The organism is Nocardia jiangxiensis NBRC 101359, from assembly GCF_000308615.1.
GTDB lineage: Bacteria > Actinomycetota > Actinomycetes > Mycobacteriales > Mycobacteriaceae > Nocardia > Nocardia jiangxiensis.
Window position 1 is genome coordinate 286941 of the sequence record NZ_BAGB01000068.1, and the last position, 57671, is coordinate 344611.

Annotated in this window: 24 protein-coding genes and 1 riboswitch (1 of these 25 only partly in view); of the genes, 12 read left to right on the forward strand and 12 right to left on the reverse strand. The window is 67.3% G+C overall.

Annotated features, from left to right (window positions below):
- The first annotated feature begins 538 nt into the window (after positions 1-538).
- From ON40_RS30670 to ON40_RS30680, 3 genes are read left to right on the forward strand one after another with little or no spacing between them, the layout of a single operon-like run.
- Positions 539-2065: an aldehyde dehydrogenase family protein gene (locus ON40_RS30670; RefSeq protein WP_051193774.1), complete on the forward strand. Its 1527-nt coding sequence runs from the start codon at positions 539-541 to the stop codon at positions 2063-2065.
- Entirely contained in the window at positions 2062-2901 is an 840-nt protein-coding gene (locus tag ON40_RS30675; protein ID WP_040828344.1) for an SDR family oxidoreductase, read from the forward strand. Before ON40_RS30670 ends, ON40_RS30675 begins: the two co-directional genes overlap by 4 nt.
- A 25-nt stretch (positions 2902-2926) precedes the next feature.
- Entirely contained in the window at positions 2927-3802 is an 876-nt protein-coding gene (locus tag ON40_RS30680) for a PfkB family carbohydrate kinase (RefSeq protein WP_040828346.1), read from the forward strand.
- Here the strand turns inward: ON40_RS30680 and ON40_RS30685 are convergent.
- Both ON40_RS30685 and ON40_RS30690 read right to left on the reverse strand, forming a co-directional pair.
- Entirely contained in the window at positions 3787-4470 is a 684-nt protein-coding gene (locus ON40_RS30685; protein ID WP_083896038.1) for a nucleoside/nucleotide kinase family protein, read from the reverse strand. The two genes, ON40_RS30680 and ON40_RS30685, sit on opposite strands and share 16 nt — an antisense overlap.
- Before the next feature lie 48 nt (positions 4471-4518).
- Positions 4519-6936, reverse strand: a complete 2418-nt coding sequence (locus ON40_RS30690; RefSeq protein WP_051193775.1) for a serine/threonine-protein kinase — start codon at positions 6934-6936, stop codon at positions 4519-4521.
- A 140-nt stretch (positions 6937-7076) separates the two neighbouring features.
- Here ON40_RS30690 and ON40_RS30695 point away from each other — a divergent pair, with 140 nt between their 5' ends.
- On the forward strand, positions 7077-8495 hold the full coding sequence (locus ON40_RS30695) for an amidase (protein ID WP_083896039.1): 1419 nt from the start codon (positions 7077-7079) through the stop codon (positions 8493-8495).
- Between the two features lie 12 nt (positions 8496-8507).
- On the opposite strand, the gene ON40_RS30700 is transcribed toward ON40_RS30695, so the two are convergent.
- The 5 genes from ON40_RS30700 to ON40_RS30720 form a co-directional block, all read right to left on the reverse strand.
- Positions 8508-9368, reverse strand: a complete 861-nt coding sequence (locus ON40_RS30700; protein WP_040828349.1) for a LysR family transcriptional regulator — start codon at positions 9366-9368, stop codon at positions 8508-8510.
- A gap of 797 nt (positions 9369-10165) precedes the next feature.
- Entirely contained in the window at positions 10166-10723 is a 558-nt protein-coding gene (hpt, locus tag ON40_RS30705) for a hypoxanthine phosphoribosyltransferase (RefSeq protein WP_040828351.1), read from the reverse strand.
- Between the two features lie 50 nt (positions 10724-10773).
- Entirely contained in the window at positions 10774-11748 is a 975-nt protein-coding gene (gene tilS / locus ON40_RS30710; protein WP_040828511.1) for a tRNA lysidine(34) synthetase TilS, read from the reverse strand.
- Between the two features lie 8 nt (positions 11749-11756).
- Positions 11757-12857, reverse strand: coding sequence for an Rv3626c family coenzyme F420 biosynthesis-associated protein (locus ON40_RS30715; RefSeq protein WP_083896040.1), 1101 nt, complete (start codon positions 12855-12857; stop codon positions 11757-11759).
- 15 nt (positions 12858-12872) lie between these two features.
- Positions 12873-14357, reverse strand: a complete 1485-nt coding sequence (locus ON40_RS30720) for a D-alanyl-D-alanine carboxypeptidase/D-alanyl-D-alanine-endopeptidase (RefSeq protein WP_040828353.1) — start codon at positions 14355-14357, stop codon at positions 12873-12875.
- Positions 14358-14559: 202 nt separating this feature from the next.
- Here ON40_RS30720 and ppa point away from each other — a divergent pair, with 202 nt between their 5' ends.
- Positions 14560-15051, forward strand: a complete 492-nt coding sequence (gene ppa, locus ON40_RS30725) for an inorganic diphosphatase (RefSeq protein ID WP_040828355.1) — start codon at positions 14560-14562, stop codon at positions 15049-15051.
- Between the two features lie 355 nt (positions 15052-15406).
- On the opposite strand, the gene ON40_RS30730 is transcribed toward ppa, so the two are convergent.
- Positions 15407-18355: an AfsR/SARP family transcriptional regulator gene (locus ON40_RS30730; protein ID WP_040828356.1), complete on the reverse strand. Its 2949-nt coding sequence runs from the start codon at positions 18353-18355 to the stop codon at positions 15407-15409.
- 30 nt (positions 18356-18385) lie between these two features.
- Positions 18386-19207: a crotonase/enoyl-CoA hydratase family protein gene (locus ON40_RS30735; RefSeq protein WP_040828357.1), complete on the reverse strand. Its 822-nt coding sequence runs from the start codon at positions 19205-19207 to the stop codon at positions 18386-18388.
- A 176-nt stretch (positions 19208-19383) separates the two neighbouring features.
- Here ON40_RS30735 and ON40_RS30740 point away from each other — a divergent pair, with 176 nt between their 5' ends.
- The 3 genes from ON40_RS30740 to ON40_RS30750 all read left to right on the forward strand — a co-directional run bounded on the left by ON40_RS30740 (position 19384) and on the right by ON40_RS30750 (position 20910).
- Complete coding sequence (locus ON40_RS30740; RefSeq protein ID WP_245568061.1) at positions 19384-19716, forward strand: 2-oxo-4-hydroxy-4-carboxy-5-ureidoimidazoline decarboxylase; 333 nt, start codon at positions 19384-19386, stop codon at positions 19714-19716.
- Positions 19717-19756: 40 nt separating this feature from the next.
- Positions 19757-20230 carry a YbaK/EbsC family protein gene (locus tag ON40_RS30745; RefSeq protein ID WP_040828359.1) on the forward strand — a complete coding sequence of 158 codons (474 nt, stop codon included), beginning with the start codon at positions 19757-19759 and terminating at the stop codon, positions 20228-20230.
- A 128-nt stretch (positions 20231-20358) separates the two neighbouring features.
- A complete protein-coding gene (locus ON40_RS30750; RefSeq protein WP_040828514.1) occupies positions 20359-20910 on the forward strand; it encodes a flavin reductase family protein in 552 nt (183 codons plus the stop codon).
- A 39-nt stretch (positions 20911-20949) separates the two neighbouring features.
- Here ON40_RS30750 and ON40_RS30755 read toward each other — a convergent pair whose 3' ends face one another.
- Positions 20950-21597, reverse strand: a complete 648-nt coding sequence (locus ON40_RS30755; protein WP_040828516.1) for a LysE family translocator — start codon at positions 21595-21597, stop codon at positions 20950-20952.
- Between the two features lie 90 nt (positions 21598-21687).
- A riboswitch (SAM riboswitch) is annotated at positions 21688-21801 on the forward strand.
- Between the two features lie 45 nt (positions 21802-21846).
- Between ON40_RS30755 and ON40_RS30760 the strand changes: the two genes are divergently transcribed.
- Positions 21847-23160: an aminotransferase class V-fold PLP-dependent enzyme gene (locus ON40_RS30760; protein WP_040828360.1), complete on the forward strand. Its 1314-nt coding sequence runs from the start codon at positions 21847-21849 to the stop codon at positions 23158-23160.
- Between the two features lie 257 nt (positions 23161-23417).
- On the opposite strand, the gene ON40_RS30765 is transcribed toward ON40_RS30760, so the two are convergent.
- Together ON40_RS30765 and ON40_RS30770 are read right to left on the reverse strand one after the other, a co-directional pair.
- Positions 23418-23861 carry a DUF2752 domain-containing protein gene (locus ON40_RS30765; protein ID WP_051193750.1) on the reverse strand — a complete coding sequence of 148 codons (444 nt, stop codon included), beginning with the start codon at positions 23859-23861 and terminating at the stop codon, positions 23418-23420.
- 281 nt (positions 23862-24142) lie between these two features.
- Entirely contained in the window at positions 24143-24790 is a 648-nt protein-coding gene (locus ON40_RS30770) for a TetR/AcrR family transcriptional regulator (protein WP_051193751.1), read from the reverse strand.
- Positions 24791-24962: 172 nt separating this feature from the next.
- On the opposite strand from ON40_RS30770, the gene ON40_RS30775 reads away from it, so the two are divergent.
- From ON40_RS30775 to ON40_RS30785, 3 genes are all read left to right on the forward strand, one after another.
- Entirely contained in the window at positions 24963-25751 is a 789-nt protein-coding gene (locus ON40_RS30775) for an SDR family oxidoreductase (RefSeq protein WP_040828361.1), read from the forward strand.
- 9 nt (positions 25752-25760) lie between these two features.
- Positions 25761-26825 (forward strand): NAD(P)H-dependent amine dehydrogenase family protein, encoded by a 1065-nt coding sequence (locus tag ON40_RS30780; RefSeq protein ID WP_040828362.1) that lies wholly within the window; start codon positions 25761-25763, stop codon positions 26823-26825.
- 894 nt (positions 26826-27719) lie between these two features.
- Positions 27720-57671: the 5' portion of an ADP-ribosyltransferase gene (locus ON40_RS30785; RefSeq protein ID WP_040828364.1), read on the forward strand. It continues 1185 nt past the right edge of the window; the window shows 29952 of its 31137 coding nt (coding positions 1-29952); its start codon is at positions 27720-27722; its stop codon lies beyond the right edge, outside the window.

The following is a 57671-nucleotide window of genomic DNA, read 5'->3' on the forward strand; positions in this document are numbered from 1 at the left end:
CGTGTCCGAATCCGAACCGCGCAAGCCCGCGGCCCGCAAGTCCACCGGCAGCACCCCGGCGCGGAAAACCACCAAATCCACAGCAGCGAAGAAGACCACCACCGCGAAATCCACCCAGCCCAAAACCGCAGCCGCGAAACGCACACCGCCCGAGAAGTCCACGCCGAAGCGCGCTGCGTCCGAAAAGACCACGAACACGACAACACCCGAAACAGGCAGCGACGTCTCGGCCGACAGCACGGCCGAAGACACAGCCGCCATCGCGAGCACAACTGCCGCGGCGAACACCCCGCCCGAAAACACCTCGGTGACAACGGATGGTCACAGCGCTGCGTCCAACGAGAAAGCCGCAGAGACGAATACGACCTCCGATACCCCCACCGCGAAGGGCACTACCGCCGACGAGGAAGTCGCTCCTCAGAGCAGTGCGGAGCAGAGTGTCAGCGCCGAGAACACCACGGCCGCAAGCGGATCAGGCGTTGACGTCGCCGCGGACCGACGGGCCGATAGCGGGGATCCAGGTGCGGCGGACGGTGACATCACCGTGCACAATCCGGCTACCGGGGAGGTTGTCGGGACGGTTCCGGCGCAGTCGGCCGCTGAGGTTGCGGCGGCGGTTCGGGAGTTGCGGCTGTATCAGCCCGAATGGGAGGCGATGGGGGCCGACGGGCGCAAGAAGTGGCTGTTGAAGCTGCAGGATTGGTTGATCGACAACACCGATCGGCTGGCCGACGTGGTGCAGTCCGAGACGAGCAAGCCCCGGGTGGACGCGCTGATCGATCCGAGTTTCGCGGTGGATCTGCTCGGCTACTACGCCCGGCGGGCCGGGAAGTTCCTGGCCGACGAGCATCCCTCGCCGCACAGTCCGCTGGGCCGGGTCAAGCGGCTGACCACGGCGTATCGGCCGTATCCGGTGGTCGGGATCATCACGCCCTGGAACTTCCCGCTGGCCATGCCCGCGCTGGATGTCATTCCGGCGCTGGCCGCGGGGGCCGCGGTGCTGCTCAAACCCTCGGAGGTGACGCCGCTCTCGGCGCTCGAGCTGGCGCGCGGCTGGGCCGAGATCGGTGCGCCGCCGGTGTTCGCGGTGGTCACCGGAGCCGGGGAAACCGGTGCGGCCGTGGTGGATTCGGTCGATTACGTGCAGTTCACCGGTTCCACCGCGACGGGTAAGCGGATCGCCACGGCCTGCGCCGAACGGCTCGTGCCCTACAGCCTGGAACTGGGCGGCAAGGATCCGGCGATCGTGCTCGCCGACGCCGATATCGACCGTGCCGCATACGGAGTCGCGTTCGGCGGACTGTTCAACTCGGGTCAGGTGTGCATCTCGGTGGAGCGGGTGTACGTCGAGGCCCCGATCTACGACGAATTCGTCGACAAGCTCACCGCCCACGTGCGCGAGCTGCGGCAGGGCGCGGACGGCCGCGAGCCGGAACACGAACTGGGCGCGATGGCGAACGAGGCGCAGAAGAACATCGTCGCCCGGCACGTCCAGGACGCGATCAGCAAGGGCGCCAGGGTGTTGACCGGCGGCAAGGCGACCGGGGTGGGCACCTTCTTCGAACCCACCGTGCTGGTCGACGTCGATCACGAGATGACGTGCATGACCGAGGAGACCTTCGGTCCCACGCTGCCGGTCATGAAGGTCGCCGACGAGGCCGAAGCCGTTGCGCTGGCGAACGATTCGATCTACGGCCTGTCCGCGTCGGTGTGGACCGGCGACAAGTCGCGCGGGGAACGCGTTGCGCGGCAGCTGAATGCGGGCGCGGTCAACATCAACGACGTATTCGCCAACCTGTTCAACTTCGCCCTGCCGATGGGCGGCTGGCAGCAGTCCGGCGTCGGCGCGCGCTGGGGCGGTGCGGAGGGTCTGCGCAAATACTGTCGCAAACAGGCGATCACGACGCCGATCCTGCCGACCCAGCAGAAGGAGCCGTTCTGGTTCCCGTACAGCTCGGGAAAGCTCGTCTTCGCACTGTCCGCCATGCGCGCGGCGGGCGCGCGCGGCATGCGCCGACTGGGCGTATTCGATGTGATCAACACCGTTGGAGGTAAGGGTAAATGACCGATGTGAGCATCATCCGCGGCAAGGTCGTGGTGATCACCGGCGGTGCGCGCGGCATCGGCCTGTCCACCGCGAAGGCGCTGCAGAAGCTCGGTGCGAAGATCGCCATCGGCGATATCGACGAGACGGCGGTCAAAGAGTCCGGCGCCGCATCGGATTTCGAGCATTACGGCCCGCTGGATGTCACCGATCAGCGGTCCTTCAACGACTTTCTGGACGAGGTCGAACGGCAGCTGGGCCCGATCGACGTACTGATCAACAATGCCGGAATCATGCCCACCGGCAAGCTGATCGACGAGCCGGACGCCCTGACCCGCCGGATTCTGGACATCAACGTCTACGGCGTCATCCTGGGGTCAAAACTGGCCCTGGCGCGCATGCTGCCGCGGCACAGCGGGCACATCATCAACATCGCCTCGCTGGCCGGTGAGACCCACATTCCGGGCCTGGCCACCTACAACGCCAGCAAGCACGCGGTCCTCGGCTTCAGCGACACGTTGCGCGAGGAGTATCGCGGCAGCGGGGTGGCGATCTCCTCGGTGCTGCCGACGCTGACCAACACCGATCTGGGTTCGGGCGTCACCGCGCCCAAACTGCTGCGCGCGGCCGAGCCGGAGGAGATCGCGACGGCCATCGTGCAGATGCTGGCCTCGCGCCGGTCGAAGGTCCGGGTAACCACCGTGGCCGGGGTGATCTCGCAGATCGTCGGGCTGCTGCCGCAATCGGTCGGCGATGCGATCGGCCGCTCGCTGGGCTCGCAGCGCGCCTTCCTCGACGATGTCGACGCCACGGCGCGCAAGAAGTACGAGGACCGGGTGCGCGGCACCGAGGAGTAGCGGGCTCGCGCGCTAGGGTCGTGCCATGGCAACAGCGGTGTTCGTCGGGCTGTCCACGCTCGATATCGCCTATTCGGTAGCGCGGTATCCGCAGGAGGATTCCAAGACCCGGGCCCAGGACCAGTTCCTGGGCGCCGGGGGTCCGGCAGCCAATGCGGCGGTCGCCTACGCGGCGCTGTCCGGACGGACACCGGCGCTGGTCACCGCACTCGGCGAACATCAACTGGCCCAACTGATCCGGCAGGATCTGGACGATTTCGGCGTCGCCCCGATCGATGCGACACCCGGCGCGCGGCATCGCCCGCCGGTGTCCTCGATCGTGGTGGCGACCGAAACGGGCACGCGCACAGTTGTTTCCGTTGACGGATCGCAGATCGTCGCCCCCTTCGATCCGGCCCACGTGGGCCCGATCAACGACGCGTCGGTGGTCCTGGTCGACGGCCACTATCCCGAACTGGCCTTCGGTTTCGCCACCGCCGCCCGCAAACGCGGTATCCCGGTGATCCTCGACGCCGGACGTTGGCGGGACTCCCACGCCGGTCTGCTGCCGCTGGTCGACATCGCCATCTGCTCGAAGGATTTCGCGCCGCCCGGCCACACCGACGGCCTGTTCGACCACCTGCATGCGCAGGGTGTGCGGTACGCCGCGGTGACCCACGGCGACGAACCCATCACCTATTCGACGCTCGATGAGCGCGGCGCGATCGAGGTGCCATCCGCCGCGGCGGTCGACACGCTCGGCGCCGGAGATATCCTGCACGGCGCGTTCTGTCACTATCACGTTGCGGGCCAAGCTTTTCCACAAGCGCTACGCAGCGCCGCCGCCATCGCGACCCTGTCCTGCGCACACCTCGGCACGCGCGCGTGGATTCGCGCCCTGCCCGATCAAGCGAGCCGATAGTGCGGCCCGTCGCCGTACAGCACCAGATCCGCGCGATCGCGGGTCGCGGCGACCAGTTCGGCGTTCAGCAGATCGCTCCGGGCGACCTTGGCCTCGGCGAATCCGGCGCTTTTACCGCCGCGAATATGCCTTTGCAGCAACCGATTCCGTAATGTCTCGACCGGAACGTCCAGATACCAGACCTCGTCGAGACAGTGCCGCACCGCCGACCAGCGCGCGGCGCCGACATCGCCGAGCAGCAGATAGTTCCCCTCGGTGATGACGATCGTCTGCCGGTCGAACACCACCCCACCGGGCACCGGATCGTGCCGTTCCCGGTCGTACAGCGGCCACGGAACCGCTTGTCCCGGAGATGTTTCCCGCAGTCGGCGCAAACCGGCGAGATATCCGGCGACATCGAAGGTGTCCGGCTCCCCCTTGCGCGCCGTGGCCCCGGCGATCCGCAACTCGGCATTGCTCAGATGGAATCCGTCCATCGGCGCGACCGCGGCAACCGCGGCTCCGGCCAGCGCGTTCACCGCATCCCGCAGCGCTCCGGCGAACGTGGACTTACCGGCACCCGGCGGCCCGGCGATCCCGAGTATGAACCGCCCGTCGACCCGCTGCGCATGTTCCCGCACCCGCCGCGCCAGACCGTCGAGGGACATCTCGACCTCGTTGCGAGTCATGACGCCGACCCTACCGACCGCAGCGCACCCGCTCGGCCGGGATCCCGCTCACCGCCGACCGGACCCCACCGAGCTTCGTTCGGCATGCTGCGCCACACCCGGATCCACCACCCGCTGCAACGCCTGCAGGTCCGCTTCGAGGGCACGGAACAGCACGTAGGCGAGCAGGAAGGCGATGATCGCGCCGACGCACAGCACACGCACGGTCGGGATCACCGATTGGATGTCCTGCGAGGACAGGAAGGTCAAGCCGGCGACGGCCAGCAGCGGCACCGAGGCGGCCATGGCCAGGAAGGCGGTGCAGCGGCGGCCGAGACGGCGCAGGTGCGCGGCATCGTCGGTGGCGATGTCGCCGTGCCGCAGGAACATCGGATAGATGCATCGAATCGTGTAGAAGTTGACCAGGAAGTACGGGTAGGCCACGGCCATCGCACCGCAGATGAGCAGCGAGGCCAGGAAGTGCACCACTATCGACGCGGTGACCTCACCGGTCACGACCTGCAGCGTGATCGGGAAGGTGAGCGCGGCCAGGCTCCACAGCGAAAAGCACACCAGCACAGCGCGATCGCCCAGCAGCAGGGCCGCGGATCTGGCCTCGGCGAGCACCGTCGGATCCACATCGTGTCCCTTGCGCAGTCTGCGCGGCACGCTGAACAACCGCCGCGACAGATACACCACCACCAAGATCCCGATCGGGAAGAACACTCCGTTGACGATGGTGGTCAACCCGATGAAGTAGTGCTGTGCCGGAATGCTGAGCCGATCGATGATCAACATCCGGTTGTGCTGGATATTGAACAGCGAGGCAATCACGTTCGGCATACCGATGGCCAGCACCACCACCGGCACCAGCCAGGCACGCGCGCGCAACCGCCAACTCGACGGCGGCGGATCGACCAGATCCCGGCCCCGCTTGTCCAGGCAGAGTTCGAACTGCTGGGCCAGTTCCGCGCCGTCGGTCCAGCGCCGCTCGCGATCGGATTCGAGGCAGGTCAGCAGGACCCGGCGCAGCGCGGCCGGACAGTCCGGTGGAATCCGGTCCATGGCGAGGCGGCCGACTCCGGAGCGGCGGCGTTTCAGCATCGCCGACAGGGTGGTGGTATCGCCCGCTTCGCTCGCGCTGGTGTCATCGAACGGCTTTGCGCCGGTGAGCAATTCCCACAACACCACGCCGAGCGAGTAGATGTCCGAGCGGGTGTCCAGATCCGCGGCGGTGCGCTCGCGCTCGGGATGACATGCCTCGAGCTGTTCGGGCGACATGTACGCCAGCGAGCCGCCGAAGTAGGCGACCGGACTGTCCCCGGCGATCGAGCGACTGAAACTGATGTTGAAATCCGCGAGCTTGGGCACCGCTTCCGCGGTCAGCAGCACGTTGGCCGGTTTCACGTCCCGATGCAGCACCCCCTGCGCGTCGGCGTAGCACAGCGCCTCGGCGAGCCGGCGACCGAGCCAGGCGACGGTCTCCGGCCACGACAGATTCGAAATCTCCGCGCGCACACTGGAATCCGCGGGCCGGATCTCCCCCTTCTCCTCCATCGCCGCGTCCACCGCGTCCAGCAGCAGCTGTCCGGTGCGCTGTTCGGGCGGGGTGGCCCGGACCCAGCGCAGCACGCTCAGCAGCGTCCCGCCGGGCAGGAACTGCATGTACAGCAGCCGCAGGCGGCGCGAGGCCGGATCGCCGATACCGGGATCCTCCAGCAGACGCTGATCGAACACCCGCACGATGTAGTCGTGGTCGAGCTGGGCGAGGGTCTGCGGTTCGGTGCCGCGATCCGCGGAGATCTTCACCGCCACCAGGCGTTGCAGGGTGCGCTGCCGGGCCAGGAACACCCGTGCGAACGCGCCGCTGCCCAATCCGGTCAGCAGATCGAAGTCGTCCACCCGCTGGCCGATCTCGAAACGATCCAGAGCGTCGCCGGAGGGAGCCAGCGGCGCGGCGGTCAGCGCGGCGGTGGTGCGGGTCGCCTCCGCATCCCCGATGCTGGTGACCGTCAGCTCCGGGCCGGCCCGGCGGGTACTGAGATCCTCGTCGTCGGCGTTGAGCAACTCCCGCAGCTCGACGGCCTGATCGGGATATTCGCGCAGGCATTCGCGCGGGTCCACCCGATCGCCGCTGTGCCGGCGGATGACGAATTCCTCGTAGACCAGTCCCGCCGGGATGAGGCGCGGCACGAGTTCCGGAAATTCCGCACAGTAGTCGCGCAGCCGCTTGGGCACGGACGCCTGCGGTAGCGGTTCGGCGTCCCGGCGTCCCAGCGGATTGCGCAGCCAGCGCTGCCGCAGATCGACGCGGATCAGCTCGACCAGTGCGCCCAGTCGCAGCGTCTGCGCATCGGGCAGGTAGTCCGCGATCTGCGGCGGGCCCCCGGCGGACTCCCAGGCTTCGGCGAATTCGGCCACGGCGGCGAATTCCACCCCGACCGCGACCCGGCCCAACCGGTCGTCGGCATCGGAACTGTTACTCATCTGCACACCTACCACCTGGACCCGACGTGAGATTCCGCCACACCCCACATCATCATCCCCCCGCCGCCGCCGAAATGATAATTTGCGCATCAGCACCGAATCAGCCCATATCGACCACGACGCGACGGGGGCTCGACAGTATGCACAACGAGGGCTCCGCGGTAGCGGACGCAACTGCGGCCACGTCGGTGTCACCCGCGGCACGGGCGGTACCGGCCGGTCATCCGGAAACGGCCATTGACGTCGCGGCGGCGGTTCGCGACGGAACCGCCGATCCCGGACGGGTCGTCGAGGCGGCCCTCGAGCGCATTCGCCGCGCAGACCCGGTGATCGGCGCTTTCACCGTGGTCCGAACCGAACAGGCCGCCGCGGAGGCCCGCGCGGTGGCCGAGCACGCCGACCTGGAGGCGCTACCGCTGGCGGGTGTGCCGATCGCGGTGAAGAACAACATCGATGTCACCGGTGAGGTGACCCGGGGCGGTTCGCTGGCGGGCGGCGAACGTCCGGCCACGGCGGATCATCCGGTGGTGCGGCGGTTGCGCGCGGCGGGCGCGGTGATCGTGGGGCTCACCGAACTGTGCGAATTCGGGCTGTTCGGCACGACCGACACCGCCGAGCGAATCACCCACTCCCCCTGGAACATTCGTTACAGCGCGGGCGGATCCTCGGGTGGGGCCGCGGCGGCGGTCGCGGCCGGGCTGATTCCGGTGGCGCACGGGAACGACGGCCTGGGCTCGGTCCGCATCCCGGCCGCGGCCTGCGGCGTGCTCGGGGTGAAACCCGGCCGCGGCGTGGTGCCCGCCGAGGTGGGCCTCGACTCCTGGGGCGGGATGACCGAGAACGGCGTGCTGGCGACCACCGTCGCCGACGCGGCGCTGATGTTGTCGGTGCTGGCCGATCAGCCCGCGCTGGCCGACCTGGAACCGCCGGCCGGACTGCGCGTCGCGCTGGCCGTCGGTTCGCCCTCGCGGCTGATCCGGGTCGACGAGCAGTGGGTGCGGGCCGCCTCCGATGCCGCGCTGACCGCACGGGCCGCCGGGCACACCGTGCAGGAGGAGCAACTGCCGTATTCCGGTGCGGCGCTCGCGCTCGCGCTGCGCTGGGTCGGCAATGCCGCGCGAGAGGCGGCGGCGGTAGCCCATCCGGAGCGACTACAGCAGCGCACCCGCACACATGCCGCTGTAGGCCGTGCGGTGTTGCGCGCCGGATTGATCCGTGCCGGGCAGGTCGATCGCATCGAATCCCGGCTGTTGGACTTCTTCGATCACCACGATGTGGTGATCACCCCGACGCTGGCCTGCCCGCCGCCGCGCGCAGCGGCCTGGCATCGTCGCGGCTGGTTGATGAATATGCTTGCGAGCGTTCGATTCTCGCCGTTCACGCCGCTGTGGAATCTGGTCGGCTGGCCCGCGTTGAGCATCCCGATGGGACTGCATCCGCGCACCGGAACACCGGTTGCCGCGCAACTGGCGGGCCCGCCGGGCAGCGAATCGACCCTGCTGCGCCTGGCCGCCCAACTCGAGTCCGAACGCCCCTGGCAGCGGACAGCCACTCCCTGACCAGGCCCCTTCTCAGAAGCCTCCGGCCAAAACTCGGTTGGCGAAGTCGAGGATGGTGGCGCGGTCGTCGTCGGCGCGCCAGGCTACGGCCAGCTCGCACGGGGGCAGTCCCGCGACCGGACGCGCGGTCAGGCCCGGCCAGCGGTACATCGGCACATTGCTCTCGGCCAGCAGACATACACCCAGGCCCAGGCTGACCGCCTCGAGCCGCTCCTCCGCGGTCGCGGCCTCGCCGCCGACCTTCGGCGCACGACCGCCGCGCGCGTCGTTGCCCAGCCAGAATTCGCGTGCGGCGCCCGCCTCGGGCGGCATCGCGACGAAAGACTCCTCGGCCAGTTCGGCGAATTCGATGGTGTCGCGGTCGGCCAGCGGATGGTTCTCCGGCAGCAGCACCCAGCGCGTTTCGGTGCGCAGCACTCGCCAGCGGTAGCGGCCGATGTCGGGGACCGGAAGCCACATCAGCGCCAGATCGGCCTGTCGTCCGGCCAGTCCGCTGGACGGATCGGTCCAGGACGCGGAGTGCAGGGCGAGCCGATGTCCGCTGGCGCTCTCCAGATCGGCGATGAGCCCGCGCCCGATCGAACTCTCGATGCCGATGCGCAGCACCTCGCCGGCTTCCTGCAGCGCGACGTTGGTGACCTCCCACAGGTCGAGGATCTTGCGCGCGCCCTCGAGCAGTTCCTTACCCGCGACGGTGAGCGCCACACTGCGCTGATTGCGATCGAACAGCACCACATCGAGCTGACGTTCGAGCTGACGGATCTGCCGCGACAGGGTGGGTTGAGCGATGTGCAGCCGCTGAGCGGCATTGGTGAAGTGCAGTTCCTCAGCGACGGCGACGAAATACCGCAGGTCGCGCAAATGCGGGTCCATAGCACCTTGCTATCAGAATCGAGGTTGAAAATCCAGCCGTATCGAGCCCTCGAGTCCGAATAAAAGGACAGAAACAGCCGATAGGTTTGTTAAGGACAGCATATGGCGTGACGAAACCGAATGTGCACCCACCTCAGCGAACCCCCGGACAACCCACCCCGCGCCGAATCGCATTGCAGACGAAACCGACCAAACAGCAACAACTCGCGAATCCCCCACCGAAATCTCCCCACGGCCGCCGCCGAAGCACCCCGTCTCGGAACCCCAGCAACCCCGCCGGAAAACAGTCCGACAGGTACCGTTACCAAACGGTGATTTTGGTCACATTTCCGCAGGTTGGACCCCCTGACCCACCACACGGAGACCCCCGCCGCACCCCCGAAACGTCACACCCGGCCCCACACGGTCCGCAGACGGAAGGCCGCAGGAGCGCCCGCCACAAGTCACGCCTCGAACTACGAGACACCTCGCCGCAGCCTCACCAACAGCGATCCGCACAATTCCGGCGCGCCATCAGTTCGAATCAATCACCAGCACAACCGAACAGAACGTACGGTGCGCTCCCCCTCAGCCCAGCACGGAGCGAGCCTTCGAGCGATGTTCGCGGCCGGCTCGCCGATGAGCACTCGAAGCGCATGGACGAAGCCCGCGTCTCGAGTGCTGAACAGCGAGCCTTCGGGCCGCGAGCACGCCGCAGCGATGCCGAGGCCGAACACACAGCGCATGAGCGAAGCCCGAGCCCTGAGCGCTGAACAGCTTCGGGGCCGCGACCGCGCCGCACCGAGGCGGAGGCCGAACTACACCGGGCTGTAGACCTTCGGGGCGAGCGTGCCGATGTAGGGCAGGTCGCGGTAGCGCTCGGCGTAGTCGAGGCCGTAGCCGACGACGAATTCGTTGGGGATGTCGAAGCCGACGTTGGCGACCTCGACGTGGGTGCGCAACGCGTCGGGTTTGCGCAGGAGGGTGACGACCTCGAGGGAGGCCGGGTTGCGGCTGGACAGGTTGCGTTTGAGCCAGGACAGGGTCAGACCGGAGTCGATGATGTCCTCGACGATGAGCACATTGCGGCCCGCGATGTCCTTGTCCAGGTCCTTGAGGATCCGCACCACACCCGAGGAGGAGGTGGACGAACCGTAGGAGGACACGGCCATGAATTCCATCTGGGTGGGAATCTGCAGTGCCTGTGCCAGGTCGGTCATGAAGAAGATCGCACCTTTGAGCACCCCGACCAGGAGGAGATCGCCTTCCGGCGCGTCTGCGGGATACCTCTTGGCGATCAGTTCGGCGAGTTCGTCGACCTTCGCCTTGATCTGCTCCTCGGTGATCAATACCGACGCGATGTCGTCCCCATACACGTGCGCGGGTCTCCTTCGATGATGATCCTGGATGACCCCGGTCACCCGGATCAATATGGTGTAAACGCCATCGTCAGCTTCCCATGTTCGCGTCTGGCAACCAACCTCGTCCCCGGTTTCGCCCCACCGACCGCCACCCCGCCCTGACCGCGCCAGTTCGTGACCAGCGCGTCGACCGCACGTAAATGCTTCTCCGTCAACGCTTTTGCACCACCGGACAGTAGCCAGGTGCGAATGACACGTCGCCGGATCGCCGCCGGGGCAGTGGCGATTGTCTCCACGGAGAGTGTGTCGCCATCAGTCGCGGAGATCAGCAACTCCTCAGCAATCGCATCCAGCGCGGCGCCGTCCGCGCGCAGCTGGGCGGCCGTGCGAGCCAGCGCGGGCGCGACCGAACCGCCGAGCACCTCCTCCAGCAGCGGCAGCACCTCGGTCCGCAACCGGACCCGGGTGAACGCGGGCGAACTGTTGTGCGGATCCTCGTGCGGCGTCAGCCCGAGGTCGGCGCACAACTGCCGGGTCTGCGCGCGACGCACCTCCAGCAGCGGGCGGCCCCACGGCTCGGCGAATTCGGCCATGCCCTGGATGGATCGTCCGCCGGATCCGCGAGCCAGGCCCAACAGCACCGTCTCGGCCTGATCGTCCAGGGTGTGCCCGAGCAGTACCGGCAACCCCGCCCGCGCACCGTCCAGCGCCTCGTACCGCGCGCGCCGGGCGGCGGCCTCGAGCCCGCCCTCGCCCCGCACCCGAACCGTGAGCACCCGGGCCGAGCGCACCCCCAATTCCAGGGCCGCGCGAGCGGCCTCCGCGGCGACCGCCGCCGAACCCTCCTGCAGACCGTGATCGACGATCAACGCGTCCACCACCGCGGCCTCGGCCACCGTCGCCGCGGTCAGCGCCAGCGAATCCGCACCGCCGGACAAGCCGACCGCGACCACCCCGGCCGGAGCATGTCGAGCAAGCCACCCGCGCACCGCGCGACGCAGCGCCAATGCCGCCGAAGTCTCCGGAAACCCTTGCGGCAGCAAGATATTCAGCCCAGTACCCGATCGATCCAGCGCTGCGGCACCGCGATCTCGTCGGTGCGCGGCAACGTCTCGCCGTCGGTCCACACGGTGTTGAACCGCGTCATGCCGACCTTACCGACCACCTCGTCCACGAACGCCTTACCGCGCACGTACTGAGCGACCTTCGCGTCCACGCCGAGCAGTGCGCGCATCAGCCGCTGCACCGGATTCGCCGGACGACGCCGCCGCTGATCGAAGGCACGGCGAATCTGTTCCACCGTCGGCACCACCGCGGGCCCGACCGCGTCCATCACATGATCCGCATGCCCCTCGAGCAACGTGCCCAGCATCAGCAGCCGATCCAGCGCCTCGCGCTGCGGCGGGGCCTGGGTGGCGCGCAGCAGGCCCAGCACACCCCGATCGGCCGGATCGTCGGAATCGGGCCGCGAACGCCGCTCACGCACCTCTTCCAGCAACCGGGAGAGCATCTCGTTGACCGGCTCGTCGCCGACGTTGCCGAGCACCTCGACGTTGTGCTTCATGTAGTCGGCCAGCCACGGCGCGGAGGAGAACTGCACCCGATGGGTCACCTCGTGCAGGCACACCCACAGCCGGAAATCGCGCGGCACCACGCCCAGCGCTCGCTCGACCATCACGATGTTCGGCGCGACCAGCAGCAATGTGCCGTCCGCACCACTGAACGGGTCGTACTGACCGAGGATCGCGGTGGACAGGAACGCCAGCATCGCGCCCGCCTGCATTCCGGCCGGTTTCCCGCTGAACCGGCCCGACTCCCCCTCGCCGGTGAGCGAGGCCATCGACTCCGCCGCCGCGTGAATCCAGCCGGGACGGTCCACGATGCGAGCCGCGGGCACCGCGCGATCGTCGAGAAGTTCACTCACCTCGCGCACCGGCCCCTCCGCCCGCGCGGAGGATTCGGCGAGTTCGGCGACGACCTGTTCGGCCGAATAGCGCGACGTGCGGGGCCCGGCCGGAACCACCGCCGCACCGGCTCGCGCGGCCAGGCGCCAGTCGACCGCACCGGCCAGCGCCGAATGTTTCGACGTGGCCGAAGGTTCGGATGTATCGGGGGCTTGCCCGACGATGCCGTCACCGGGTCCGGTCATAGCTCACTCCGCCCGTCAGGAGCAACCGCAGTTGCGCAACGTGGCGACGACCGCGTCCAGCGCCGGCCGACTCGCCTCCGGCGGCCGGTCGTTCGACATCAGTGCGAATGTCAGCACCCGGCCGTCGTTGTCCAGGACATACCCTGCCAACGCACTCGAAACCGACAGAGTTCCGGTCTTGGCCCGCACCCAGCCCGCGGCCATGTGGTCCTTGGGCGTGGTGAAGCGGTAGGCCAGCGAGCCGGTGCCCGCGCCGACCGGGAGATAGTCCAGCAGCGGGGCCAGCGGATCGTCGGCTGTGCCCGCGGCGCCGCCGACCGAGGCGCTCTGCGTGCCGGTGGTCTGCGTGCTGCCGGCCTTGGCGGCGGCCGGGGCTCCGGCCGCCTCGGTGAGGATCTTGTTCAACAGCCGGGCCGGGACGCGATCGTCGGTCGACAGGCCGCTGTTGTCGTGCAGCACCACGCCGGTGGTGTCGAATCCGGCGGCGTTCAACGCGGTCAGGGTGGCCTGCGCCGCGCCCGCGAAGGACGGCTGAGCACCCGCGGCCACCGCGATCTCGCGACCGATCGTCTCGGCCAGGACGTCGTCGGAGTGGGTCATCATCTGGGTCAGCCGATCGTGCAGCGGGGCCGACTGCACCTGCGCGACCGTGGCCGCCGCGGCCGGGGCGCTGCCCGTGCGGACCGCGGCCGGATCCATCCCCAGCGACAGCGCCAGCCGACGTCCGGCGTCCAGCGCCGGGGTCGGGGTGCGCGGGGAGTATTCGACCAGCGGATTCACCCGGCCGCCGTCGAGCATGACCGATTCGATCGGCGCCCAGGAACCGCCCGCGATATCGGCCGGATCCCAGCCGGGCGCCTGCGTCGGACCGGTGTACGCGGAGTTGTCCACCAGGATGCTGCTGAAGGTGCGGCCGGTCGCGCGAATCTGCGTGACCAGATCCGAGAGCTTGGGTCCGTCCGAGTAGTAGCCCTTGCCGTCGGCCTGCGCGGTCAGCGTCGGATCACCGCCGCCCACCAGAACCAGTGTGTTCGAGCCGGGGGTGGCGACGACCTTGGTGGTCACCCGGTGATCGGAGGGCAGCACCAGCAGCGCGGCGGCGCTGGTGAGGATCTTGGCGGTCGAGGCCGGGATGATCGGCTTGTCGGTGTCCTTGCTCCACAACACGTTTCCGCTCGCCGCATCGGTCACCGATCCGCTGAACGAGCCCAGATCCGGATTGCTCACCACCGCGCCGAGCGCGGTGCTCAACCCCAGTTTCGACGGCGCGGGCGCGGTCGCCGACGCGGCGGCCAGTTGCGGGGACGGCGCCTGCGGCGAGGGTGCGGCCTCGATCTTCAGCCCGCCGTGCCGGAACTCCTCGGTCCACGGCCGCACGGTGATCACCACCGCGGTCGCCACGGCCACCACCACGACCGCCGCCGCACTCACCCAGATCCAGATGTTGCGCCGCCGCCGAGCGGCCAGACCACCGATGTTCTTGCTACTTCGACCTGCCACCTGACCGTAGTCTCCCTAATAACACGTGCGAGTCCGCCGTATCGCGCAGACTTTGCGTCCCTGCCGCACCAGTGCGCCCACCGACCACACTATCCTCACCTCGCCGGCGTTCCGCCGACCAAGCTGGCGAGTCGGAGCCCCACCCGGGGCCGCGATGCGAGTCGCGGCCAGTCGAATACGAGCAGCAGACGAAGGAGATGACGTGGAGTTCGACGTCACCATCGAGATCCCCAAGGGTCAGCGCAACAAGTACGAGGTCGACCACGAAACCGGCCGGGTTCGGCTGGATCGGTACCTGTACACCCCGATGGTCTACCCGGCCGATTACGGCTACGTCGAGAACAGCCTGGGCTCGGACGGCGATCCGCTGGATTGCCTGGTGCTGCTGCCCGAATCGGTGTTCCCGGGCGTGCTGGTCGAGTCCCGTCCGGTCGGCGTGCTGCTGATGAGCGACGAGGCCGGCGGCGACGAGAAGGTCGTCGCGGTTCCGGCGGGCGACAAGCGCTGGGACCACATCCAGGACGTCGCGGACATCCCGGAGTTCGACCGCAAGGCCATCGAGCACTTCTTCGAGCACTACAAGGACCTCGAGCCCGGCAAGTGGGTCAAGGTCGACGGCTGGGGCGACCGGGCCAAGGCCGAGACGCTGGTCGAGGAGGCGTTCGCGCGTCTGAAGGAGCAGGGCGGGCACTGAGCCCGAATCTGAACCGCTCCAGCGGTTTGCGGCGCGGCTCGCCGTTGGGACGCGTGGCGGGTGCGAGGTACGAGTACCCGACACGGAGCCCAACGGTGAGCCTTGGAGCGCCGCAAACCTGCCGGAGCGGAGCGGAGGCCGAGGATTCAGCCGTCACCGCCGACCCCCCGTGCGACGATGTCGGCCTCGATACACGGCCGCAACGGAATTCATGGGCTCTCGACCGAATTCCGCTGCTTGGAACGCTAACCTGTGGCTCGCGGCCGCCGCATCTCGCGGCGCACAGGATATCCACAGGTCAGCGCGCCGATGAGCCGGAAATGATCGAAAAATGATGTGACAACCGTTCGTCCGGCTATCGTGCGGCCTCTGCGGCGCCCGCCAGACGTGCGTGCAGAATCGCCACCACGGGAGCCTCGAGTTCGGCATCCACGCGCTCGTGGACCAGATGGGTGTCCTCGAGTTCGGACACGATCTCCGCGGTGGCGCGCAACACCCGCTGTTCGTCCTGGGTGCGGCCCAGTGCGCCCAGGACCGTCGCGTGCAGCAGCATGATCCGCGCGCGATGCAGCGGTCCGGCCGCGCGGGTGACGGTGTCCACCGCCTCGGCCGCGATCGACTCGGCCCGGTCCAGCGCACCCACCAGCAGACACACCTGAGCCTGCCGGGCCAGTGCGAAACCGACGCGCAGCTGCGATCCGCTGCGGTGCGCCGATTCCACTGCCCGCGTGCATAATTCGGCACCGCGCTCGAAATCGCCGAGGAAGGCCAGCGCCGCGCCCTGTTCGTGCAGGGCCATGCCCGCCAGGGCGAGATTGCCGATCTGTTCGGCCAATTCCCATCCGGCCCTTGCCCGTTCGGCGGATTCGAGGTAGCGGCCGGCATCGGACAACGTCTTTGCGGCATGCACCAGCGCGGCGCATTCGATGGCCGGATCGCCGACCCGGCGCGCGATCCGCATCGCGCGCTCGACATGGGCGAGCGAGGCCGCGGATTCGTGTCCCTGCCGGGTCGATCCGGCCAGGAGTTGAGCGGCGAAGGCGGTCAGCCGGGCGTCGCCGGGATCGTCGCTGCCCAGCGACAGGGCGATGCGCTGGTGGTCGCGGCCGATCCGCATCCGGGCCAGCGAATAGGTGAGCACCGAGCCCAGCGCCACCCGCACCCGGCATTCCAGCCCGCGATCCCCGGCCCGCAACGCGGCTTCGAGCAGTTCTTCCAGGGCGCGGGAGAGTTCCTGCGCGTTCGGGCCGCCGTCGATCAATTCCGCCATGGCCCAGGCCAGATCGGCACACAACGCCAGTTCCGCGGAGACGCCGGACGAGTCGCGGGCGACACTGCGCCGCGCGATCTGACCGAACAGCCGGACCAGATTCGGCCGTTCGGCGTTGAGCCACCCCTGCGCACCGACACCGTCACTGAACGAAAGTCCCTGCACCCGAGTACGACTGAGATGCTCCGGCAGTCTGGTTCCCGGATTCGACACGGCGACAACGTTTTTCATGGTCGCTAGATAGAATTCCAGCAGCCTGCGCAAGGCGGCGGGCTCATCGGCCGGATCCATCAGTTCCCTGGCGAACAGCCGCAGCAGATCGTGATAGGTGTAGCGACCGGGTGCGGGCGCATCGAGCAGGCTCAGATCGACCAGTGTCTCGCACAGCAGTTCGGCCTCGTCGCGGCTCATATCCAGCACCGCGGCCGCACCGGGCAGTGACAGATCCTCCACCTCGGGCACCGACAACATCCGCACGGCCTCGGCCTGCGCCGGTTCGAGCTGGTCGTAGTCGACCCGGAACACCGCGCCGACGGCCAGATCGCCGGTTCGCAGCACCGCCAGCCGTTGCTGTTCGTCCGCGAGCCGCTCGGCGATCGAGGCGATACTCCAGCGCGGCCGGGTGGCCAGCCGCGCGCCGATGATCCGCACCGCCAGCGGCAGCCGCCCGCACGAGCGCACCACCGCCTCGGCGGAATCCGGTTCCGCGGCAACACGTTCGGCCCCGACGACGCCGCCGAGCAGAGCCAGCGCCTCGGCCTCGCTCATCTCGTCCAGGCGCACACTCGACGCACCGGCCAGTTCCGGCATCGCCGCGCGGCTGGTGATCAGTACCGCCGACCCCGCGGTACCCGGGATCAGCGGGATCACCTGATCGGCGTCGCGGGCGTTGTCCAGCAGCACCAGCACTCGCCGCCCGTCCAGCAGACTGCGGAACTGCGCGGCGCGCTGGTCCGGCGTCGCGGCGATCTTGCCCTCGGGCACGCCCAGTGCGCGCAGGAAATCGCCCAGGATGTCCCCGGGCTGCGCCGCGCCGTGCAGATCGGTGTGCAGCTGACCGTCCGGGAAGTGCTCGCGCACCCGATGCGCGACGTGCACCGCGAGGGTGCTCTTGCCGACCCCGCCCATCCCCGCGATCGCGCAGACGGCCACCGCACCCGTCGCATCGGTGAGCCGTTCGGTCAGCCGTCGCACCTGATCCTCGCGACCGGTGAAATCGGCGATATCGGCCGGTAACTGCGCAACCCGCGACACCGGTTCGGCCACCGCGACGGGCGAGCGAACCGGTGCGAGATCCGCGCGCAGGATCCGCTCATGCAGATCGGTCAGCAGCGGGCCCGGTTCGATGCCCAGCGAATCGATCAGGGTGCGGCGGGTGTCGGCGAACACCTCGAGCGCCTCGGCCTGCCTGCCCGCGTGATACAGCGCGGTCATCAGCAGTTCCCGAATCTTCTCTCGCAGTGGATGTTCCGACGACAACGGGTGTAGCTCGCCGATCGCCGCGGCGAAGCGGCCCAGCCGCAGATCGGTTTCCAGCCGACGCTCGAGCAGGCTCAGCCGACGTTCGGACAACTGGGCGCGCAGCCGTTCGGCGAACGGGCCGGGAATTCCGGCCAGCGGCGGACCCGCCCACAGCGCGAGGGCGGCCTGCAGGCGTTCGCGCGCCTGCTCGGCGTCGGCGGCGCGTTCGGCCTCGGCGGCGTATCGGTCGGCCAGTTCGGTGTCCACCGCCCCGGGCGGCAACCGCAAGGCATAGCCACCGTCGAAACCGACCAGCACCGTCGGCGGACTCCCCGCCGCTCGCTCGGGCTCGAGCACCTTGCGCAGATGCAGCACATGGTTGCGCAGTGCGCCGACGGCACTGGCCGTGGCCTGCTCACCCCAGACGTCGGTGACCAGATCCCGCACCGTCGCCGAGCGCCCGCACCGCAGCAGCAGCGCGGCCAGTACGGCCCGGCGCTGCTTGGGGCCCAGGTCCAGTGGATGATCGCCGCGCCACGCGCGGACCTCACCCAGGACGGCGAAGGTGAGCATGTTCTCCTCGCGGCGGCCTCGCCCGGCCGCCTATCGGCCCTTGAACTCGGGCGAGCGTTTCTCGAACACCGCCTGCATGGCCTCGGTGAGATCCTCCGAGGGCAGGAAGGCCGAATTCCACGCCGAGACGTACCGCAGCCCGTCGGCCACCCGGCCGGCGCGCGGCTGATCGAGCACATCCTTGATGCCCTGCACGACCAGCGGGGGATTGACGGCGATCTCCCGCGCCAGCGCGTGCGCCGCCTCGAGGACCGCTTCCTGATCCGGATGGACGTCGTTGAGCAGGCCGATCTTCTCCGCGCGGGCAGCGTCGATGTCCTTGCCGGTCAGCGCGAGCTCACGCAGATGCCCGTCGCCGATGATGCCGGGCAGCCGGTGCAGCGAGCCGACGTCCGCGACGATGGCGACCTTCGCCTCGCGCAGGCTGAATTTCGCCTCGGCGCTGGCCAGCCGGATGTCGGCCGCGGCGATCAGATCCAGGCCGCCGCCGATGCACCAGCCGCTGATCGCCGCGATGACGGGCTTGCGGCAATCGGCGACCGCCGTGATCGCGGCCTGCATGCGGCGAACCTCGTTCAGGAAGTCGGTGCGCGGTGCGGCCAGGGCGCGATCGGCCAGCAGCGGACCGAAGGTCGGGGCCATCGCGGGCAGGTCCAGGCCGTAGGAGAAATGCTTGCCCGCGCCGGTCACCACCACCGCGCGCACATCGGGGTCGGTGTCGAGTTCGGCGAAGATCTGCGGCAACTCGCGCCAGAAGTCCGGGCCCATCGCATTGCCCTTGCCGGGGCCGGTCAACGTCACCGTGGCCACGTTGTCCGCGCGCTCGACGGTGAAAGCCTTCCAATCGGTCATCCGCCCAGCGTAGCGGCCCTGTGGACGGCCCCGGCGAGGTGTGTAAAACCTGCGCTAAATATGGTGGGGCACAGTGTCTCCCCCGACTCGCCTCGGTGAAGTATGGGGTGGATCACAACCCGACGACCGCCTCCGGCTTCGTTCCGGCGAACCCCGGGGGCCTGTAGACCGAACAGGTGAGGCCCCGCACAGTGATGCACACCGGCATCGGTTTGGACCGATTCAACGAACTCTCCCGTGCGCGAGCGGTGCACGCGCTCTTCGAATGTTGCTCGAATGTCACCTGGGCGGAGAAGCTCGTCGAGCTACGCCCGTTCGCCGATCACGCGGCACTGTTCACCGCGGCCGAGGCCGGACTGTCCGCACTCTCGGCGGCGGATCTGGAGCGGGCCTTCGAACCGCTTGCGCCCGAGCCGTTCTCCGAGCGGACCCTGGCGGAGCTGTGCCGGATGACCCACGAGCGAATCGACCGCATGCTCGGGCCCGCAGCGGGATTCCCCGAATACTGAACGCCCGGCGGCGAGCCGATTTCGGTTCTACTCTGGTGCCATGTCCAGGTCGTTGCCCACCGTCGCTTCCCGGGTATCGGACACGCTCATCGCTCGTGGCCATCACGGCGTCATCGTCACCCAGGCCCAACCCGCCCACACCGCCGCCGAGGCCGCGCAGGCACTCGGCGTCGACGTGGGCGCCATCACCAAATCGCTGCTGTTCCTGCTCGACGACGAACCGGTGCTGCTGCTGGTCTCCGGTGCGCATCAGGTCGATCTGGCGCGCACCGGCGAGCGATTACAGGGTGCGCTCAGCCCGGCGCCCGCGCGGATGGTGCGAAAATTCACAGGCCAGCCGATCGGCGGGGTCGCACCCGTCGGACATCCGGCGAATCTGTCCACATATGTGGACAACGCACTGTCCCGACATCGCGAATTGTGGGCGGCGGGCGGGCACCCCAATACGGTGTTCCGCACATCGTTCAGCGAGTTGGTGCGCATCACCGCGGGCCTGGCGATCGACGTGGACTGACCCGTCGAGTGGGACGTACCGGACCACTCGGCGTGCTTCCCGACGTAGGTTGGATCTGTGTACGAGCTAGTGAGAATCACCTGTGCCGATGGCGAGGTGGCGCGATGAGCAACTCCCGGCAGTCCGAGATGTCCGAGGTGGAGCAGGCGGAATCGGCCGCGTCGACGCAGCGTCCGGACGAGGCCGGCGGGATCACCGCGGCGCAGTTCCGCGGCGCGATGCGGCACTATCCGGCCGGAGTGACCATTGTCACACTCAACAACGGCGAGCGTCCGGTGGGCTTCACCGCGACCTCGTTCGCCTCGCTGTCCGCCGAACCGCCGCTGATCTCGTTCAACATCGCCGAGACCTCATCGAGTATCGAGGCCATGCTCGCCGCCGAATCGGTGGTCGTACATTTCCTGGGCGATCATCAGCTACATCTGGCCCAACGGTTCTCCCGCGCCGCCGAGGAGCGGTTCGCCGACGATTCGCTGTGGACGTCGCTGGACAGTGGCGAGCCGGTATTGCACGACACCCCGATCTGGGTGCGCGCCACCGTCCATCAGCTCATTCCGATCGGCGATCACACGTTGGTCATCGGGCTGGTCACCCGGGTGCACGACACCACCGACGACGAACCGATCGCCGCGCCGCTGCTGTACTACAACGGCTCGTATCACCGCCCGCGCGGACTGTAGTGAGATCCGCTGCGAGACAGCACTTTCGACAGACAACGCCTACGTGGCGGAGGCGATGGTCCCGATCCCCAACGCGGCGAGCACCCCGGCGCTGATCTGTTCCAGGCGATCTCGCACGCGAGGACGCTTCAGGAGCCGCACCGCACCCGCCGCGGCGACCGCGAGCACCACCATTTCCGTTGCGGCGATACATGATTCGATCGCGCCGAGGGTCAACGTCCCGCCGAACGTGACATGGTTCAGGAACTGCGGGAACACCGCGAGGTAGAACAGGCCGACCTTCGGATTCGACAGACACGACAGCACCCCGGCGACGGCCGCGGATCGCGTCGATGCCGCACGGCCCGACACCGTCGCGCGGGCCGGGTCCGGGTGCTGTGTCCCGGCCGTGTTCGCACGGGCCCGGCGATGGTCGCGCAGAGTGCGAATTCCCAAGTACACCAAGTAGATTCCGCCCGCGATCTTCAGCACACGATACGCGGTCGCCGACTGCTCCAGCAGCGCGGCGACCCCGGCCGCGACCACCACCGCCCACGCGATCCCGCCGAGCGCGGAACCCACCGCGGCCGCCACGGCGGGCCGTCGCCCGGCGATCGCGTAGCGCAGCACCAGGAACGTATCGGGCCCCGGCGTGAGAGCCAGCAGAACGCACAGTCCGACGAAGCCCAGCAGCAGCGAAACAGTCACCGGACCACGCAAGCGCAGTGCGGCGCCGAGCGCAAGTGAAATTCGAGCGGAGGTTGACAAGACCCGACGACCTCTGCCAATCTCGGGTCAGGTCATGAGTGCCAGCGTCAAGCCCCGGCTAGCTGGTCGGCAACCCTCCTCCGCGGTGGGGTGCTCCGGGTGACGACCGGGCCGTAGCCCGACCGGGTGCGGCAAGCGCGGGCTCCCGTTCACCTCTCCTCGGGATCCCTGTCCCGAAGGGATTGTGTGATGACTGCCGTACTCGATCAGACCTGTGCCCCGATCGCTCGCGTATCCGGATGCGATCTGCGAGTTCCGTTGGTGCAGGGCGGAACTCGGACGTACGCCAATTTCGACTATGCGGCCAGCGCCCCCGCTCTGGCGCAGGTGTGCGACCGGGTGAACGAGTTGTTGCCCTACTACGCCAGCGTGCACCGCGGCGCGGGGTACGCCTCGCGTATCTCCACCGACTGCTACGAGAACGCCCGGACGTCGGTCTCCCGCTTCCTGAACTGCGCCGATGATCAGGTGGTCGTCTTCACCCGCAACACCACCGATTCGCTGAACCTGTTGGCCGCCTGCGTCCCCGGGGACACCGTCGTACTCGATATCGAACATCACGCCAACTTCCTGCCCTGGACCCGGCACGGCCGCCGGGTGGTCACCGCCGCCACGACGATCGACGAGACGATCCGCCGCCTGGTCGCCGAGCTGTGCACCAAACCCGCTGCGCTGCTTGCGATCACCGGGGCATCGAATGTGACCGGCGAGATGCTGCCGCTGCGTCGGCTGGCGCAGATCGCGCACCAGTGCGGTGCGCGAATCCTGGTGGATGCCGCGCAATTGGCACCGCATCGTCGAATCGACCTGCGCGACATCGGAATCGACTACCTCGCCCTGTCCGGCCACAAGCTCTACGCGCCGTTCGGCGCGGGTGTGCTCGTCGGCCGCCGGGACTGGCTGGACGCGGCCGAACCGTATCTGGCCGGTGGCGGCGCAGTCCGCCGGGTCAGCACGACCGATGCCGAGTGGGCCCCCGCACCGCAACGTCACGAGGCCGGCTCCCCGAACGTCCTGGGCGCGGCCGCGGTGGCCGCCGCCTGCGACACCCTCGGATCGATCGATGCGCAGGCCGCCGCCGAACACGAGCGCGCCCTCACCGAACAACTGCGCGACGGACTGAAAGCCATTGCGGGAGTGAACTTCCTGCGCATCTGGTCGGACAGCGCCGACAGCGTGGGCATCCTCGCGTTCACCCTCGACGGATTCGCCCCCGGCCGGATCGCGGCCTACCTGTCCGCCGAACACGGCATCGGCGTCCGCGACGGCCGATTCTGCGCCCATCCCCTGCTGGACCGCCTCGGCGTCGACGGCGCGATCCGCGTGAGCATCGGCCTGGGCACCCGCGCCGCGGATGTGGACCGGCTGATCGAGGCTGTGGCCGCCCTCACCACCGATGGTCCGGCCTGGGATTACACCTGCACCGACGGCCAGTGGAATCCCACCCCCGAAACCCGTCCCGGCCTGTCCGGAACCGCGGGCGCCGCACCCTGCGCATTCTGATTCGCCGATCGAGTGTGCTCGAGGCACGAGATAGCGGGCGGCGAGCACCTCCAGTAACGGGTCGTCCTCGGTGACCGCGTCGAGCGCCTCGAGATCCGCCTCGACCGCGATCTGCCGAGGATCGTCGTGCTCACTGTCGGGCACGCCGTCTTCGTCCAGTTGACGCAGGAGTTTGTCCCGGATGCGCGCCTTCAGAGAATCAGCCATGCCCACCAGCATGCCGAATGCTCAGCAAACTCACCACGCCCATGCCACGACTACACCGGCGCCAGCCAGCTACCCCAGGGCGTATTACGCACGACGGTGAATACCGTGAGCAAGGCCAGAATTGCGCACAGGGCCGTGCGGCTCATCGCCCACCGCCGACCCGGCACCCCGCGCCAACGCCGCACGACCCACTCACCCCACCACAGCGAGAATCCCACGATCAGCGGCAACAGAAAAACATTGCTGTGCACGGCGTCCAGCACATGCCCCTCGGTCAGATCATGCATCCCCCGCAACCCCCCGCACCCCGGACACCACCACCCGGTCAACGCATAGAACGGGCAGATCCCGTACGACCCCTCCACATGTGGATCGTAGAAGTGCACGACCGCGGCGGCGGCCAGCGCCACACCCCCGATCATCGCCGGAGTCCCCAACCCCCGCCACCGGGACCGAGCCGCGATCGGCAGCGTGTGCGCGTTATCCACAGTCATCCACGGTAATCGCCCCGTATCCACATCCGCCAGGTCACCGCGGCTCGGCGAAACGCGTCATCGACCGGATCGGCCACCGCCGCCCCGCGTCCGCCTCGGCGTACTCAGCGATCGGAAGTACCGAATTCAGCACTCCCGCAACGACATCCGCATGTCACCCCCGCTGGGCGAAGCGCAGGGTATTGCCGAAGGGGTCCGTCACGGCGAATCCGGGACCGCCCGGCCCGTCCTCCGACGGGCCGGGGCGGGCGTATCCGTAGTCCTTGGCAGCGAGTTCGGCACTAATGCCGCCGACCCTGATGTGCGGCGATCCGTCGGCTGACCGGTGCGGTGAGCACGCCTGCCAGAATGTCGACGAGTTCGGCCCAGGCGGTGGTGTCATCGACGGCGACGCGGCCGTCCTGGACGGCGCGTTCGTGGTCGGCCAGCAGGGAGAACAGCACCGTGGGTAGCGCGCGTAGTCGGCGCATGCGCAGGGGCGCGGGTAGTTCCGGCAGGTCACGGTCGAGGCGGTGCATGATCACCCGGACCGAGGTGCGGCGCGTGCCGTGCAGATTGGCCTCGTCGGTCACCGCGGGATGAGTGCGGATCTGTTCGAGAAACCTCGCATAGTAACCGATTCCGTGCTTCGAACCCAATTCGAACATGGGCACCACCAGCGCCTCGAGCAGTTCGTGCACCCCGTCCGGATCATCGGCGGCGGCGAGTTCGGCGAGCAGTTCCAGGCGGCGCACCTCGAGGGTGGCCATCCGCTGTTCGACGACGGCCTCGATGAGCCCGTCCCGGGAGCCGAAGTGGTACTGCACCGCGGAGTTGTTCCGCTGTCCGGCCGCCGCCGCGATATCGCGCAGCGGCACCAGTTGTCCACGCTCGGCGATCAGCCGCTCCGCCGCGCGAAGAATCCGCTCGCGCGCTGTTATCTCTGCCACAGGCAGAGAATAATCACTCACCAGGACGAACGGAACAATCCCTTGACAATTAAGCACTAGTTCTTAAGACTTTGTGACCGGTACCACATCATTTGCGTCGAACCATAGATCCGACGCGACAGCCCCTACACACCGGATACGCCGTACGGCGATCCACGAGGAGGACAACTCGATGATCCTGGACACCTTCCGTCTCGACGGCCGCGTCGCCGTCGTCACCGGCGCCGGGCGCGGCATCGGCGCCGCGACCGCCCTCGCCCTGGCCGAGGCCGGCGCCGACGTCGCGATCGCCGCCCGCACGGCCAGCCAGTTGGACGATGTGGCAGGCAAGATTCGTAGCCTGGGCCGCAAGGCGATCACTGTCCCGTGCGATCTGTCCGATCTCACCGCGGTCACCGCCCTGGCCGAGACCGCCGCCGCGGAACTGGGCCGGATCGACATCGTGGTCAACAACGTCGGCGGCACCATGCCGAACACCTTCATGACCACCACGACGGAATTCCTCGAGGAGGCGTTCCGCTTCAACGTCAGCACCGCACACGCGCTCACCCAGGCCGCGGTCCCGCACATGCTGCGCGGCGACGGCGGTTCGGTGGTCAACATCAGCTCGATGATGGGCCGCTCCCCGGGCCGCGGCTTCCTCGCCTACGGAACCGCGAAAGCCGCACTGGCACACTGGACTCGGCTGGCCGCGACGGATCTGTCACCGCGCATCCGGGTCAACGCCATCGCGGTCGGTTCGGTGCTCACCTCCGCACTGGAGGTCGTCGCCCAACAGCCGGAGGTCAAGAAGACCATGGAGGACGCGACCCCGCTGGGCCGGTTGGGCGAGCCGTGGGAGATCGCCGCGGCGATCGTCTATCTGAGTTCTCGCGCAGGCGGTTACATCACCGGCAAGGTGCTCGAGGTCGACGGCGGTATCGAGGCCCCGAATCTCGCACTGGGCCTTCCGGATCTGTGAGGAGTGGCAATGACCTGTCGCGTAGTGCAGTGGAGCACGGGCAATGTCGGGCACTGGGCGTTGCGGTCCATCATCGCCCGGCCCGAACTGGAACTGGTCGGGGTCTGGGTGTCGAGCGAGGCAAAGGCCGGTAAGGATGCCGCCGAACTCGCCGGACTCGACACCCCGACCGGCATCGCGGCCACCACCGACGCCGAGGCGCTGCTCGCGCTGAAACCCGACTGCATCGTGCACACCGCCATGGCCGACGACCGGCTGATGGAGGCGGTCGAGGATCTGAAGACCTTCCTGCGGGCCGGGATCAACGTCGTGTCGAGCAGTCCGGTGTTCCTGCAATTCCCCTACGGCACACTGCCTCCCGAGGTGATCGACCCGATCGTGCAGGCCGCCGAGGAAGGCGGGGCGTCGCTGTGGGTCAACGGGATCGATCCGGGTTGGGCCAACGACTGGCTGCCACTGCTGCTGACCAGCGGCAGCGAACGCATCGACCGCGTCGTGTGCTCGGAACTCATGGACTACTCCACCTACGACAATCCGAAGGTGCTGTTCGAGATCATGGGTTTCGGCAGCGCTCTGGAGGATCTGCCGCTGCTGTTGCAGCCCGGGGTGCTCACCCTGGCCTGGGGCAGTGTGGTGCGGCAGCTCGCCGCCGCACTGGATGTCGAATTGGACGAGGTGACACAGGATTTCGAGCGGATCGGCGCGCCCGCACCGATCGAGGTGGCCGGGCGCACCGTCGCCGCCGGGACCGCCGCGGCCCTGCGCTTCCGGGTCAGCGGAATCCGTTCGGGACGTGAGGTCTTCGTCCTGGAACACATCACCCGGCTGCATCCGGATCTGGCGCCGGAGTGGCCGCAGCCCGCCGGAAAGGGTTGTTACCGAGTCGAAGTCGAGGGCGAACCCGACTACCGACTGGATCTGCAGCTCTACAGCGACGGCGATCACGCCCGCGCCGGACTGGTCGGTACGGCCGCTCGACTCGTCAGCGCCGTCCCCGCGGTCGTACAGGCCCGTCCGGGTCTGCTCACCGCCATCGATCTCCCGCTGACCACCGGTCGCGGGTTGGTCTCCTAGCCCGCTCGAACGGGCCCGGACCCGGTCGCCGGTGGTTGTCAGCGGCTCATTGCGTTCACCCACCGGCGCCGGCGTATCCGAGACAGTGCGCGGCGAACCCGAATCATCGTTCCCCGTGCACCATCAGATATTCGGAGCCATCGGCCTTGTGTATGGGGCTTTACAGCCCGATGTGAGCGGCGGCACATTCGAAGCCCGCCGGCGATCCCTTCGCGCGTAGGTCTCCCCCTCCTCGAAATCACCGCCTCGAGTCATCGATCAGCTATCGATGCAGTCGGTATAGACCAAATGCCCAGCTAGGGCCGTATGACGCCGGGAGTTCTCGCCGCCGAGGGCGATTCGCGACGCCGCCGAGGCGCGTTCGGATACCTGCCGACGCAACACCGAGTTCATATCTGCGTAACCCCACAACCGGCATCCGGCGATTCGCAGCCATTGCACAGACATCCCTCGATGTAGGCCACATCACACGAACTGTCGCCGCAGCCGGTCGTACCACCTGCCGGAACGACCCACCTCACCGCGTGAGTTACGCTCGCCCGCCGACAAATCGGACGATTCGACCAGGTTTATTGGGCGGCAATGCTTTTCGGCTCTCACCACAGCATCCGCCCGGGTACCGCACCGAGATGCCCTGCATTCCCGCTGAATTGCGGTACCGTTTACCAGGAGTCCATGTACGGATTCGGCCCGGTCAGGAGTACGCATCGTGGATGAGGGAGCAGGGGGCGACCCCACCGAGTTACCGAGTTCGACGTATGCGCGGCGGTGTGCAATCGCCGCAGCGCATCGGAGCGAGTTTGCTGTGGCATCGCCCGCCGGGCTGCACTCAGCACGATGTTCGGCGCCTTTCGGCCGCTGAGATCACGTGGCGCGCACGAGGTCTGCTGAGCGATGAGCATCGAGATTCCGCCTGGATTACAGTGGCTGTCGTATCTGGCCGGGTCGTCCTGGCCGAAGGGGGATGAGGACGCCCTCTTCGCGCTGAGCCAGGACTGGACCGATGCATCGAACGCGCTGAACGCGATCATCGCTCCGCTGCACGCCGCGTGTGACACCGCGTCGCAGAACTACAGCGGTAGCGGCGCGGATCAGATGAAATCCCAGTTCGACCAGTTCTTTTCCGGGGACAATTCGGTCGAGAAGATCGTCCAGGGGCTCGAACAACTCGCCGACTCGGTATTCGACTGCGGACAGCAGACCGAGTACGCCAAGCTGCAGATCATCATCACCCTGGCGGTGATGGCCGCCGAAATCGCCTACGCGCTGGCCACATTGTGGGGAGCGTGGGCGGTCTCGCTCATCGAGGCCGAGGGTGCGGGGATCATGCGGTTGATCGCCTCGCGGCTGGCCGCCACGCTGGCCGCGCGGGCGTCGCGACTGGCCGCCACCCCGCTGTGGAAACTCACCGCGATCCAGGTGCTCAAGCAGGGCGCGATCGGACTCGGGACCGATGCCCTGGCGCAGGGGATCGAGCTCAGCGAGGGACACAGCAAGGGCTTCAACGTCAAACAGATGTTCATCACCGGCGCTGTCGGCGCGATCTCCGGTGGTGTGGCCACGCCGATCGGTCACTTCGGCGGTAAATACCTGGGCGGGTGGGTCGCCAAGAACGGCGGAATGAACTGGTGGAAGGCCGGTCTGGTCGCGGTCGGCTCCGGTATTCCGGCCGGTGTCGTCGGTGCGGGCGCGGGCATCGTGGCCTACGGCGCGATGACCGGTCAGTGGGAATTCGATCCGGCCGCCCTGCTCGGTGGTGTCGGCGGTGGTCTCGTCGGTGGCGTGCACGGCGTGATGGGCCATTTCCAGGGCAAGTTCACCGCGGGGATGGGCGGGTACGAGACGCTGCCCGCCTACAGCGCGGAGGACAAACCACCGTCATACAGCGACGGCAGCTTCTTCCAGTCCGATACGAAACCCACCTGGTCGGACAGCAAGACCGACAACCCGGCGAGCACTCACGACTCACCGCCGGTCAACGGCAATTCGCAACGGGCACAAGGTAATAGCAACAACTCGCCCGAGATCTCGCACAACGGCACAACCACCACGAACGGCGCCGAACGCAACGGCAACGGGCCCGCGCGCAACGGCGGCAACGTCGACGACGCCACCCGCAACGGCAGCAATATCAACGGGACCAGCAACCGCGGCAACGTCAACGGGAGCACAACGAACGGCACGACCCACAACGGCGTCACACCGAACAACCGCAGCGACTTCTCGACCGGCAACCGCAACGGCCCCGCCGCCAATCTCGACAGCAACAGCCGAAATATCAATGGCGACAACAATTCTCACCTTACCGCGAACAACAGAACGGACAACGGGCAACAGTACGAGACACCGAGGACGAACGGGTCGGCCAAGGATTTCCAAGCGAACGGCCGATCCTCCGAGGACGGCCCGGCCTCGCAGTGGTCCCCCACCCGCGGATCCACCGATCAGCGCCTGAACGGGAATCCGGATACGAATCTGTCGACGAACGGCACCCGCAACGGATCCGAGCAGACCAACCCCTTCCGGCAGAACATCGACCGGACCACGAACCCGCAGAGCTCTCCGATACGTTCGACGGACCTCTCCAACAGCACGAATTCGTCTGCGCGACAGTCGGTATCGTCGTCGAACATCGAAGGTTCCTCGACGCGGCCGTCCCAGCCGCCCCGGGTCTTCTCCTCGGCCACGAAGGTCGCGGACGGCTCCACCCCCACCAACCCGTTCCGCACCGGCACCCAGGACCAGTCCCGCCCCGCATCCACCCTGGGCGGCAAGAACGCCCTCCGTACGCCCGACACGAAACTCACCGCCAACGGCACCGACCAGCTGCGCGCGACGCCCAGCACCGAGACCCGGACCACCAACGGCACGAACAACCCGGACCGCAGCCGATACCGCGTCACGGTCGAAGACGTTCCGGACGAGTCGGAGACTCCGAACCGGATCACCGATGAGCCCCTGAAGGGCCGGAGCAACAACCCGTTCCGCACCACCGTCGAGGAAGTCCCCGACGAATCCGGCACCCGGTTCACCACGCCTCAGGACAACCGCAACGCCGGCACGACTCTGCGCCCCAACGAGAATCAGAGCACCCCGCTCACCAGGACCGACTCCGATACCCGGTCCAACGACACGAACCCGTTCCGGTCCCGCACCAAGAACGACGACACCGGCGGCAGCAGCCCGATCCGCCGTACCGATACCGAACATCGTTCGCAGACAAGCAGATCCGATAACGAACCGGAGTCGCGCATCAGCGCGGACCGGCGCGATCCGCCCCGGGGCCCGGCCGAGGAGGCGACCGAGAAGCCGACCCTGACCGACCGGTCCGACGAAACCCCCGGCGGTTGGTACGAGCGCCACTCCACCGACTACGTCACCGGTGAGCGCGTCGTCAACGACTGCAGCCGACAAGTGTTGCGGCGCTTGGCTTCCGACTTCCCGGAGAACCGCAGGATCCTGGCGCCCAAGGAACCGGTGGGCCTGCGCGGCATGGACGCGCTCGAGTTCGAGATGCGCTCCACCGGAACACTCCAGAGCTTCCCCGACCACGAGGCGGTCGGCGAGGCGCTGCGCGCACTCGGCCCCGGGGCGAAGGCGGCGGTCATCGAAAGTTACCGCGGCCCGGCCGATCGCAACGGCATCGGCGGACACGCCGTGGTGATGACCGTCCGCAACAAGAACTCCTGGGTCTGGGATCCCGCCACCAATCGCGAAACCCCGCTGGTTTTCCACAATCGCGACGAGGTCGCCGGCGTGACCGCCGTGCTGTACACCGCCGACGGCACGCCGACCCACGCTCCCGGCCGCGACCTCGACGGCGTCGGCGCCACCGGCAATGTCCGGATCGGCTCGTCCACCGATACCGCCCCGCATCTCACCGAGACTCCGGCACATGAGGAGTCCGCACCGCCGGACGACATCCCCGCCGCCGCAACCGATCACGAGTTCGACGGCCCACCCGGCCGAAGTTGGAACGAGGTCACCGAACTCGGCGCCCAGCCGCAGCAGCTGTCCAAGACCGCCTTCGCCAAGAGCTCCTCGGGTGAACACGATCTCGCGGTATTCGGCGACGAATCCGGCGCTCGATACATCTGGTCCAGGTCCGGCGGTTTGACCGACGCGGAGGGTCGACCGGTGCCGAGGTCGACGACCCTCGATACGGTTCTGTCGGATTCGAGAATCACCGAGGTCCGCACTCCCGGTACGTCCGATCGCTCGACGAGCGGGCAACCGCGTCCGGAAGATCCGCAGTCGCACAACGACTTCCCCGCCGAGACCACGCCGCCGAAACACGATTCCGAGCTACTCCAGCGCCTGGTCACCACGCAGGAACGCGCCCAGCAGCATCAGCAGCAGGTCAAGGAGACGATCGAGCGCTCCCGCAGCAGCGTCGAGGACGCCCGCCACGCACTCGAGGTGGCCGAGGCCACCCACGACGACACCCGAATCTCCGAGGCTCGGACTGTCTACGAGCAGGCGACCGAAGATCATCGGCAGACGGTCGAGACGGCCGTGGACAAACTCATGTCCGATGCCGACACCGCGGGCGCCGATGCCTGGAAAGCGTTCCAGGACGGGCACATCAGCCAGGAGGACGCCTTCCCGCTGGTGCGCGAGCAGCGGGTCTCGGCCGCGAAGGCGGCGGCCGAGGCGCTCCTGGAGCACTACGACGTCCAGGCCGGAAAGGACAGGTCGGGGCCGCTGGCGAAGCTGAGCAACGAAGAGTTGGAGCAGCGGATCCTCGACAGTTCGGAGAAGGATTCCCGTGCGGCGCAGATCGAACTGTTCCGCCGCGGCACCGGCGGCAAGATCGGCGGTCCGGGGGGCAAGGTGCTGCGGTGGACCCAGCTGACGTCGGAAATTCTGATGCGGCACGGCCCGGTCGAGATGGACACCGGCGAGGGCAAGGAATTGACCGCCATCTCGCACGCCACGCGCACCGTCCTGGAAAAGGGTATCGCCCATGTGATGACCAGCAGCGATCCGCTCGTGGTCCACATGCAGCACGAATTCGAGAGTCTGGTCGCGGGCGAACACGACCTGGGAATCGATGTGTACCACCTGGATTCGGATCAGCCGTTCCCGGAGCGGGTGGAAGGCCGCAAGCTGATCGTCCTGGGCACCGCCCAGGATTACGGATTCCGCGCGGTCAAGGAGGCGCAGGCGGTGGTCGACAAACTGAAGGAAAGCGGTATGTCGACCGAGGAGCTGACGCAGCTGCGCGCGGATCTGGAGCAGGCGCCGTCGATGAAGGAGTACAAGCAGATTCTGGACGCCGCAGCCGAAAGCCGGGGATTGCCCGATCGTTTCGAGCCGTTCCCCGGCGGCGACCTGACCATCGACGAGATCGATGCGCAGCTGATCGATGAACAGACCCACTACGTCCTCTCGCCCGGGAAATCCGGTCCGGCCGACGAGCAGTTCGCCGGTCGCGTGCACGACATCTGGAACACGCTGCAGGAGGCCAAAGAACGCGGCGTGCTCGGTCCCGAGGACTTCGGCAAGGATCCGGACAAGCGCGGGATCTTCGACGCGAAGATGACCCGTTTCGCCCGAGCCAAACTGGCGATCATGCTGAAATCGGGCCAGAACATCAGTGACGCGGACGCGGAGGAATTCGCGCATGCGGCGCAGGCGGAATGGGGACCCGAACGCAATTCGGACTACCACGTCAGCGACGACGGGAAGATCAAGATCATCTCGTCGCAGACCAACGACCAGGTCATGGACGATCCGGAGAAGCAGAGCTCGAGCCGGTGGAACGGATTCGCCAAATATCTGGAGGTGAAGAACGGCCTGGAGATCACGGGGGATTCGGAGCATTCGCTGAGCATCACCGGAAAGCAGATCTTCAGCGGCGGCCATTTCGAGCACATCACCGGGATGTCGGGCACCCTGCTCACCCCCTCCGAGGGCAATCCGCGCGGCGTCGAGGACGTGATGCACGACGAGTACGGGACGGGACCCATCTCGCGGGTGGACAGATTCTTCAAATCGCAACTCGTGACCCCGGACGCCCGGCATTTCACCTCCGGCCAGGAGAAGTTCACGGCCATGGCGAACGACATCCTGGACACCGCGTTCGTGCAGGATTCCAAGACCGGGGAATGGGAGCAGAAGGGTTCACCACAGCTGGCGATCGCCATGGACAACGCCGACGTCCAGCGGCTGGCCGATGCGCTCGACCACGCCGCGAACGAGCGTGGACTCGACGTGAAATTCGACAAACTCGATGTCGCCTGGGTCGATTCGCACGGCAGTAAGGACCGGGCCAACGAGGCGATGCAGCAGATCATCAAGGACGGCGGCGAGATGGGCCGAATCATCCTGGGCAACAAGATGATGGGCCGCGGCGTGGACATCACCCCGTCCAAGGAGGCCATCGCGAACGGCGGCCTGAAGGTCAAGATCAGTGGCGGCCCGGCATATTCCGAACGCGTGAACCATCAGGCCGAGACACGCGCGGCGCGCAGCGGCGACCCCAACGGCGATTGGGCAACCGGCGGCACTCCCGGCGAGGCCGTGCACTACATCTCGCCCGAGGACTACCGCAGTGCCGCGCCCAATGTCCGTGTGAAGACGTTCATCACGCGCTATCAGGAAGCGGCGCAGGAGCACCGGGCGGCCACCGAGGCGCACAACGACAATCGGAACGAGGCCACCGAGGCGAAACTGGAAGAGACCAGGAGCGCCCTGAACACGGCCGAGAACGACCTGCGCAACCAGGCCACACCGCTGCAGAAGGCCGCGGTCGAACAGCAGTTGCTGAATTCGCGTCGCGCGGAGTCGGATCCCGCACGCGCACCTCCACTCGGGGAGGGCACCGACACCCCGAACCCCGTCACTCCGCCACCCAGATCCACCGACACCACGCGCCCGGCCCCGAATACCGACGGCAGCAACAATATTCACGCGGCACCGCCCCCGGCGCACCAGATTCCGGGCGTCGACCGGTCTCCCGGATCGCGGCCCTTCGCATTCCAGCCGCGGCAAGACCTGCCGACGATCGAAACCATGCTCGGCGACCCGGAATTCGGTTCGCCCGGCTCGGAACAGGGCAACAGCCCGCACACGAACACCGCGCACGAGTTCGGCGACGAGAACGACCGGAGCGGCGCGGCGACGCCATCGCCCACCTTCCGCCCGGAGGACATGCCCGGAACGACCGGTCACAAGTCGGTCTTCTCGGAATACTTCCCCGCGAATTCGCTTGCCGCCCAACAGACCAACCCGCTCCAGCAGCCCCGGACCGAGGCGGGCCCGTCGACACCGGCGAGGTATCAGTACGGCACCCCGACGTTCGACGGTTCGACCGCGCCGTACGAGAAGGTGCCGCCGTCCGAAACGCAGGAGCAGGCGGCGCCACCGCGCGAATTCCCCGCGACGACGGCCCCGTACGAACGACCGCAACCCGGTCCGTCGAGATTCGGCTTCAGGCGACTGTTCCAGGGATTCTCCCGCCGGATTCCGACCGCGCTGGTCGACGGCCGCCGGACGAACGTGCACGAAGAGCCGTGGCATCCGACCGCGACCATGCGCAACCCCTATCTGCACCTGAGCGGCAGCACGGGCCACCGAAGGCTGGCGGTCTTTCCCGAACGCCGCGCCCAGGCCGTCGCGGGCGATACGGTGGGCCGGTTCGGCGGCTGGCTGGCGATGGACTGGCTGCTGCACGGGACCACGCGCACCACCGAATTCGATTACACGACACTGACATCCGACCAGCGCCAGAATGCGATCAATGTCATCGCCGGTCTGCGCGCGAACACCGAGGATCGCACCCTCGACCAGTGGCGTAGCTGGGCGGAACAGACCCTGGGCGGCACTGCCATCGGGCGCGCACGGGTCCAGCTGACGGCGCTGTCCGGCGATGCGCGGGTGTGGATGCTGAACTCCCGGGGATCCCGCGCGCTCGCGGTGCAGCGCATCGGCGACACCAACGACTTCCGGGTCTACGATCCCGACACCGGTAGGTCCGGGGAATCGACCGCCGGGGTGCTGGAACGCCTGATGGACGAGCGCGACATCAGCGAGCTGGTGATCGCCGGACCCCGGGCCGGAATGCCCGCCGAGATGAGTGCGTTCGACGAGCTGCCGGTCTACAGCCGGGGAGCCCACCTGCCCGAGTACATCGCCCCGGAGGATCCTGCAGCGGTGTGGGGCGGGGTCAACTGCGCCGTCGTTGCGCTGGAACAGCTTTCGACGTTCACCGGACGCCCGCGTCCGCAGGTGCCCGAATCACTCGCCGGAATCACGGGTATGCCCGCGGATGCGTTGTCGGACAACGCCGGTGCGCCGCTGCGGCAGTTCGCCGACCACGACGACATCGCCACGCAGCTGACCGAGCTCGGCCCGGGTGCGGTGGCCCTGGTCGTGGACGACTACCGGGGGTACACCGACGCCAATGGTGTTGGCGCGCATGCCTATCTGTTGCGCGTCAACCATGACGGCACTGTCGCGGTGCATGATGCGTCCGACCCGGATACCCGCGCCTTCCCGCCGAACGTGCCGCGGGAGCTGGCGGGCACGCACGCGGTGCTCTACTCCGCCGACGGCGTCCCGGTGACCATGGATCCCGCGATGCCGGATCAGCTGCCCGCGACGACCATGATCGGCGCACGGTCCACGGATGACTCGGAATCGACCGACCCCCCGTCCGACTCGAATCTGAGTAGAACGGTCTGGAATTTCGGCAGGCGTTTCAAAGGCGCCGAGGACCTCGTTCAGGTCGCGGCGATTCCGGAGAACACGATCAAGTGGCTCCGCCAACAGGTCATCCACTTCGTGGAGACCGAGTCCGCCAAACAACCGGTCGCCACCGCGAGCAGTACGAAACCAGCGGACACCGAAGGCCCCGACGCCAGCAAGAAGGCAGTGACTCCGGCAGAGGTCGGGAAACCGGCGAAGGGTAAGAAGCCGGCCTACACCGGTCCCGATGCCAGGCGGCAAAGAGCACTCACCAACGCATTGAAGGGCCCCCAGGCCCCGAAAGACCCGTTCCACGCCGCCGTCAAACAGAAACTGACCTCACGCCTGACCACGGCCGAGACGTACCGACTGTTCAGCAAATCCGGTATGCCGCTGGCCGCGGAATACAACGGCAACCCTTTCCCGGTATTCCTGCGCCTGCGATTGGAGCCGCGTGAGCACTCGCGGCCCAACGACGGGCCGGCGGTGAGCATCCAGCGCTGGACCTACGGAAACGTCGACAAGGGTAGTTCCGCGAGCGAGCAGAACCAGCGATCGTTCAGTGCCCTGTACACCCACCTGTTCGAGGTGAACAAAGGCAAACTGGTCAACTGGGGTCTGGCCCCACAGTTCAATTTCATGCACAATCGGCTGGCCTCGGCCATGGCCGTGATCGGATCGGTGCAATCGGTCATCAAGAAGCGCAGCACCGACTCCGACGCGGTGCCGCACGACTTCGATATGCACTGGGAGATGCGGTACAACCCCGAGGGCCTCGCCGGTGTGCTGTCACCGGATATCCGCGATCATGAAGACGACTGGGTGAAAATCGATCACGAGGCCGCCCCCGACCTCCTGACCGCCTGGTTCCCCAACCATCTGCACGACAACACGATAAAAATTCCGGAGGCGGGAAAGGACGACAAGTACACTCCGATTCCGTTCCATCGCGCCGCCGATTATTCGGAGTCCGACGACAATCCGAACCCGTACATCTCCGCCGATCAGATGCCCTTCTACGGTCCGCTCGATTTCCCGGCGCACGACGAATTGTTCGCCGACGTGATGAAGGGATTCCCCGACCAGATAAAGCAGATCTCGAAGGCGTCGGCGATCCAGCTGCGGACATTCTTCGGCGATAATCTGCGCGGCAATATCCCGATGATGCACGGCGGCTCGGTGCAATCACCGACGATGTATACCAAATCCGGTACACCGCTCGGCTACTTCAATGTGGAGATCGTCGATTTCCACGGCGGGGACACCCTCACCGGCCCAGTCACCGCGGAAGGCCAGTCCCGGCTCGAATACAACGTGGTGCGCGGCCTGCGCACACAGGGGCGAGCCGCGATCTCCAACCGGCTCGGCGCGGCGATGTCGTTCTCCCTGGGCCTGGCGCAGGGCAAATCCGACAAGGCGACCGGCTATGCGACCCGCGGCGGCAATATAACCCTCTTCAAGGGCGGTGTCACGCACCAGAACAGCCATGCGCTGACCTACGGTGGCCGCGGCTACGTATCCCGCGCGCTGCGCATAGTTTCACGTCTGCTGCACACCACACCCGATATGGAAATCCGGGTCACATTCGTCCGCCCCGACGGGGCCCCTATTCTGCCGAAGCCGGGCACACCCCTGAACAACCCCGGAAAAGCGACATCCACGAAAGACACCGTCCCGGTGGAAGACGGCACGAAAACGGCCACAGACGACACCAAACCAGCCGGGGATGACACAAAGCCAGCCGGGGATGACACGGAAGCGGTCAAGGACAAGACCGACAACACCACGTCGACCACTCGCACGGGTAAGCGGTACCCGATCAACATGCTGGTGCCGTCGAAATCGGCCCTCGGCCGCAAACCTCAGGCCGGTGAACAACGCTTCCTCCCCCTACACCTGCTGCATCTGCAAAATCTCGACCTGCTGACCACCCCACTCCAGGTCGAAATACCCGGCAATATCGCCGACGGTATCGAGAAGTTCGTCTCCGATATGGATTTCCTCCCCTCGGCGAGTAAGGCGAACGACATCCTCGACCTGAGTTCCACCGCGGAGGAACGCCTGGAGAACGCCCGCACGCTCTCGCATATGAAAGCCCGGCTGACCAAGCTCGCGGCCTTCGACGAAATGCTCCAGCTCGGTTTCCGCACCGAATTCAACGGCACCACCGCCGCGGGTCTGGATCCCGCACGCATCACCGTCACCATCAAGGCCGTCCGGGAATACAACACCCCGGACGGCAAATACGACCCGAAGGCCGATTCGAACGAGGGCGTCACCCACGACTGGCGGACACCCATCCTCCAGACGATGAACTACAGCGGCATCATCCTGTCCTCCGGTGAGGAAACCGAAAGTACCCCGCTCGCGATGGACGCCGGCACCGGCGCGTCGTTCACCAATCCACTCAACATCATCGGCACCCAGCGGCTGGCGAGCGTGAGCGCCTCCTACGACTTCAACTACGGCGAGTCCAAGGGCGACGGCACCGCCCAGTACCACGCCGAGGAGAACTACACCTTCAGCCCGAAGAATTCCGCGGAGGACGACTACAAAGGCGATGCGGGCCTCGAGATCTTCGGCGTGCCCACCCGGTTCGTCGCGGAGATCTCCTACAGCCACGGCCACGGCCCGGCGCCGATCGAGGGCAAGGGCAAGGTCAGCCTGGCCGTCCCGCAATACCTGACCAGCGCGACACCGAACACCGCACTGCTGGTCCCAGCGAAAATCCGCTCGGATCACGGCCCCAAGGACGCACTTCCCGCCGATATCACCAAGGGACTCGACGCGGCCAAGAAACAATCCATCGAGAACGGCGTCGGCCGGATCCCGCTGTCCGCCGTCGTCGCCAACCACCCGGTCAGCGAGATCATCCACGAGGCGACGACCGGTCTCATCGACGCCATCGAACTCGAGGCGGCGGCCGAGGGGCGCGACCTCGACACCAGCACACTGAAGATCCCCGGCAAATTCCCCGAGGATCGCGGTCCGATACTCCCGATCGCCGAACCACGCGCGCGGCGGACCGCGGATTCGTCCTCCTGGTGGAGCAGCCATCGCGCGGGCTTCCACTCCTGGGTGCCGGACCTGAGCGGATGGCGACCGAACCTCGGTCCGTGGTTCGGCAAGCAGGACAACCAGCCGGAATCGATCGATCTCCCCGAACGCGGCACCACCGCGACCTCCCAGCAGGCTCTTCCCGAGACGACCATCACCATCCCGAAGAAGGCCGTCACCACCGGAACCGACGCCGAGGAGGCCCCGAAGCCGCTACAAGAACTCGAGCCGCTCCCGAAGGCGGCCGAACCGGGCGAGCAGAAGCCGAAGATCCCCGGTGCCTGGCCCGACGAGACCGCGAAGGGCGACGACACCGGAACGACCACCCCCGAGGACGGCGAGACCTGGGGTCACTGGGCGTGGAGCAAGGCCACGGGCGTCGGAAAGTGGGTCTGGCGCACCGCATTCGGCGATCCCGCCACCGACCCCGCGTCCCAGGCCAGCTCGGTTCTGCACGCCTCGCTGTCCCCGCAGCACATGCTCATGTACGCGCCGCTGATCTTCCGTGACTCGTACAAGTTCGAGACCGAAATCCCCGGCAAGGTGACGGGCACCGATTACAGCGTCGACATCCGCGGCTTCTTCGACAACATCAGGGCGGTGAAACCGAGCGCGGTCGACACCGAACACTGGATGGAGGCCAACAACGCCAGGATCCGGAACCTGGGCGTGAACCACGGCCACCAGGGAGCGCTCATCGTCGGCGGAACCTACGGCCGGGAATCCGATCACAGCCTCCGGCCCAGCGGCGGCTGGCGGGGCGGCAACTCCACCAACACCCATGTCACCAAGGGTGACGCCACCGACAGCATGCGCGTCACCTCCGACTACGGCGGCAAGGTGTACCGGTTCGCCGCGGACGGCCACTACGTGGTCACCGTCAAGGCGGGCTTTCGCAACTTCGCCCTGTCCGTCTTCGGGCTCGGCAAGCCGTACGGCACCCGCAGCCGGATCGTCGACGCCCCCGACCGGCTCGAGTTCTTCCTGACCGACAACGACCTGCACGATCATCCCGAATACAAGGCTCTGTTCGAGAAGACGGCCAAAGAGCAGGGGTGGAAGCTCGACATCATCCCGGAGGGCCAGGAGAACCAGCCGATCACCGAGATCCAGGAGGACGGCACCGAGAAGAAGGTCGACAATTACGTACCGATCGAGCCGCGCCTGCTGTCGGACGCCTACGTCGGAAAGCGCCGCGACGAGCCCGAGACGGCCAAGGCCCTGCCCGCGTTCGGCGGCGCGACCGAGGTCATCTTCGACGACGGTCGCGGCTCGCTCGAGAACTCCGCCACGGCTCTGCTGGAGAAGATCTCCCCCGGCGCGACCGTAGTCGGCCACAGCAACTACCACCCCGGCGTCGCCCCGCTGATCAACGAGCACACCACCAGCTACGGCGTGCGCAACCTCGCCAATGCCGGATCCGAGGGCAAACACTCGTTCCATTTCGTCGACCGGTCTCTCGGCGTCCCGCGCATGGTCGGCGTCACGTTCACCCAACGTCCCCGACCGGACAAGGACATGCCGGACGGCCAGACCCTGGCCACCATCGAGGGCAAGATGGTCCCCCGGACCGCCGCCCTGGACAACGTGCACCGGCACATCCGCGCCGACGGCAACGCCCTGGAGGAGCCCGGCGCGACCAGCGTCGGCAGCAGCCACAGTCAGAGCAACCAGCTCAGCGTCACCCTCGGCGGGCAGAGCAATCAGCAGCGTCCCGGGGCGACGCTCGCGGTCCAGCGCACGGGCACGCACAGCGAGGTACAGAACTCGACCCGCGACCTGAGCGCCTGGCAGCGTAGCTCCGCCCGTCAGTACGAGTTCAAGATCCCCACCGAATGGACCGTCACGGTCGACTGGCGGACGATGGACGAGACGCTGTCGGGGTATCTGTTCGACAAGTTCGGCGATTTGCTCGTCGGGACCGGCCACGTCCTCGCCGCGGGCGGCAACGCGATCGCGAACGGGTGGGCGCGGATCACGACCGGCGAGTGGCGGGGCGTCGTGACGGGCCTGGATCCCGACGAGATTCCGACCCCGAGTCAGTCCAGATCCGACACCGTCACGGCCACCACCTTCATGCGCGTGCACGAGGCCGACACGAAGCCGATCCCGAAGCCTGGCCAGGCCCCCGCGGCCGAGGTTGCGCGCACCGAGCCACAGGTATTCGGCTTCGATCCGACCAAGAGCAAGCTCGAACCCGCCAAAGCCATCGGGACTCCCGAGACCGCCGATCTCGAGGCGGCCGTCGCCGTCGAACCGGCCGAAAAGGTGCCCGACGACGTGCGCGAGCTGCTGTCCGTGCCCTCCTGGAAACCCAAGCTGGCATTCGACATTCGCGAATTCGACGCGTCACAGCAGTTCGCCGAGGCGCTGTTGCGGGTCGATCCGTCGCTGCGCACCAACGACAGCACCCGGGTCGCCGAGGGTATGTACAACCGCCTGGTCACGCTGGTCGCGAAGGGCGATTTCGTCGAGTTGGGACCGCAGTCCACCGGCCCGTTCCTGAACGTCGAGCAGACCGGCGCCATGCCTGCCCCGCAGCAGCATGCGGCGGGTGTCAAGATCGGCGACACCGTCGTCAAGATGAGCCTGTATTCGCCGCGCGAGGAGGACGGCAACGACCAGATCGCCTTCGACACCTTCGAATTCACCGTCGACAACATGGGCTCCTCGTCGAGCAGAAACACCAACACCGCACTGAGTTTCAGCTACCTCGGGGCCAAGCAGGCCAACGACCGCGGTGGGCCCACCATCCCGCTCGGCGGCGACGTCTCGGGTAAGGGCGGCACCGTCGCGATCGGCAGCGTGTTGCGAAATCTGTTCCGCACCAACGTGAAGGGCGGAAAACCGGAAGGTCAGCGGCTGCGTTCGGTGGCCGTGGTCGAGGTCATCGGGCCCAAGGGGACGCTCTGGGTCACCGGTGATCTCATCCTGCGTTCCAACGAGAAGCCGCCGGACAGTGCCAACCTTCCGAAAGCCATTGCGCCCAAGGATGATTCGACTCTCGTCGTGCCGCCGAAGGGGAGCAAGCCGAAGGGCGACGAGACCGATCCCGCGAAGAAGGCCGCGGACGAGAAGAGGGCGGCAGAGGAGAAAGCCGCGGCGGAAAAGAAAGCCGCAGCCGAGAAGAAAGCGGCGGACGACAAGGCTGCGGCGGAAAAGAAGGCGGCAGAGGACAAGGCCGCAGCGGAGAAGAAGGCGGCCGACGACAAGGCCGCAGCTGAAAAGAAAGCCGCAGCCGAGAAAGCCGCGGCGGAGAAGAAGGCCAAGGAAGAAGCCGAGGCGAAGGCCAAGGAGGACGCCGAGGCGAAGAAGGCCGCACCCAAGAAGAAGTACAAGCCCAAGAAGAAGCAGCCGACGAGCGATACCGAGGACGACGACACCAAGACCAAGGACCCCGACAAGAGCAAAGACGACGCCGAGGCCGAGAAGGCCGCAGCCGAGAAGGCCGAGGCCGCAGCGAAGACACTCGAAGCCGAGAAGGCCGCAGCCGAAGCCGAGAAACTCGCGGCTGAGAAACTCGCAGCCGAGAAAGCCAAAGCCGAAGCCGAGAAACTTGCAGCCGAGAAGGCCGCAGCCGAGAAGCTCGCGACCGATGCCGAGACCGGACCGGATACGAAGTCTTCGAACGCGACCACCTCGAATACCAAGAAGTTCGATCCGAGCGGTGCCGAGAAACTCGATCCCGAGGCGATCAAGGCGCAGACCGCGGAGGCCGACGAGCTCGCTGCCGAACTGAAAGCGGCCAAGGCCGGTACCGAGGCGGAGGCGAGTGCCGAGTCGTCCAAGCCGAAGACCAAGTCCAAGGGTTTCATCTCGAGCCTGTTCGGCGGCAGCAGCAGTGTGTCGCCGAAGGTCGGACGCAAGACGGGCCCCCGATCGCGCGTCGTGGACGGGATCGCGGCACCGCACGGATACGTGTGGGAATCGATGCCGCCGGACGGCGACTGCTTCTTCCACGCTCTCGAACGCATCCTGTACAGCACTCCGTACGACTCGGCGACCGAACTCGACCGCCGGATCCGCGACCTGCGCCTCATGACCGCCGCCGAACTCGTCGGGCCCAGGATGGGCGAATACCTGGTGGCCTTCACGACCATCAGGAACGCGGACCGGAACGTCGGCAGGCAACTCACCACCGCCGAGGAGCAGAACCCGATCTCGGCCGCGGACCAGATCGCCCACTTCGCGGAATACATCCGTCAGGTCCGGCAGCTGACACAGCGCGGCGTCTGGCGAACCGATGTTTTCCATGTCGTCCCCCAGGCCGCCGCGGCCGCACTCGCCCGCCTCAGCGAAAACAGCCGCAACGTGCGCGTATACGGCCAGGACATGCGGCGGGGACAGACCTTCGGCCCGAATGCCGAGGCACCGGCCGATGCCGCGACCCTGGTCGCCTTCAACCACTACCACCTCGCCGTACCGACCGGCGATCACACTCCGACGCTCACCCTGCCGACCAGGCCCTGGGACGATTTCGCCAGCCTGCTCACCTTCGAATTCGACGAATACAACCCGCAGGACGACACCCAGACCGCACCCGGTCCGGGCCGGATCGCGATATTCGGCGACGCCGAGGCCGCCCGCTACCTCTGGTTCCCGTCGGCCGGTTCCAAGCCCGGCGAAATGCTCGACGCCAACAGCCAACCCGTGGATCTCACCTTCGACGAGGCGCTCACCGACCCCGCCGTCACCGTCGTGCGCGCACCCGCCGTGGCGGAGGAAGTCACCGGCCCGGACCTGAAGCAGACCGACCCGGAGCTCGCCGCCGCCATCGACGAATCCGTGGCCGAGTTCCACGCGGCCGCCGCCAAGGCCAAGGTCGAGGCCGAGGAGAAGGACCCCGACCTCGCCGCTGCCATCGCCCTGTCGCTGGAGGGGCTCGAAAAGCCCGACAAGGGGCTGTACGACGCGGACGGCAAACTCATCCTCCCGCCCGCGTCTCCCACAGGCACGATCATTCACGATTCCTCGGCCGAGGACAGCAAAGCTGTCCTGTCCGGCGGCGAATCAACCAGCAACACAACACAATCGGTGGCGAAGAAGCTCGACCCGGACATCCCCTTCGGTCTGCTTCCCCCCTCGCTCGAACCAGATTCGACGACGACACCGCTGGCGAAGACCGTCGAACACCACGACGACTCCTCGGACGAGGCGCCCCTCACGCCCAAGACCACGTACTTCGAACAGCTCGACTCGGACGAAGAGCTCGACCCTCCCGACACCGAACTGGGCGATCATTCCTTCACCCTGCACCCGCCCGAATCCGCCACGCAGACCAATATCCGACCGATACCGCAGCTCGACGAGTCGCACCCGGCAATCACCTCGGACGACAAGCCGCTCGAGTCCACCGAACTGGTCGAGGAAACGATCACCGGCACAGAGACCATCGAAGTCGGCAAACCCGCTGTCTCGCAGGAGAAGACAGACCTTGCCCACGACGACGCCTCGGAAGACGTACTCCTCGAGCCGGCCACCACACCCGCCACCGGCAACCTGACCACCACCGCCGAATCCTCGTCCGCAACACCCGGCCCCACCCCCAGCACAACCGTCGAATCCTCCTCGGCGGCCATCGATCCCAACCTGACCAGCACGATCACCGATGCCTCGTCCACGCCGGAAACCGACCCGAGCACCATCACCGAGCCCATCATCCCCGGCTCATCGGCGAAGACCGTCGTCCAGAACCCGCTGTCCGAAGACGACGGCGAAGCCGTTTTCGACGACGACAAGTCGGTCTACAGCACCGACGAGCACGAACCGGACATCCCGCTGCTCCCCCCGGGTCCTCCCTCGGCTCAGCGACCTCCCGGACCCACCGCCTACCGGAACGACCTGGACGACTTCGACTCGGACGGCGAGCCGTTCGCGTTCACCAAGCCCGTCCAGCAGCCGACCTTCGACACCGAGACGGTCGAAGCCGTCGAATCGACTCTGGCGCAGGAGAAGACAGACCCGACTCCGAAGATCGAGCAGCTTCCGAAGACGAGCACACCACCGGCGATCGAGCAAGAGCGCATACCACCAGTGGCGCAGAAGGATTCGATCACCGAAGCCGAGTCCACGGAACAGCTCCACGACACGACCGCGCCGACGATCCGCACCGTCCGATCCACCGAGACGATGCGGCGATTCCCCATTGCTCGAGCGACGGAGGAGGGATCCGACCTCGACGGCAACGACACGCTGGAGCAGGAGTCCGACGACGAGTTGCACGGCCCGATGCCGATGGCACCCCCGTTCCACCGGCGACGCGCGGGCTCCGAATCCGAACTGCCCACAGCCACTTTCGTCGGGTGGCAGATGGTCCCACCGCGCAGGCTGGAAGACATCCGAGCCACACTCCGCATGGACGACGAGGCGCTCGACCTCCTCGAAGACACCATCGAGAACCGGCCCGTTCACGAAGCGGTGCAAGCGGATTCGATCGACGACACCGACCCGTCGACGCAACATCACGAGACGATCGTCCCGGCGATCCGCACCGTACAGTCCACCGAGACGATGCGGTACGCGCCCATTCGTCAAGTGACGCAGGAGGAATCGGCCCTCGACGAGGCGCTGGCACACGATTCCGACGACGAGCTGCACGATCCGATGCCGATGGCATCCCCGTTCCACCGGCAACGCGCGGGCTCCGAATCCGAACTGCCCACAGCCACTTTCGTCGGATCGATACGCCCACGGCCCAGGTTGGAGAACCTCCGGTCCACGTACGAACCGCCATCTGAGCCGTCCACATCCCGGGACGGTACGAGTACGCCGTCCGAAGACCGGACTGTAACCCCGCAGGAGCCGACCCGGCAGCCGCGACGGTCCTACTCGGACGAGCAGATCGATCTCACCCGACCGCGGCGACGCGCCCGGTCGACCTCATCTCTGGACGATCAGCGATCACCCTCGGTCACCACGCAACGACGCTTCCCGCTGTTCCCCGCCGGAACCACACGGCGCACCGACCCCCGTATGTTCGGTACCACCAGCCCGTTCCCGAGCATGCCGACATCTCACGAAAATTTCTCGCTACCAAGATATTTCGGGGAAACCGGGACGCTCCCGCGGTTCGGGACCGGCACCCGCTTCGAGGATCTCGCACCGTTCGAAGGCAGCACGCTGTCCGAGGATCTCACATCGACCGAACACATCGCGCCTCCGGGAGACTTCACGTCTTCCGGAGATGAAGCGCTCCCGAAGGGCACCGAGAAGGCACCCCGGGACACGAAGCCGGCCGATGCCCTCGAGGCACCCGCGACCAGCACGTCCTCGAAGAAGGTCGAGCCACCGAAAGAGACCGAGTCGTCCAAGAAGGCCACACCGGCGGAGGAGATCACATCGGCCGAGGACCTCACACTGCCCAAGGTCGTCGAGGAATCCACCGAAGATGCCCCGGCATCCTCGCAAACGCAGCAGCGCGGCCGCACGATCCCCCTGTTCGACGGGAGCGCCCGGACGCGCACCGGCGACACGACTACCTCCGCTCGGGGAACGCGCAACCCCTGGACCCGGTTGCGGCGCTTGGTTTCCCGAATCGGCGCTACATCGGATCGTACGACCGACGTCGCGACGCCCCGCCCGACCACGGACACCCCGCGCCGCCACTTCCGTGACCTGTTCCGCCGTCCCCTGGACCGACTGCGCCGCGATACGACGACGAACACCCCGGTCCGGATCTCGCGGACCGTCCGCGGCGACGGCGCCACCGCCCACACGGTGGTCACGAACCGTCGTACAACGACGTCGCCCGACTCGCAGACGAGTGCGGACTGCGTCGTGGGAACCCTCACCGCCCTCCGAAATGCTCCGGGCGGCAACAGAATCCGCATACCGCAAGGCTCGACCTCCCTGCCCGGCCGCACGCGGCGGGACCTCGAATGGGGCGCGCGCGGGAGACTGCGCGGATTCCCCGACGAGAGCACGATCGTCCGGAACCTCCAGATCCACGGCCCCGGCGCACGAGCCCTCGTCGTCGCCGTGCACGCCACCCCCAATGCGAACGGCATCGGCGCACATGCCTATCTGATGGTCAACGACCGCGGCCTGGTCCGCGTCTACGACGCCGCCGACCCCACGCACACGCTGCCCGGACAACAACGCCCGGCCGCCGTGCACGCCATCCTGTACACCCCCGACGGCAATACGGTCCGCCCGCTGCTCCCACGCGGCGCGACGGTCCCCCGATTCCCGTCCGATATCCGCATCGGCGCACCCCGGGACCGCGTGAGCGACACCGGAACTCCGCGCGGCGACACGACATCCCACCGAGCAGCCGGTCCAGGTCTCGACGGCGCACATCCCGGCGGCTCCGCGCAGGGCTCCGCTCGCAGAACCGGATTGCGACGCCTGCAAGGGTTCGTCTCCCGTCTGCGCAGCCGGGAGACCTCCACCGTGCCGACCGCCACGGCCTCGACATCCCGTGCGGCACAGGACGGTCGGACCCGGACGTCGGCAGGATCGTCCGTCCGCACCATCCGCAGCCTGTTCAGCCGCAACCGCGACGCAGGCGTGGGCACCTCGGACGTCATCATCACCCGGCCCACACAGCGCATCGATGGCACCACCGTGGATGGTGACGGAACCACCTCGCGCACACCACAACTCACCACACGAACGGCTACCTCGCTCGATCAGCTGAGTCCGCGACACCGATCCGCGGTCGTGGGCCACACTCGCAAACCCGATGTGGTGGACGACTTCCTGGCCGATCCCGACCGGTTCGTCCGGGACTGGGATGCGGCGACCAGTGCTCCGGAAGGCATGGCGATCCTGTGGCCGGGCCAGCAACCGCCCGCGTTCGACGACCTCCGTCCACAGCTCGAGCGCATGGAGCAGGTCCCGGAGGAGGAAATCGACTCGGCCGCGCTGGGCATGATGGACGTCCTGCGCAACCTGCTCGCCGCCGACGATCCGCGCCGCGAGTGGCAGACCGTGGTGGAGGACTTCCATCGCTACCACGAAGTGAACGACCACTTCGGCGCGAACCTGAACGCGCCGTTCAGCATCGATGCACTCCGTGACCAGATCCGGCGGTTGGACGAGGCCACATCCGCACAGCTGCCGATCACCACTGCCCTGCATCTGGTGAGCGAGGACAGCACGCTCGCCCGTCAGCTCACGACAGTCGGCGCAGGTTCGGAGATCCTGCACCACACCTTCACCGCCGCCGCGCAGACCTCATCGACGCGTCCCCGGGTCGAGCTGACCGTGCCGCCCGGTGTCCGGGGCCTGCTGTCCGGTGATCCCGCGCACCCGCAACTGCTGCTCCCCCGCGACACCGTATTCCGCTTCACCGGCATCACCGAGGACGGACGCGTCACGGCCGAGGTCGTCCCCTCCGCACCGAACCGCGGAGGCGTCCGGTACATACCGACCGGCGAACCCCGACGTTCATCGTGGGATTCGACCGAGCCGCAACCGGATTCACTCCCCGACCAGGGTCGGCTCGTCGGCGGCGTGCGCTACTTCGCCGACGACGCCGCCCGCGAGAGTTTCGCGCACAACGTCCTGCGCACCTGGGACGACCTGCCCGGCGAGGTGCGACACACCCTCCGCCGATACGAAGAGGGCGCCCTGATCAATATCGCTCTGCGCCGGGGCACGGCCTCCGGGATCGACCGGTGGGTCGCCCATCTGGTCGACAGCGCCGAGCTGTGGAAGTCCCGCGAGAACGAGCTGCAACGCGCCGGGGTGTCCCCCTGGTCGTCCGATGCGGAGCAGCTGGCGGTACCGAGCACACTCCTGGATGCCCGGCCCGGGGCGCGGTGGGAGCAGATCCGATCCGATGCCCGCATGTACGAGCTGATCCGCGATCATTTCGGCCCCCGGAACACTTCCGAACCACTAACGCCCGGCCCGCTGCACGAGCACATGCGGGTGCTCGACGAGGCGACCGGCACACCGCTGCGGCTCGACGGCGCGGTTCAGGTCACCCGCAGCCTCAGCACGATCGATTTCCTGAACGCCGCGGACGGGCGGCCGCTCGGCGATCGGAACCCCGATCTCCTGGTCGGCGCGATCCAGCAGGAACCCGGCTACCTGTCCACGTCGTTCTCCTCCCGCGTCCGGCACATGCCGGACACGATGAAATACCATGTGTCACTGACCGTTCCGCCCGGTGCTCGCGGCGTCTACATCGGCAGCGACGCCCGCGATCGCCACAAGCTCGAACTCATCCTGCCGCGCGACACCCGCTACCGGATCACCCAGGTCGAGCGTCCCGCCCGCGGGCTACCCGTATTGCACGCCGAGCTGCTGCTGCCATCGGACCCGAGCCACTCGTCCGGGCTCGGGCCGAACCCGGGACCGTTCACGGACACCCCGGACCGCAATCCGCCCGGGGATCCGAAAGGTAAGGGCCGCAGCGACACTCGCGATGTCACCGATACCGCGCCCGCCGGCGGCGAGCGCGCGGACGAGTCCGGCCCGCAGACCCGCCCGGCGGAATCCGGCACCGACTCAACGGATTCGGCCCCTGCACCCGAGCGTTCGACCGACACACAGGAACAGCCCCGCAGACCGGCGCCGCCGCCGTTGCTGCTCGCACGACCGAGCGTGCCGCCCACCACGGACCCGTCGACTCCGATCGCCACGCGCGCCCGCCGAGAGTTCTCGACCATCCTGAACGCACCGCGCACGCTGGAGACCCTGTACTCGGTGCTGCATCAGCGGCTGCCGGACCTCTCGTTCGACGAGCTGCAGACGTTGCGGGCACAGTCCTACGAGCAGCAGGGGCTGGCCGTTCCGGCGGTGTCGCGGGAGAATTTCGACACCTTCCTGCGGGAGGTGTGGGACCACCGCGAATGGATCCGGACCTCGCGCAACGTCTACGCGATGTACTCCCGGCCCGGCGGCGGCGCTCGGGCCGAAGATCCGCAGCTGTATCGAGACCAGCTGGTGGACATCCTGCGACACCGCGCCCCCGGCGCGCAGGTGGCCACCGACGACGCCGAACGACCGTTCTCACCGGCCATGGCGCGTTTCTGGGCGATCGACGATCCTTCCTTCCTGCATTTCCACCGGGTGGACCGCCCCGATGGGATGCGCAGCGAGGACGTCGGTTTCAAGATGTTCGTGAACACCTCCGGCAACGCACGACCGCACGTCTTCGGCGAATTCGTGCACAACGTCCTGGACCGGCCGCACGACTTCCCGGGCGTGTATTCGGCGAAGGTCGGCACCGCATTCGGGCAGCGCGCGGACGGGATCGTGATCTATGCGCGCGATCGGGACGCGGTCGATCGAATCACCGGCTGGTTCCGGGAATTCCAGAACGACCACATCGAGATGTTCCAGTGGGACGTGCCGCGCGGAGCCGAGCAGGTGCTGGCGGGAGTCGGCTTCGGCGCGGAACCACCGGTGGACAGCTTCGGCGAGGTGCGGGCCGAACTGGTGCACGACGCGCTGGGAACGCACGGCGCGGGCACCTTCGAGGAATTCCACGCAGAGGTGCGGAACCTGTTCCGCGCCAACGGCATCGATCCCGACCAGCCACACCTGCACCTGCCCGGTCACTCCGGCCCGGTCCTGCGCGCCGACACCACCGACGAAGCGAGCACCACCGACGACGGACAATCGGAGACCACCGACGACGCCTCCCGACCCGACCACCCGGCCGCATCGCCCACGGACCATCCGGCCGCTTCCACGGGCGCCCCAACGCGTCAGGCGCACACCGGAATCCGGGATCTGACCCCGGAGGAGAATCACGCGCTGCGCGGATACGCCGACATCCATCGCCTCCTACAGGACAAGCTCTCGTTCGCGGGTATGGATGACGACGACGTCTTCCACCTCATCGAACAGATACGCCCGCACCTGCTCGACGACCTCGCGAGCGCGGCCGAAGCACTCGGCACGACCGCCCCGAAGGCCGTGGACTGGCAGCGCCAAGCCGACAACTTCGGCATGAGCCTGCAGGACGTCGCACGCGAGGAAACCCGCACGACCGATGATTTCGGCAACGACTTCGGGGACGATTTCGCCGGATTCAACGCCGCTGACGACTTCGCCGGATACCGCAGTGCGGACTTCCAGGCGGGCCCCTCCGACGACCTGTCGACGCACGAGGTCGACGCCCCACCGACGGAGGAAGCCGCGGCGCGCACGCCGACTCCCGAGTTCCGCGATCTGACCCCCGCACAAACCGATGCGCTGCGCGAATTCGGCAGGATCGACGATGCGATCGGTTCCGCCGAACCGTGGGAGGCCCTGGAACTGGCCCGGCAATTGCGGCCGGAATTGCAGAACGCCTTCCACAGCGCGGCGACAGCGCTTCGAGTACCTCCCGAACTGGCCGTGGAGCTGCGACTCGAGGCCGACAAGCTCCAGGACGCCGAACCCGGTGTCGGCGTAGCGGACATCAGACGCCGGATCGTGGTGAAATGGCAACCGCAACAGGACGACACCGGGCCGCCCGCACCGATCTGGGAACCGTCCCCGCACGATGGAAATCATCTGCTGGACGTACTCGCCCACTTCTCCGGTCACGCGGCATCCACGCAGCTGCGCACCTCGCTCGCCGAGCGCATGGAAGCGCATCTCGCGGACTATATCGACCTGCTCCCCACATTCACCCCCGATGGGCTGAAGGAACTGAAGGTCGAAAAGCTCCGCCGCGCCCGCTGGGATATCGAACGCAACGCGGCGAGCTGGCGTCGCATCCGCATGCAGTCCGACCTCGTCGTGAGAGGCGAACTCGGCCTCGACGATCCGCTGCCCAGGACCGACGAGGACCTCGCGGCGGAAACCCGGCGCCGCGAGCAATTCGAGGAATCCGCAGAGCAATTCGACGAATCCGTTCGCCGACGCGCGCAGGACCGGCTGCGGTACCTACTCGACGCGGTGCGGGCGGCGAACCTGCCCACCGACCATCTGATGAGTGCCGACCTGCTGCCCATCGTCGCCCGGGAACTCGAACTCAATGTTGTCGTGCTGCATCCGGACGCACCCCGCGACGTCTACCGGCACAGCCCATCGGAAGCGCCGTTCGCCCTGCTGTACGCCTCCGCCGAGCACCCGGAACAACTGCAGGTGGCCCGGACCGCCGACGGCGCCCCGCTCCGACTCCACCCGGACCACCTGCACACCCCGGCCGCATACGAACCACCTCCGGGAAGCGAGTGGCGACCGGAAACACCGACCGCAACCGAGGACACCGGACGCCTCGACGAAAACGGCACTCGGACATTCGATTCCGACGACGCAGGCTTGCACTACGGCGAGACCGTGCTGGACCAATGGCACCGGCTCACCCCGGAACAGCAGCACGCGGCGTGGGCTTACCACGCTTCGGCGATCCACAACACGCTGTTGCGCGAGGGCAGCAACCGGGCGCAGGAAGTTCTCGACCAAGGGCGTACCGCCAGCGAGCACATCGCGCTGCTGACCGAACTGACCGGGCAGCAAGAGCCCTCGCTCGCCGAGCTCACAGAGCATCGGCAAGCCGGGGAAGCTCATGCGTACGAGGTGATTCCGGATCCGTACCGCGCGAACACGGCCTGGCGGCTGATCGACGCGATCGCGAGCCGGAACGACCCGGAGTCGACGCTCGCGCAGCTGATCGCGGACGATCAGTTCTACCGCGTGACGCTGCAACCGTTCTTCCAACGCTACTTCGGCACGTCACCGAGTCTGGACGTGCTCGAGCACGGAATCCGCACGCTCGATCAGGCGACCCGGCCACTGCCGAACACCGAGCCGATCCGGGTCGTGCGCGGGCTGACCAGCATCGGGTTCATGCGGGATCGCAACGGAAATCCCGTGAGCTCCTTCGCAGACCCGGCCAACCTCGTGGGCACGGTGCAACAGGAGCCCGGCTACCTGTCCACCTCGGTCGGTAGCGACCTGGCCACCATGCCGGACGGCCGCCGATTCGAATACCGCGTGAATCTCACCGTCCCGCCCGGGGCCGAGGGTCTGTGGATCGGACCGCGCAGCGGCGTCCCCCGCGACAACGAACTTCTGCTCGCCCGCGACACCCGCTACCGCATCACCGCTGCGACCCGAGACGAAGCGAACGACGTACTCGTCCTCGACGCGGAGATTCTGCTCCCCGAACGCTCCGAATTCGTCACGGAGCCACAGCTCTCCGCACAGCGCTCCCCCCGCAACCCCGGATCGCAACGCCTCCCCGGCCCAGCGCCGATGATCGCCGAGACCCTCGCCGCGCTCCGCACGAAGGAACCGGCACGATGGACACCGGACGGCGACCCGCTCGACCCGATGACCGTAATCACCGACCCCCACACTCCGCACCTGCCCCCGAGCGCCCTACACCCATCCTCCCTCACCCACGCGGTTTCGCCGGGCGATACTCCGGCTCGCCCCCACACCTCCACGCCCATCACGGACGTCGAGCCAACGCCTACAGACACAGTGCGCTCCGAGTTCGAGGAGCTGAGCGAAGATCAGCGGCTGGCGGTCCTTGCGCACGCTCGCAAACCCGATGCGGTGGACCGTTTCCTGTTCGACCCCGTGGGTTTCGCCAAGGTCGTGGACCGGTTGGATGCGGCCCGGAAGTTCGTGGACCTATTGCGCCACGAGTTCGCGGACCTGCCAATCCACGAGTTCGCGGAAGTGCTGCACCACGAGTTCGCGGAGTTACTGCCCGACGAGTTCGCGGACCTGCCGCGGTCCATCGGCGACCCGCCGGAATTCGATTACCTCCGGCCGATGCTCGCCTGGCTCGAAAGCATCGCCCCCGAGGCCCGAACCTCCGCTCAGCGGGAACTGTCGGCTCTCCTGTCGAATCTCTTCGACCGCGACAACGACGGCGAGGGCGACGACTACCATGCCCGGTGGCGGTGGGAAGACATCCTCCAGGACTACGACAACCATCGCGAACTGGACGGCCACTTCCTCGCCCATTTGAATACGCCGTTCAGCATCACTGCGCTCGAACGGCAGACCGAGGCACTCCACCATGTCAGCAGCACGCTGCGGCCGATCACCACGACACTGCACCTGACCACCGATCACCTGAAAATCCCCAGCGAGTTCTCGGCACCCGGTCACGAGATCCGGCAAACCCGCTTCACCGTGGCAACCACAGCAGACACCGCAGCACCGGGGACAACACAACCGGGGATCGGACTGACCGTGCGTCCCGGGGCACGGGTGATGCTGTTCGGCAGCCCCGACCAGCCGCAAGTACTGCTGCCACCCGATACCGTGTTCCACATCACCGGCCCAGGCACAGCAGAGGTCGACCCCGCGCTGAATCGGGATGGCCCGCTGTTCCGGGGCCGCGTCCACGGAAACACCCGCGAATTCGACGACGACATCGCCCGCCACAATTTCGGTCTGCACGTCATGCGCGACTGGGACGCGCTACCCGGCGAGGTGAAACACGAACTACACAGGTACCAGCGAACACCGGTCATCAACGAGGCCCTGCGGCAACACTCGATGTCGCGGCTCGACGACTGGGTCGAGCAACTCGCCAAGAGTCATAGAACCTACGACCTGGTGCAGCAGGCGGAAATCCCCGGTAAGTATCTCAACGACGGCGGTCTGAATACGGACGCATGGAGAACCGCGCGAGCAGTGCTACGCGACAAAGACAACCGAACCGAATCCGAAGACGATCAACTGGAGGCATTGAATGAGATAGTGTCCGCCCCCGATCCCGGGGCACGCTGGGCGCAAATCCGTGCAGACGAGGGCGACCGCGACGAGTTGGCCAGGTACTACGGCTTCAAGGCGGAGCAGCCCGATACAGACATGCTCTGGGCCATAGTCGAAAAGATCGATCAGGGAACCAACCGCACACTGCCCCTGGACGGAAAAACGATCCACGCCATCCGCGGCATCAAGGACCGCTACTTGTCCCTGATGACGGCCACCGACGGCCAACCCCTGGGCGACCGAGATCCCGAGTTCCTGGTCGGTGCCATCCATCAGGAACCCACCTTCATGTCCCTGTCGCTGTCCGCCGACGTCACCGTGTTCCGCAAGAGGCGCTACCACCTGGACGTAGCTCTACCACCCGGCACGCAAGCCCGCTACATCGGCGACGACAGCCCCTACCCCGACCTGCGAGAAATCCTTCTGGCCCGCAATACCCGCATACGGGTCGACAGCATCAGCAAACTCGAGAACGGCACCACCGTCCTGCACGTCGTGGTGCTGCCACCCGGACCCAACCACCCATCATCCGACGACCAACCCACCGAACCCCCCGCCCCACCGGGCACGGACTTCACCGCACCGCGACCCACACAACAGCCGACCACCACACCGCAGAGTGGCACCGGGGACTCCGAATACCCCGACACTCCGCGACCCGCGAACCTCCAGCCATCGGATTCGACGCATGCCGACGACGGCACTGGCCACACCACACCGATTACCGCTGTCCCCGGCGGCGGCAGGAGTTCGGCTCTCCTGCGGGATCAGGGAATCCTGCCCGAATCAACGGCGCCGACCGTGGCGCACGTCGACCTGAGCGCAATGCTGAGCGGCGACCACCCGATCGATTTCGCCCGAGTGCTCACCCTCCTGAGCCACGCGAACACCTCGCGCGACTCCCGCCCGCTCGAAACCGCATTCTCCGCCGCGCACGGCCACCCACTGAAAGATGTTGTCCGCGAAGCAGTTCAGCAGGGACGACTGTCGGCGACACAGGAACGTCGAATCGCCCGCCTGATGGGCTGGCAACCGAAACAGGACCTGCCCGCCGGGCTGACACCGCCGCGCACGGCCGCGCGTCCGGGTCAGTCGCCCGCGGAGTTGCCCGCGGTGCGCGAGTACGTGAAATCGCTTCTGTCGATTCGTGATACCGACGGCGCACTGGCCTTCATCGAGCATCTGAACCGCAACCCGCGCAAACTGTGGGCGGTCCAGGACGCCTACCGGAACGAGACCCAGGGCCGCGATCTGGCCACGGATCTGCGCAGCGGCCTGCCGGAGGACAAGGAGTATCTCGACCACGTCTTCGCCGAATCCGCGGAGCAGCGGTCGCCGTGGGGCCCGGACGACGAGCGGATACCGGTGGAGTGGGACACCGCCCGGGAATGGTTCGAGCACATCGACACCATGACCTTCGAACACTGGTCCGGCGACCACCCGATGCCGCACGGCTACCTCGACACCGGATGCGTTCAGTTGGCGCATCACGTTGCGCTGGAATTGATTTCGCTCGGCACTCGGCCGCGTAAGATTCTCGTCAACGGCGAGGATCTGCAGATGATCCAGACTCTGCCGGACGGTACGGCCAAGCTGCTGAACTGGCGTCACCACGTCGCCAACCTGGTCTACACCCGCAACCGGGACGGTCACGCCGAGTGGATGGTCTGGGATCCCGCGGTCGCCCGCGAACCGGTGAGCAAGAACGAGTGGCTCGCGAAGATCCACCTCGATCCCGCCCGGGCCACGCATGTCGAAGGACCGGCCGAGGACATCATCGACAAGTTCGCCGAACAGCGCGCCGCGGACGACGCCGCCGACGTCTCGTGGATGCGTTGGATGCAACAGGGTTACCTGCGCGGCCAGACGGTGGTCGTCACGGACGCGCACGCGATGGCCCTGGCCCCCGGACGCCTGCTCCCGCCGCTGTCCGAGAGCGACGTGCACCGCCCCGAGTCGTTGCGCGAACTCGACCGGAGCCTCGCGGACGCCGATACCGACAAGCGTCTGCTGCAAAGTCTGAACATCATGGCGCGCCGGAACCTCGGCGGACAGATTCGCGACGCCGTCCAGGACTACCTGCACACACGTCGGGCCGAAGGCCTACCAGCGGTCGAGAGCGACATCGTCGACATCATCGGTTCCCATGTGGCGGGCAACCCGGCCCGAGTCGGGCTGATCGACGACAACCCCGCACTCGCGAGATTCCTGAATTCACACCTGCGCACCGAATTCCACGACTTCATCGTGGGAAATCGGGACACGGACGCCGATCACGAATACGCCATCCAGCTCGCCACGGCCTTGCAGGGCGGCACCGATCCGATCGACTTCCCCGCGATGCTGGACACGCTGCGTCACGCGACGGCGCACCGCGATCCCGCCTTCCTGGAGGGCGTCTACCGGATCGCCCACACGACCCCGCTGGCCGCCGCGGTGCAGCAGGCCCACGAGACGGGCAGGTTGTCCGACGCGCGGGCATCCCGGGTGCGGCAGCTGATGGGCTGGGAACCCGCGACGATTCCCGCAGCCGCGCCCCTGCCGTCCGAGCACCGGGAGAACGCCCCGGCGGTGCGCGCATACACCGATGCGATACGCGACCGGATCGATTCCGGACAGCCTCTCGCCGCACTGACGATGGTGGTCCAGCTGGACCGCGACCTACCCGCACTGTGGCCCGTCCAGTCCGCGTACCGGACCGCCACCGGCGGGCGAGAACTGTTCGACGACCTGCGCACCGCCCTGCCGGACGAACACGACTACATCGACCACGCCTTCGCCCGCCTCCCGGCCGCGTTCTCGACGCCGGACGCGGAACCCACCCCGGTCCTGGAAGATACGGCTACGGACTGGATCCGGGCTCTGGGCAAGCTCCCGTTCACCACCGAGGTCGGATCCGCCGAACGCGCCCACCTGACGGCGTCGGCCCTGATCCGCAAAGGCACCTTCCCCCGCACCCTCGTCATCACCGCCGAGGGTATGCGGGCACCCACCACGGTGCCGGATGCCTTGCGGCGCAACGTATCCATCCAGCAGTCCGTACCCATCAGCCGGTACACCGCCAACCTCGTGCACACCGTCGAGGGCGACATAGCCGCCTGGCAGGTCTTCGACCCCGCGCTGAGCAGATCGCCGATGCTGATCCAGGAGGTCCTGACCCACCTACAGGCACCTCGCGACGCCCTGATCCGCGAATTCACCGTCCCGGAAACCCTCGCGGACCTCGAACGGCACAGCACCGACAACCCGCTACCCACACCCATGGTCGTACCGGCATCGACCGCCACCCCGGGGGCCCCGGCAACGGACTCACACACACCCGAACCACAGGCTTCCGCGACGACCTCAGCCGATCAACAAGTCCCACAACCTGATTCACCATCCGCCGTCGGCAGCAGCTCGCCCGCCCACAGCCTGTCCGAGGAGGAGGAATCAGTCCTCCAACAGGCCCGGGACCGGCGTGCGCTGCTC

Bases quoted from the DNA above. Each gene is read 5' to 3' on its own strand.
- ON40_RS30745 (WP_040828359.1), top strand. From the start codon at position 19,757: ATGTCCAGGTCGTTGCCCACCGTCGCTTCCCGGGTATCGGACACGCTC.
- ON40_RS30695 (WP_083896039.1), top strand. From the start codon at position 7,077: ATGCACAACGAGGGCTCCGCGGTAGCGGACGCAACTGCGGCCACGTCG.
- ON40_RS30700 (WP_040828349.1), bottom strand. From the start codon at position 9,368: ATGGACCCGCATTTGCGCGACCTGCGGTATTTCGTCGCCGTCGCTGAG.
- ON40_RS30675 (WP_040828344.1), top strand. From the start codon at position 2,062: ATGACCGATGTGAGCATCATCCGCGGCAAGGTCGTGGTGATCACCGGC.
- ON40_RS30765 (WP_051193750.1), bottom strand. From the start codon at position 23,861: ATGACTGTGGATAACGCGCACACGCTGCCGATCGCGGCTCGGTCCCGG.
- ON40_RS30735 (WP_040828357.1), bottom strand. From the start codon at position 19,207: ATGACCGATTGGAAGGCTTTCACCGTCGAGCGCGCGGACAACGTGGCC.
- ON40_RS30760 (WP_040828360.1), top strand. From the start codon at position 21,847: ATGACTGCCGTACTCGATCAGACCTGTGCCCCGATCGCTCGCGTATCC.
- ON40_RS30680 (WP_040828346.1), top strand. From the start codon at position 2,927: ATGGCAACAGCGGTGTTCGTCGGGCTGTCCACGCTCGATATCGCCTAT.
- ON40_RS30750 (WP_040828514.1), top strand. From the start codon at position 20,359: ATGTCCGAGGTGGAGCAGGCGGAATCGGCCGCGTCGACGCAGCGTCCG.
- ON40_RS30730 (WP_040828356.1), bottom strand. From the start codon at position 18,355: ATGCTCACCTTCGCCGTCCTGGGTGAGGTCCGCGCGTGGCGCGGCGAT.
- ON40_RS30715 (WP_083896040.1), bottom strand. From the start codon at position 12,857: ATGACCGGACCCGGTGACGGCATCGTCGGGCAAGCCCCCGATACATCC.
- ON40_RS30685 (WP_083896038.1), bottom strand. From the start codon at position 4,470: ATGACTCGCAACGAGGTCGAGATGTCCCTCGACGGTCTGGCGCGGCGG.
- ON40_RS30690 (WP_051193775.1), bottom strand. From the start codon at position 6,936: ATGAGTAACAGTTCCGATGCCGACGACCGGTTGGGCCGGGTCGCGGTC.
- ON40_RS30780 (WP_040828362.1), top strand. From the start codon at position 25,761: ATGACCTGTCGCGTAGTGCAGTGGAGCACGGGCAATGTCGGGCACTGG.
- ON40_RS30775 (WP_040828361.1), top strand. From the start codon at position 24,963: ATGATCCTGGACACCTTCCGTCTCGACGGCCGCGTCGCCGTCGTCACC.